General features: G+C 69.3%; 51 protein-coding genes and 4 tRNA genes (2 of these 55 running past the window's edge). 14 read left to right on the top strand and 41 right to left on the bottom strand.

The annotated features are described in order from the left end of the window. Together ACIRR9_RS26455 and ACIRR9_RS26450 are read left to right on the top strand one after the other, a co-directional pair. Window positions 1-1729, top strand: partial view of an FG-GAP-like repeat-containing protein gene (locus ACIRR9_RS26455; RefSeq protein WP_403756319.1) — the 3' portion only. Its footprint begins 1214 nt before the window's first position; only the last 1729 of its 2943 coding nucleotides appear in the window; the start codon falls outside the window, past its left edge; the stop codon is at window positions 1727-1729. 14 nt (window positions 1730-1743) lie between these two features. After that, a complete protein-coding gene (locus ACIRR9_RS26450; protein ID WP_403756317.1) occupies window positions 1744-1995 on the top strand; it encodes a hypothetical protein in 252 nt (83 codons plus the stop codon). Window positions 1996-2012: 17 nt separating this feature from the next. Here ACIRR9_RS26450 and ACIRR9_RS26445 read toward each other — a convergent pair whose 3' ends face one another. The 5 genes from ACIRR9_RS26445 to rpsL all read right to left on the bottom strand — a co-directional run bounded on the left by ACIRR9_RS26445 (window position 2013) and on the right by rpsL (window position 9590). Further along, on the bottom strand, window positions 2013-5033 hold the full coding sequence (locus ACIRR9_RS26445) for a glycosyl hydrolase 115 family protein (RefSeq protein WP_403756314.1): 3021 nt from the start codon (window positions 5031-5033) through the stop codon (window positions 2013-2015). A gap of 181 nt (window positions 5034-5214) precedes the next feature. Further along, on the bottom strand, window positions 5215-6408 hold the full coding sequence (gene tuf / locus ACIRR9_RS26440) for an elongation factor Tu (RefSeq protein ID WP_123974815.1): 1194 nt from the start codon (window positions 6406-6408) through the stop codon (window positions 5215-5217). Window positions 6409-6579: 171 nt separating this feature from the next. After that, window positions 6580-8706, bottom strand: a complete 2127-nt coding sequence (gene fusA / locus ACIRR9_RS26435) for an elongation factor G (protein ID WP_365341526.1) — start codon at window positions 8704-8706, stop codon at window positions 6580-6582. A 39-nt stretch (window positions 8707-8745) separates the two neighbouring features. Then, window positions 8746-9216, bottom strand: coding sequence for a 30S ribosomal protein S7 (gene rpsG, locus ACIRR9_RS26430; RefSeq protein WP_005481264.1), 471 nt, complete (start codon window positions 9214-9216; stop codon window positions 8746-8748). Window positions 9217-9218: 2 nt separating this feature from the next. Next, on the bottom strand, window positions 9219-9590 hold the full coding sequence (rpsL, locus tag ACIRR9_RS26425) for a 30S ribosomal protein S12 (protein ID WP_003948652.1): 372 nt from the start codon (window positions 9588-9590) through the stop codon (window positions 9219-9221). A gap of 393 nt (window positions 9591-9983) precedes the next feature. On the opposite strand from rpsL, the gene ACIRR9_RS26420 reads away from it, so the two are divergent. After that, window positions 9984-11225: a hypothetical protein gene (locus tag ACIRR9_RS26420; RefSeq protein WP_403756311.1), complete on the top strand. Its 1242-nt coding sequence runs from the start codon at window positions 9984-9986 to the stop codon at window positions 11223-11225. A 174-nt stretch (window positions 11226-11399) separates the two neighbouring features. Here the strand turns inward: ACIRR9_RS26420 and ACIRR9_RS26415 are convergent, their stop codons facing one another. The 10 genes from ACIRR9_RS26415 to ACIRR9_RS26370 form a co-directional block, all read right to left on the bottom strand. After that, entirely contained in the window at window positions 11400-15299 is a 3900-nt protein-coding gene (locus ACIRR9_RS26415) for a DNA-directed RNA polymerase subunit beta' (protein ID WP_365341530.1), read from the bottom strand. A gap of 97 nt (window positions 15300-15396) precedes the next feature. After that, a complete protein-coding gene (gene rpoB / locus ACIRR9_RS26410) occupies window positions 15397-18882 on the bottom strand; it encodes a DNA-directed RNA polymerase subunit beta (RefSeq protein ID WP_365341532.1) in 3486 nt (1161 codons plus the stop codon). A 555-nt stretch (window positions 18883-19437) separates the two neighbouring features. Next, a complete protein-coding gene (gene rplL, locus ACIRR9_RS26405) occupies window positions 19438-19821 on the bottom strand; it encodes a 50S ribosomal protein L7/L12 (RefSeq protein WP_403756379.1) in 384 nt (127 codons plus the stop codon). Window positions 19822-19942: 121 nt separating this feature from the next. Then, window positions 19943-20473, bottom strand: coding sequence for a 50S ribosomal protein L10 (gene rplJ / locus ACIRR9_RS26400; RefSeq protein ID WP_365341534.1), 531 nt, complete (start codon window positions 20471-20473; stop codon window positions 19943-19945). A 295-nt stretch (window positions 20474-20768) separates the two neighbouring features. Further along, window positions 20769-21623: a hypothetical protein gene (locus ACIRR9_RS26395; RefSeq protein WP_403756307.1), complete on the bottom strand. Its 855-nt coding sequence runs from the start codon at window positions 21621-21623 to the stop codon at window positions 20769-20771. Between the two features lie 287 nt (window positions 21624-21910). Further along, window positions 21911-22636, bottom strand: coding sequence for a 50S ribosomal protein L1 (rplA, locus tag ACIRR9_RS26390; RefSeq protein WP_365341538.1), 726 nt, complete (start codon window positions 22634-22636; stop codon window positions 21911-21913). A gap of 82 nt (window positions 22637-22718) precedes the next feature. Further along, window positions 22719-23153, bottom strand: a complete 435-nt coding sequence (gene rplK, locus ACIRR9_RS26385) for a 50S ribosomal protein L11 (RefSeq protein ID WP_055631380.1) — start codon at window positions 23151-23153, stop codon at window positions 22719-22721. Window positions 23154-23310: 157 nt separating this feature from the next. After that, complete coding sequence (gene nusG / locus ACIRR9_RS26380; protein ID WP_403756303.1) at window positions 23311-24180, bottom strand: transcription termination/antitermination protein NusG; 870 nt, start codon at window positions 24178-24180, stop codon at window positions 23311-23313. 80 nt (window positions 24181-24260) lie between these two features. Then, window positions 24261-24545: a preprotein translocase subunit SecE gene (gene secE / locus ACIRR9_RS26375; protein WP_123974847.1), complete on the bottom strand. Its 285-nt coding sequence runs from the start codon at window positions 24543-24545 to the stop codon at window positions 24261-24263. A 112-nt stretch (window positions 24546-24657) separates the two neighbouring features. Next, window positions 24658-24730 (bottom strand) — tRNA-Trp (locus ACIRR9_RS26370). A 261-nt stretch (window positions 24731-24991) separates the two neighbouring features. On the opposite strand from ACIRR9_RS26370, the gene ACIRR9_RS26365 reads away from it, so the two are divergent. Next, entirely contained in the window at window positions 24992-26218 is a 1227-nt protein-coding gene (locus tag ACIRR9_RS26365) for a pyridoxal phosphate-dependent aminotransferase (protein ID WP_403756300.1), read from the top strand. Window positions 26219-26380: 162 nt separating this feature from the next. Beyond that, window positions 26381-27421, top strand: coding sequence for an adenosine deaminase (locus tag ACIRR9_RS26360; RefSeq protein WP_403756297.1), 1041 nt, complete (start codon window positions 26381-26383; stop codon window positions 27419-27421). A gap of 46 nt (window positions 27422-27467) precedes the next feature. Here ACIRR9_RS26360 and ACIRR9_RS26355 read toward each other — a convergent pair whose 3' ends face one another. Both ACIRR9_RS26355 and ACIRR9_RS26350 read right to left on the bottom strand, forming a co-directional pair. Then, window positions 27468-28133 carry a hypothetical protein gene (locus tag ACIRR9_RS26355; protein ID WP_403756295.1) on the bottom strand — a complete coding sequence of 222 codons (666 nt, stop codon included), beginning with the start codon at window positions 28131-28133 and terminating at the stop codon, window positions 27468-27470. Window positions 28134-28157: 24 nt separating this feature from the next. Beyond that, window positions 28158-28775 carry a TetR/AcrR family transcriptional regulator gene (locus ACIRR9_RS26350; protein ID WP_403756292.1) on the bottom strand — a complete coding sequence of 206 codons (618 nt, stop codon included), beginning with the start codon at window positions 28773-28775 and terminating at the stop codon, window positions 28158-28160. A gap of 151 nt (window positions 28776-28926) precedes the next feature. Here ACIRR9_RS26350 and ACIRR9_RS26345 point away from each other — a divergent pair, with 151 nt between their 5' ends. Further along, complete coding sequence (locus ACIRR9_RS26345; protein WP_403756289.1) at window positions 28927-29556, top strand: NAD(P)-dependent oxidoreductase; 630 nt, start codon at window positions 28927-28929, stop codon at window positions 29554-29556. 12 nt (window positions 29557-29568) lie between these two features. Here the strand turns inward: ACIRR9_RS26345 and ACIRR9_RS26340 are convergent, their stop codons facing one another. From ACIRR9_RS26340 to ACIRR9_RS26305, 8 genes are all read right to left on the bottom strand, one after another. Beyond that, window positions 29569-30624 (bottom strand): UDP-N-acetylmuramate dehydrogenase, encoded by a 1056-nt coding sequence (locus tag ACIRR9_RS26340; protein WP_403756286.1) that lies wholly within the window; start codon window positions 30622-30624, stop codon window positions 29569-29571. A gap of 145 nt (window positions 30625-30769) precedes the next feature. After that, window positions 30770-32230, bottom strand: a complete 1461-nt coding sequence (locus ACIRR9_RS26335) for a DHA2 family efflux MFS transporter permease subunit (protein WP_365341555.1) — start codon at window positions 32228-32230, stop codon at window positions 30770-30772. Between the two features lie 97 nt (window positions 32231-32327). Beyond that, window positions 32328-32909: a TetR/AcrR family transcriptional regulator gene (locus tag ACIRR9_RS26330; protein WP_403756282.1), complete on the bottom strand. Its 582-nt coding sequence runs from the start codon at window positions 32907-32909 to the stop codon at window positions 32328-32330. A 308-nt stretch (window positions 32910-33217) separates the two neighbouring features. Then, window positions 33218-33646: a MaoC family dehydratase gene (locus ACIRR9_RS26325; RefSeq protein ID WP_316773571.1), complete on the bottom strand. Its 429-nt coding sequence runs from the start codon at window positions 33644-33646 to the stop codon at window positions 33218-33220. Window positions 33647-33653: 7 nt separating this feature from the next. Beyond that, on the bottom strand, window positions 33654-34115 hold the full coding sequence (locus ACIRR9_RS26320; RefSeq protein ID WP_403756279.1) for a MaoC family dehydratase N-terminal domain-containing protein: 462 nt from the start codon (window positions 34113-34115) through the stop codon (window positions 33654-33656). 117 nt (window positions 34116-34232) lie between these two features. Continuing rightward, complete coding sequence (gene rpmG, locus ACIRR9_RS26315) at window positions 34233-34397, bottom strand: 50S ribosomal protein L33 (RefSeq protein ID WP_003948671.1); 165 nt, start codon at window positions 34395-34397, stop codon at window positions 34233-34235. A 90-nt stretch (window positions 34398-34487) separates the two neighbouring features. Beyond that, window positions 34488-34560 (bottom strand) — tRNA-Met (locus ACIRR9_RS26310). Window positions 34561-34604: 44 nt separating this feature from the next. Next, a tRNA-Thr gene (locus ACIRR9_RS26305) sits at window positions 34605-34677 on the bottom strand. Between the two features lie 266 nt (window positions 34678-34943). On the opposite strand from ACIRR9_RS26305, the gene ACIRR9_RS26300 reads away from it, so the two are divergent. Both ACIRR9_RS26300 and ACIRR9_RS26295 read left to right on the top strand, forming a co-directional pair. Then, window positions 34944-36212 (top strand): amidohydrolase family protein, encoded by a 1269-nt coding sequence (locus ACIRR9_RS26300; protein ID WP_403756277.1) that lies wholly within the window; start codon window positions 34944-34946, stop codon window positions 36210-36212. Window positions 36213-36357: 145 nt separating this feature from the next. Next, the gene (locus tag ACIRR9_RS26295; RefSeq protein ID WP_403756274.1) at window positions 36358-37014 is read left to right on the top strand and encodes an SDR family oxidoreductase; all 657 of its coding nucleotides are present in this window, start codon (window positions 36358-36360) and stop codon (window positions 37012-37014) included. 48 nt (window positions 37015-37062) lie between these two features. Here the strand turns inward: ACIRR9_RS26295 and ACIRR9_RS26290 are convergent, their stop codons facing one another. Both ACIRR9_RS26290 and ACIRR9_RS26285 read right to left on the bottom strand, forming a co-directional pair. Then, window positions 37063-37275 (bottom strand): hypothetical protein, encoded by a 213-nt coding sequence (locus ACIRR9_RS26290; RefSeq protein ID WP_365341566.1) that lies wholly within the window; start codon window positions 37273-37275, stop codon window positions 37063-37065. A 325-nt stretch (window positions 37276-37600) separates the two neighbouring features. Beyond that, window positions 37601-37682 (bottom strand) — tRNA-Tyr (locus ACIRR9_RS26285). Between the two features lie 226 nt (window positions 37683-37908). Here ACIRR9_RS26285 and ACIRR9_RS26280 point away from each other — a divergent pair. Beyond that, window positions 37909-38397 carry a YajQ family cyclic di-GMP-binding protein gene (locus tag ACIRR9_RS26280; RefSeq protein WP_403756271.1) on the top strand — a complete coding sequence of 163 codons (489 nt, stop codon included), beginning with the start codon at window positions 37909-37911 and terminating at the stop codon, window positions 38395-38397. Window positions 38398-38479: 82 nt separating this feature from the next. On the opposite strand, the gene ACIRR9_RS26275 is transcribed toward ACIRR9_RS26280, so the two are convergent. Then, window positions 38480-38746, bottom strand: a complete 267-nt coding sequence (locus ACIRR9_RS26275; protein WP_123974862.1) for a GlsB/YeaQ/YmgE family stress response membrane protein — start codon at window positions 38744-38746, stop codon at window positions 38480-38482. Between the two features lie 188 nt (window positions 38747-38934). On the opposite strand from ACIRR9_RS26275, the gene ACIRR9_RS26270 reads away from it, so the two are divergent. Continuing rightward, window positions 38935-40179, top strand: coding sequence for an APC family permease (locus ACIRR9_RS26270; protein WP_403756268.1), 1245 nt, complete (start codon window positions 38935-38937; stop codon window positions 40177-40179). A gap of 88 nt (window positions 40180-40267) precedes the next feature. On the opposite strand, the gene ACIRR9_RS26265 is transcribed toward ACIRR9_RS26270, so the two are convergent. The 13 genes from ACIRR9_RS26265 to ACIRR9_RS26205 all read right to left on the bottom strand — a co-directional run bounded on the left by ACIRR9_RS26265 (window position 40268) and on the right by ACIRR9_RS26205 (window position 52748). Continuing rightward, the gene (locus ACIRR9_RS26265; RefSeq protein WP_403756265.1) at window positions 40268-40834 is read right to left on the bottom strand and encodes an SMI1/KNR4 family protein; all 567 of its coding nucleotides are present in this window, start codon (window positions 40832-40834) and stop codon (window positions 40268-40270) included. Between the two features lie 111 nt (window positions 40835-40945). Beyond that, complete coding sequence (locus ACIRR9_RS26260) at window positions 40946-41338, bottom strand: YccF domain-containing protein (RefSeq protein WP_123974865.1); 393 nt, start codon at window positions 41336-41338, stop codon at window positions 40946-40948. Further along, window positions 41335-42198, bottom strand: coding sequence for a zinc metalloprotease HtpX (htpX, locus tag ACIRR9_RS26255; RefSeq protein WP_384559094.1), 864 nt, complete (start codon window positions 42196-42198; stop codon window positions 41335-41337). Before htpX ends, ACIRR9_RS26260 begins: the two co-directional genes overlap by 4 nt. Before the next feature lie 226 nt (window positions 42199-42424). Continuing rightward, entirely contained in the window at window positions 42425-43948 is a 1524-nt protein-coding gene (locus ACIRR9_RS26250) for an NADH-quinone oxidoreductase subunit N (protein ID WP_403756263.1), read from the bottom strand. Beyond that, the gene (locus ACIRR9_RS26245) at window positions 43945-45519 is read right to left on the bottom strand and encodes an NADH-quinone oxidoreductase subunit M (RefSeq protein ID WP_403756260.1); all 1575 of its coding nucleotides are present in this window, start codon (window positions 45517-45519) and stop codon (window positions 43945-43947) included. The genes ACIRR9_RS26250 and ACIRR9_RS26245 overlap by 4 nt, the downstream gene beginning before the upstream one ends. 6 nt (window positions 45520-45525) lie before the next feature. Then, complete coding sequence (locus tag ACIRR9_RS26240) at window positions 45526-47520, bottom strand: NADH-quinone oxidoreductase subunit L (protein WP_403756257.1); 1995 nt, start codon at window positions 47518-47520, stop codon at window positions 45526-45528. Further along, complete coding sequence (nuoK, locus tag ACIRR9_RS26235) at window positions 47517-47894, bottom strand: NADH-quinone oxidoreductase subunit NuoK (RefSeq protein ID WP_123974870.1); 378 nt, start codon at window positions 47892-47894, stop codon at window positions 47517-47519. Before nuoK ends, ACIRR9_RS26240 begins: the two co-directional genes overlap by 4 nt. Beyond that, window positions 47894-48538, bottom strand: a complete 645-nt coding sequence (locus ACIRR9_RS26230) for an NADH-quinone oxidoreductase subunit J (RefSeq protein ID WP_403756254.1) — start codon at window positions 48536-48538, stop codon at window positions 47894-47896. Before ACIRR9_RS26230 ends, nuoK begins: the two co-directional genes overlap by 1 nt. After that, complete coding sequence (locus tag ACIRR9_RS26225; RefSeq protein ID WP_403756252.1) at window positions 48535-49125, bottom strand: NuoI/complex I 23 kDa subunit family protein; 591 nt, start codon at window positions 49123-49125, stop codon at window positions 48535-48537. The genes ACIRR9_RS26230 and ACIRR9_RS26225 overlap by 4 nt, the downstream gene beginning before the upstream one ends. Further along, window positions 49125-50093, bottom strand: a complete 969-nt coding sequence (locus tag ACIRR9_RS26220) for an NADH-quinone oxidoreductase subunit H (RefSeq protein ID WP_403756249.1) — start codon at window positions 50091-50093, stop codon at window positions 49125-49127. Before ACIRR9_RS26220 ends, ACIRR9_RS26225 begins: the two co-directional genes overlap by 1 nt. Continuing rightward, window positions 50090-51739: an NADH-quinone oxidoreductase subunit C gene (locus ACIRR9_RS26215; RefSeq protein WP_403756246.1), complete on the bottom strand. Its 1650-nt coding sequence runs from the start codon at window positions 51737-51739 to the stop codon at window positions 50090-50092. Before ACIRR9_RS26215 ends, ACIRR9_RS26220 begins: the two co-directional genes overlap by 4 nt. Next, window positions 51736-52347 (bottom strand): NADH-quinone oxidoreductase subunit B, encoded by a 612-nt coding sequence (locus tag ACIRR9_RS26210; protein WP_384559072.1) that lies wholly within the window; start codon window positions 52345-52347, stop codon window positions 51736-51738. Before ACIRR9_RS26210 ends, ACIRR9_RS26215 begins: the two co-directional genes overlap by 4 nt. Next, window positions 52338-52748: an NADH-quinone oxidoreductase subunit A gene (locus ACIRR9_RS26205; RefSeq protein WP_365335887.1), complete on the bottom strand. Its 411-nt coding sequence runs from the start codon at window positions 52746-52748 to the stop codon at window positions 52338-52340. Before ACIRR9_RS26205 ends, ACIRR9_RS26210 begins: the two co-directional genes overlap by 10 nt. Window positions 52749-52987: 239 nt before the next feature. Between ACIRR9_RS26205 and ACIRR9_RS26200 the strand changes: the two genes are divergently transcribed. The 4 genes from ACIRR9_RS26200 to ACIRR9_RS26185 form a co-directional block, all read left to right on the top strand. Then, entirely contained in the window at window positions 52988-54178 is a 1191-nt protein-coding gene (locus ACIRR9_RS26200) for a sensor histidine kinase (protein WP_403756242.1), read from the top strand. Between the two features lie 150 nt (window positions 54179-54328). Continuing rightward, window positions 54329-55714: a sensor histidine kinase gene (locus ACIRR9_RS26195; protein WP_403756376.1), complete on the top strand. Its 1386-nt coding sequence runs from the start codon at window positions 54329-54331 to the stop codon at window positions 55712-55714. A gap of 229 nt (window positions 55715-55943) precedes the next feature. Further along, entirely contained in the window at window positions 55944-56651 is a 708-nt protein-coding gene (locus tag ACIRR9_RS26190; RefSeq protein WP_365335884.1) for a response regulator transcription factor, read from the top strand. A 202-nt stretch (window positions 56652-56853) separates the two neighbouring features. Then, on the top strand, window positions 56854-56945 hold the 5' portion of the coding sequence (locus tag ACIRR9_RS26185; protein ID WP_403756239.1) for a 2-oxoacid:acceptor oxidoreductase subunit alpha. The gene runs 1837 nt beyond the window's last position; only the first 92 of its 1929 coding nucleotides appear in the window; the start codon lies at window positions 56854-56856; its stop codon lies off the right edge, out of view.

Below are 56945 nucleotides of genomic sequence, written 5' to 3'. Positions count from 1 at the left end.
GAACGACAACGCCGGCCCGAACATCGACGTCACCTTCAACACCAAGCCGAACAAGCCCACGAAGCTCAAGATGAGCCCGGGCAAGTGCACCACCGAGAAGCCGTACGTCACGATCGGCGACAACGACCAGATCACGTTCTCCGCGTCCGTCTCGGATCCGGACGGCAGGAAGGACCTGGACGTCTTCCACCTGTACCTGAAGAACGACACGACGGGCACGTACTACAACAGGGAAGCGGACGCCGACGACAAGACCACGGCCACCTACAGGTTCGACAACACGGACTCCAAGGGCAACAGCATCCTCAAGGACGGCCTGTACCACTGGAACGTCTACGTCAAGGACGACTACCCGGCCCAGTCGCCCACCAGCTACACCTGCTACTTCTACCTGGACACCAAGGCCCCGAAGACCCCGGCCACCGCCTCCGACGACTTCGGTGAGGCGGACCCGTCGAACGACTCCGGCGAGGACGAGTGGAGCAAGGCCGTCTTCAGCCAGTCCGGCTGCGTCACCTTCACCAACCCCGCCGCGGACAAGGTGACCAAGTACGCCTACAGCTGGAACAACACGTCGTACAACAAGACGGCCGCACTCTCGGACCTCAACAGCTGCACCACCACGGCAGGCAAGGTCATCAAGGGCACCTCGACCACGGCGGTCATCTCCACCACTCCGCCGCTGGCGGGCCCTGCCCTCCTCTACGTCAAGGCCGTCGACGCCGCGGGCAACGAGTCGGTGACACCGGACGTGTACAAGGTGTTCGTCAGCCCCAAGGACCGCGACGAGACCGCCGCCGACCTCACCGGTGACGACAAGCCCGATCTGCTGGCCATCACCACGTCCACCGACGACGACGGCGTCACCCACTACGACCTGCGCAACTATCCGTCCGGCGACAAGGGCGACCTGTTCGTCGGCATGAACCCGTCCTACGGCGAGGTCACCAAGAACACCGCCTACACCGACGGCTGCACCTCCTCCGGCCTCAGCTGGAAGGACGCGCTCATCACCCACACCGGCGACTACTACCCGGGCGACGGCCTGCGGGACCTCATCGCCCGCATGGGCGACGGCAAGCTCTACGTCTATCCCGGTGACGGCTTCGGCGGCTTCAACACCTGCGCCCGACTGCCGCTCCTGCTGCCCGCCAAGGGCACGGACACCACGGGAGCCAGTGTGACCGTGCCCGACCCGTCCGCCTTCGACCAGATCCTGGCCGTCGGGGACGTCACGGGCGACGGCCGGCCGGACCTGTTCATGACCTCCGGCACCCAGTACTGGGCGTTCACCGGCTACACCGGCGGCTCCTTCGCCGACGCCACGCTGCTGAACACCGGTAGCGCCTGGACCACCCGCGACATCGTCACGGTCGCCGACATCAGCGGCGACGGGATCGCCGACATGCTCTACCGCACGACGGACTCCGGCCGGCTGATCCTGCGCAAGGGCAAGGCCAACTCGGCGGGCACCGGCGTGGACATCATGTCGCTCGCCAACTCCGCGGCGGGCGCGGGAGGCGCCGACACCGAGTACGCGGCCAGTGGCTGGGCCGGCACCGACGTACCCCGCTTCTTCGCCGTCCCGGACGTCAACTCCGACTCGGTCCCCGACCTGTACGCCCACATGAGCGACGGCAGCGTACGTCTCTACTACGGCGGCAAGACGGCGATCGGAAGCTACACCACGGTGATCGGCACCTGGACGGGGAAGCTGGCCTTCGGCTGATGGACAGGAAGGGCATGGACGACCGGAACGCTGACTGGGAACGGCTGCTGGAAAGGGTGATGGCCGAAGGGAACCAGGACGTCGTGGATGTCCTGCGAGAAGCGCGCCGCCGCGACCCGCGCCTCGGCACCTTCCAGATGCGCGCCGCGCTCTGCGCGAAGAAGGTGTTCGCACTGACGATGCGGCAGACGCATGCCGTGGCAGGCTGGTTCGCCGGCGAGGTCACCGATGAGGAGCTGAGGGCTTCGGTCTCGCCGGACCGCTGAACCATGGCGGTGCTTGCCTACAGCCGCCGGCTCTCCAACGGCCCCAGATATGTCGGTGTCAGGCCGCCCGTGTCGATCAGCAGGCGTTGCAGCACCACCGTGGGGTCCACCGCCCAGAAGGTCAGGCGGTGGACTCCCGCGCGTGTGATCGCATGCCTCGTCGCGGAACGGTTCACGTTGTCCGACGTGTTCCTCGCCCACACCACGTTCAGCAAGCCGTCGTCAGCGCCTGTCGTGATGTCCACGGACTGCGGCTCGTCGCCGTCGAAGGACACGGCGTAGCGCAGTCCGCTCGTCCCCAGCGCCGGATTGCGCGGGGACAGGTACGCCCACACGGTCACCTCCCCGGCCGACAGCAGGCTCACCTCGTACTCCAGGCGAGGCCGGGCATCCGGTGCCCAACCCCCCGTCACCGGCCACGCCGTCATCCCCGCCCCGGTCCGGCCGATCCCCGTCAGCCGGCGCCACTCCCCCACCGCACGGTCGTGGTGCTCCGCGTCGATCGCCACATAGCCGCCCGCCTCGACGAAGCCCCGCAGCCCCCGCGCCGACGGCTGCTCCGCCACGCACCCCACCGTCACCGGCTCCCCCGCCCCGCTCACCGTCAGCGTCCCCTCCGAGCGGCCGCCCGGAGCCCGGGACCAGTCCACCCGCACCTCCAGCCTGACCTGCTGCGTCACCCGCCCCCGCGGCCGGTCCACCGTCAGCCACGGCACCGAGGAATCCACCCGGTAGTCGAAGGGGGTACGGCCCCGGTTGAACACCTCGATGTACTGCTGCGGCCGGGTCTGGTACGGGCTGAACGGCGGCAACGTGCCCGAATCGTCCTCACCGTCCACCGACACCCCCAGCCCCGCCGCCTCCGGCACCTCGATCCTCCGTACCGCCGGGAACAGCACGTCCGGCAGCGCCACGTTGTCCTTCTCCGGCTGCTGCCAGGGCGCGTTGGGGCCGTAGCGGTCCACGTCGCCGTAGTCGATGTGGGGCTGGCTCTGGAAGCCCCGCCATTTGCCGCCCGCCACCTGAGAGTTGAAGCGGTCGGCCAGGGCGAGGTCCCGCTCCAGGCCCTGTTCCGCCTCCGTCGCACGGTCGTTGGTCGCGGCCCTGCCCTGCCGGGCATAGCGTAGATTCGTGAACTCGGCCTCCCGCAGCGCGTACAGGTTCGCGGTCGCCGCCACCTCGTACCCGACCAGTTCGAACCACGCGTCCTGGGCCGCCTCGGGCAGCCGGCGTCCGATCCGCGCCGCCCGTCTTCCCAGCTCCCGCCACTCCTCCGTGACCCGCTCCAGCTCACGGTGGCCGAAGTGGAAAGGGGTCTGCTCGTCGTCGTACACCACCGCGCCGGTGCCGGAGAGCGTGATCCGGCGGTTCAGCAGCTCGGGTTTGCGGCGCGCCTGCAACTGGCCGTAGGAAGCCAGGAGTTCAGCGACCTCCGCGGCTATCGCCGCGCCGAAGTTCTGGCTCGCGTACCTCTGTTCCCACTCGCCCAGCCGGTCGAAGTCCCAACGCTCGGGGTTCCAGGCGTAGGTGAGGAAGAACTCCGTCGGCAGTTCGTTGCCCTTCAGATCGCCCACGTTCGCCACCCACAGGCCGTGGTTGCCGTAGGCGTGCGCCTGGTGGAGCTGGTCCCAGACGTTGCGGAGGTTCGCGGTGTCGACCCACTTGTAGTTGCGGCCGGCGCCCACGTAGTCGAAGTGGTAGTACAGGCCGTATCCGCCGCCGCGCGGCTCCTCGGGAGACGGGTGCTTGCGGATGTTGCCCCAGTTGTCGTCCGTCAGGACGACGGTGACATCGTCGGGTGCCCTCAGGCCACGGTCCCAGTACCGCTGGACCTCCTTGTAGAGCGTCCACACCTGCGGGGTCTCGGCGGCCGGTCTCCCCGTCACCTCCTCGATGATCTGCCGCTGCGCCGCGATGATCTCCTGCATCAGCTCGATGCCGTCGCCGTCGGGGAGGCCGGTGTCACCGTTGCCGCGCATGCCGAGGGTGACCACGCCCTCGAAGCCCTGGTCCACCATGCGCTGGATGCCGGCCCGCCAATACGCCCTGAGCGCCTCGGAGTTACGGAGGTACGACCACTCGCCCGTGCCCCCGTAGGGGTCGGTCCCGGCGCCCGCGTGCCGGTTCCACTCCTCGATGCCCCGCATCATCGGCGCCTCGTGAGACGTGCCCATGACAACACCGTATGCGGCGGCCCGCCGGTGGTTCTCCGGGTCGTCCTCCGCGAACGCCCTTCCCCACACCGCCGGCCAGAGGTAGTTGCCCTTCAGGCGCAGCAGCACCTCGAAGACACGGGCGTAGAAGTCCGCGTTGAAGCCGCCGGGATAGCCGGGGGCCTTGCCGGGGCCGAAGTGCGCGGGGGCCCAGGTCCCCAGCGCCGGGTTCTCGTCGTTGACGAAGAAACCGCGGTACCGCACCGCCGGCGTGCCCTGCGTGTACCGGCCGGGCAGCACCCATACGCCGTCGCGATGGACCGGCGGCACGTCGTCCCACCAGTACCAGGGCGAGACCCCGATGCCGTACGAGACGTCGTACGCCCCGAAGATCGTGCCGCGCGGGTCGCTGCCCGCGATGACGAACGCCTTCTCCACTCCGGGCATCGGATGCTCGACCACCGTCTGGAGCGAGGTCTCCCAGCGGCCGCGGACCCCGGAGACGTCCAGCCTGCCGGCCGCCACCAGGCCGTCGATCAGCGGGCTGCGGCCGATCGTGCCGACCAGCACCACCCGGCGGGCGACCGTGTCGCCCGGCCGTACCCCCGTCACCCGCTCGATGTCGTCGCGCAGGTCGCCCGCCACCCGTACCACTCCGGGGTGGTCGTCGGCGCTCACCACGACGGGCACGCCGACCAGGGGGAAGGCCCCGTCGGCGGCGGTGAAGGAGATGTACGCACCGGGATCCGTCACCCGCGGACCGCCATCCTCGCCATCACCATCACCGTCGCCCGCGGCCCGTGCGACCCCGACTCCCGGCGACAGCACCGGCACCTGCACCGCGGCGACTCCCGCGCCCAGCACGGTCCTACGACGCACCGACATGCCTCACCCCTCCACCCGAATTTGGTCAGCGGCATGACAAATGGTGGGGCGGGCGGCTCCCGGGGAACCAGGGGTCGTACACGTCGAATAGTTTCGGGCAGCGAAGACAGCGAAGAGGCCCGTACGACCGGAGTCGTACGGGCCTCTTCGGGCCTGCCTGGTCAGCCCTTGCGGGCCGGGATCACTTCGTGATCTTGATGACCTGGCCGGCGCCGACCGTGCGGCCACCCTCACGGATGGCGAACTTCAGGCCCTCTTCCATGGCGATGGGCTGGATGAGCTGCACCGACATCTCGGTGTTGTCACCCGGCATGACCATCTCGGTGCCCTCGGGGAGGGTCACGACGCCGGTCACGTCCGTCGTACGGAAGTAGAACTGCGGACGGTAGTTGTTGAAGAACGGCGTGTGGCGGCCACCCTCGTCCTTGGACAGGATGTAGGCCTGCGCCTCGAACTCGGTGTGCGGGGTGACCGAGCCCGGCTTGATGATGACCTGGCCGCGCTCGACGTCCTCGCGCTTGATGCCGCGGAGCAGCAGACCGACGTTCTCACCGGCCTGGCCCTCGTCGAGCAGCTTGCGGAACATCTCGATACCGGTGACCGTGGTGGTGGTCTTCTCGGTCTTGATGCCGATGATGTCGACGGTCTCGTTGACCTTGAGGACACCACGCTCGATACGACCGGTGACGACGGTGCCACGACCGGTGATCGTGAAGACGTCCTCGATCGGCATCAGGAACGGCTTGTCGACGTCACGCTCGGGCTGCGGGATGGCCTCGTCGACAGCGGTCATGAGGTCCAGGACGGACTGGGTCCACTCGGGGTCGCCCTCGAGCGCCTTCAGCGCGGAGACCTTGACGACCGGCAGGTCGTCGCCCGGGAACTCGTACTCGGAGAGGAGCTCACGGACCTCGAGCTCGACGAGCTCCATGATCTCCTCGTCGTCCACCATGTCGGCCTTGTTCAGGGCGACGACGATGTACGGAACGCCGACCTGGCGGGCCAGGAGCACGTGCTCCTTGGTCTGCGGCATCGGGCCGTCGGTGGCGGCCACGACCAGGATCGCGCCGTCCATCTGCGCGGCACCCGTGATCATGTTCTTGATGTAGTCCGCGTGACCCGGGCAGTCGACGTGCGCGTAGTGACGGGTCTCCGTCTGGTACTCGACGTGCGCGATGGAGATGGTGATACCGCGCTGACGCTCCTCGGGCGCCTTGTCGATGTTGTCGAACGCGGTCGCCTCGTTCAGGTCCGGGTACGCGTCGTGCAGCACCTTGGTAATGGCGGCCGTGAGGGTCGTCTTACCGTGGTCGATGTGACCGATGGTGCCGATGTTGACGTGCGGCTTAGTCCGCTCGAACTTCGCCTTCGCCACTGGGGTCCTCCTGTGGAGTGGTTCTGTACGCCTTGGTTCAATCGGCGCCAGGTGATCTTTGCTGGTGTGTCCCGGGCCCCGGGTCGTTCCACCACGAATGCGGAGGAACGACCCGTGAGGCTCCGGGGTCAAGCCTAAAGCGTGTGCGCGCGGTGCGTGGAACGCGGTGCGCTACTCGCCCTTGGCCTTCGCGATGATCTCCTCGGCGACGTTCCGCGGAACCTCGGCGTAGGAGTCGAACTGCATGGAGTAGCTGGCCCGGCCGGACGTCTTGCTGCGCAGGTCGCCGACGTAACCGAACATCTCCGAGAGGGGCACGAGGCCCTTCACGACGCGGGCACCGGCCCGCTCCTCCATGGCCTGGATCTGGCCACGGCGGGAGTTGATGTCGCCGATGACCTCACCCATGTAGTCCTCGGGCGTGGTGACCTCGACGGCCATCATCGGCTCAAGGAGAACGGGCTTGGCCTTCCGCGCGGCCTCCTTGAAGGCCTGCGAGCCGGCGATCTTGAAGGCGAGCTCGGAGGAGTCGACCTCGTGGTAGCCACCGTCGAGGAGCGTGACGCGGACGCCGGTCATCTCGTAGCCGGCGAGGATGCCGAACTGCATGGCCTCCTGCGCACCGGCGTCGACCGAAGGGATGTACTCCTTCGGGATACGACCACCGGTCACCTTGTTCACGAACTCGTACGACGCGTCGCCGCTCTCGATCGGCTCGATCGCGATCTGCACCTTGGCGAACTGACCGGTACCACCGGTCTGCTTCTTGTGGGTGTAGTCGACGCGGTCGACGGCCTGACGGATCGTCTCGCGGTACGCGACCTGCGGCTTGCCGACGTTGGCCTCGACCTTGAACTCACGGCGCATACGGTCGACCAGCACCTCGAGGTGCAGCTCGCCCATACCACCGATGATGGTCTGGCCGGTCTCCTCGTCCGAGTGGACCTGGAACGACGGGTCCTCCTCGGCCAGGCGCTGGATCGCGATGCCCAGCTTCTCCTGGTCGCCCTTCGACTTGGGCTCGATGGCGACCTGGATGACCGGGGCCGGGAAGTCCATGGACTCCAGGATCACCGGGGCCTTGTCGTCGCACAGCGTCTCACCGGTCGTGGTCTGCTTCAGACCCATGACGGCGATGATGTCGCCGGCGCCCACCGACTCGATCTCCTCACGCTTGTTCGCGTGCATGCGGTAGATCTTGCCGATGCGCTCCTTCTTGCCCTTGACGGAGTTCAGCACAGCGCTGCCGGACTCCAGGCGGCCCGAGTAGACCCGGACGAAGGTGAGCTTGCCGAGGTGCGGGTCGCTCATGATCTTGAACGCCAGCGCGGACAGCGGCTCGTCGTCGGACGGCTTGCGCTTGACCACGACCTCCGGGTCCTTCACGTCGTGGCCCTCGATGGCCTCGACGTCCAGGGGGGAGGGCAGGTAGCGCACGACCGCGTCGAGCAGGGGCTGGACGCCCTTGTTCTTGAACGCGGTACCGCAGAACACCGGGGTGACGGTGACGCCGTCGGACTTGCCGGACGCGATGGTGATGCGACGGATCGCGGCGTACAGCTGCTCCACGGAAGGCTCCTGGCCCTCCAGGTACAGCTCCATGATCTCGTCGTCGTTCTCGGCGACGGTCTCGACGAGCTTGCCGCGGTACTCCTCGGCAGCCTCGGTGTGGGTGGCCGGGATGTCGACGACGTCGTACATCTCGCCCTTCTCCGCCTCGGCGGACCACACGAAGGCCTTCATCGTGACCAGGTCGACGACGCCCTTGAAGTCGGCCTCGGCACCGATCGGGAGCTGCATGACGATCGGCGTGGCGCCCAGGCGGCCGCTGATCATGTCGACGCAGCGGTGGAACTCGGCACCGGTCCGGTCGAGCTTGTTGACGAAGCAGATACGCGGGACGCCGTAGCGGTCCGCCTGACGCCACACCGTCTCGGACTGCGGCTCGACACCGGCGACGCCGTCGAACACCGTCACGGCACCGTCGAGCACGCGCAGGGAGCGCTCCACCTCTACGGTGAAGTCGACGTGCCCCGGGGTGTCGATGATGTTGATGGTGTGGTCGACGTCTTCCAGCGGCCAGTGACAGGTGGTGGCAGCAGAGGTGATCGTGATGCCACGCTCCTGCTCCTGCTCCATCCAGTCCATGGTGGCGGCGCCGTCGTGGACCTCACCGATCTTGTACGAAACGCCGGTGTAGAACAGGATCCGCTCGGTGGTGGTCGTCTTGCCCGCGTCGATGTGGGCCATGATCCCGATGTTGCGGACCTTGGCCAGGTCAAGTGAAGTGGTAGCCATAAGGCTTCGGTCTTCTCTCGGTCTCGATGGGGGTAGCGACTACCAGCGGTAGTGCGCGAAGGCCTTGTTGGACTCGGCCATCTTGTGCGTGTCCTCGCGCTTCTTGACGGCCGCACCGAGGCCGTTCGAAGCGTCGAGAAGCTCGTTGAGCAGACGCTCGGTCATGGTCTTCTCGCGACGGGCGCGGGAGTAGCCGACGAGCCAGCGCAGCGCGAGGGTGTTGGCACGACCGGGCTTGACCTCGATCGGAACCTGGTACGTCGCACCACCGACACGGCGGGACTTGACCTCGAGGGTCGGCTTGATGTTCTCCAGCGCGCGCTTCAGCGTGATGACCGGGTCGTTGCTGGTCTTCTCGCGCAGGCCCTCCATGGCGCCGTACACGATGCGCTCGGCGGTGGAGCGCTTGCCGTTCAGCAGCACCTTGTTGATCAGGGAGGTGACAAGAGGAGAACCGTAGACCGGGTCGATGATGACCGGGCGCTTCGGGGCGGGGCCCTTACGAGGCATTCTTACTTCTCCTTCTTGGCGCCGTAGCGGCTGCGGGCCTGCTTGCGGTTCTTGACACCCTGGGTGTCGAGCGAGCCGCGGATGATCTTGTAGCGAACACCGGGCAGGTCCTTCACACGGCCGCCGCGCACGAGCACGATGGAGTGCTCCTGCAGGTTGTGTCCCTCACCCGGAATGTAGGCGGTGACCTCGATCCCGCTGGTCAGACGCACACGCGCGACCTTACGCAGGGCCGAGTTCGGCTTCTTCGGGGTGGTCGTGAACACACGCGTGCAGACGCCCCGGCGCTGAGGGGAGCCCTCGAGTGCGGGGGTCTTGTTCTTCTCGACCTTGTCCTGCCGGCCCTTGCGGACCAGCTGCTGGATCGTAGGCACTACTTCTCCGGTTTCTGTGTGCCGATGGTGAAGCTAACCTGGAACGTCGCCGACCCACGCGGTCGGGTGTGTCGGATTCCGCGGACTCCTGCCGGAAGGCAGAAGGGGGCGCGGATCACGGTGGCCACTTCGTCACTCAGGTGCGGTTTCAAGGCACGCACGAGGGTCAGGGCACACCCCAGGCACAAGGTCTGAGCGTACCCAGCGCAATCACTCCGGTCAAAACAAAAGAAGGGTGACCGGTTGCGGGGGACGTGAGCTGGGGTTTTACGGACGGCTTCGCATATACCACGAAGGCGAACGACACGCGACAGGAGCGAGTACGGAGTGCCGAGACCGCCCTACGGTCGCACACGGCACTTCCCACGGCGTTCCTCAGGGGGCATCACACGCATGAGCGCAGCTCGGAGCGACACCGCACCGACCACCGGAACACCGCCCCGCCGCCTCCGCCTCCCCCCGGCCGTCCGCCCCTGGCTCCCGCCTCTCGCCCTCTACGGCGCCGCCAAGCTCACCGGCCTCCTCGTCTTCGCCTGGCTGCTGACGTACGCCGGCGACTACCGGCGCAAAGACCCCCGCTTCGGCGGTGGCGCCCACTGGTGGGACGTCCTGTCCACCTGGGACGGCTGGTGGTACCTCCAGGTCGCGCAGAAGGGCTACCACCCCGGGCCGCTCCGGCCCCTCGCCCCCGGGAGCCAGTTCAGCGCCGAGCAGAACTCGGTGGCGTTCTTCCCGTTGTATCCGGGCCTGATCCGGGTGGTCTCCGAGCTCACCGGCATCGGCCTCCACGGCTCCGCGATCCTCGTCTCGGTCGTCTGCTCCTTCATCGCGGCCGCCGGCATCTGCGCGGTGATCTCGCTGCTCGCGGGGACCCGGGCCGGCACCATCGCCGCCGGCCTCTGGGCCGTGGCCCCGGCCGCCGGCGTCGAGTGGGCCGTCTACACCGAGTCCCTGTTCGTGGCGATCGCGGCCTGGACCTGCCACGCGGTGATGAAGCGCCGCTGGGTGACGGCAGGCCTGCTCGCGTTCCTGTCCGGCCTCAGCCGCCCCACCTCGGCCGTACTGATCGGCGCGGTGGGCCTGGCGGCGCTGGTGACCCTGCTACGACGCGACGGCCGCCGCGAACAGGGCGTCGCCGCCCCGCTGTACGCGGCGGTCGCGGCACCCCTCGGCCTGCTCACCTACATCGGCTGGTCGATGGGCGGCCCCGGCGCCTACTTCGCGCTGCAGCGGGACGCCTGGGCCCACTACTTCGACTTCGGCGCGTACACCCTGGACGTGCTGCGGAACGTGGCGGTGGGGCACGGCGACTACCTCTTCGCCTACTCGGTGCCGGACCTGATCGCCGTGCAGCTGGTGGTGGCACTGCCTTTCCTCGTCACGCTGCTGCTGCGCAAACGGCCGCCGCTGGTGCTGGCGGCCTACACCCTCGCCTCGATCGCGACGGTCCTGGGCACCCAGCAGATGTTCGGCAACGCCCCGCGCTATCTGCTCCCCGTCTTCCCCCTGCTGCTGGCCCCGGCGGCCGCGATGAGCCGCCTGAAGTGGCCGAGCCTGCTGGTGTTCTTCTCGACGGCGGCGGTGGCTTCCGGGTGGTACGCGCACTATGTGATCTTCGAGTTGGGGATTCCGTGACCGGATCGCGGCCCGGGACGGGGCCGCCAAGGTCCCACACGGCACCCCTGAGCGCCTTACAGGGTTGCAGGGCCCACCTCGTCGAGCGCGCCCTCCCCGCGGTCGTACAAGCCGCTGAAACGCCGAAGGGCGGTCCCCCGTACGAAACGGGGGACCGCCCTTCAGAACCAACTACTACTGGTTGTACGGACCGTAGTCGTAGTCCTCCAGCGGAACGGCCTGGCCGGAGCCCGTGCCGAACGGCGAGTAGTCGATGTCGTCGTAGCCGACGGCCGAGTACATCGCGGCCTTCGCCTCCTCGGTCGGCTCGACCCGGATGTTGCGGTAGCGGGACAGACCCGTACCGGCCGGGATGAGCTTACCGATGATGACGTTCTCCTTGAGGCCGATGAGCGAGTCGGACTTGGCGTTGATCGCCGCGTCGGTGAGGACTCGCGTCGTCTCCTGGAAGGACGCCGCCGACAGCCAGGACTCCGTGGCCAGCGAGGCCTTGGTGATACCCATGAGCTGCGGACGACCGGAGGCCGGGTGACCGCCCTCCTGGACCACACGACGGTTCTCGGTCTCGAACTTCGAGCGCTCGACCAGCTCGCCGGGCAGCAGCTCGGCGTCGCCGGACTCGATGATCGTCACACGGCGCAGCATCTGCCGGATGATGATCTCGATGTGCTTGTCGTGGATCGACACACCCTGCGAGTTGTAGACCTTCTGGACCTCGCCGACCAGGTGGACCTGGACGGCACGCTGGCCCAGGATGCGCAGCACGTCGTGCGGGTTGGTGGCACCCACGGTGAGCTTCTGGCCCACCGAGACGTGCTCGCCCTCGCTGACCAGGAGCCGGGCACGCTTCGAGATCGGGAACGCCGTCTCGTCGCTGCCGTCGTCCGGCGTGATGACGATCTTCTTGGTCTTCTCGGTCTCCTCGATGCGGACACGGCCGTCCGCCTCGGAGATCGGGGCGACACCCTTCGGGGTACGGGCCTCGAAGAGCTCGACGACACGCGGCAGACCCTGGGTGATGTCGTCACCGGCCACACCACCGGTGTGGAAGGTACGCATCGTCAGCTGGGTACCGGGCTCACCGATGGACTGGGCGGCGATGATGCCGACCGCCTCACCGATGTCGACCAGCTTGCCGGTGGCCAGCGAGCGGCCGTAGCACATGGCGCAGGTACCGACGGCGGACTCACAGGTCAGGACCGAGCGGGTCTTGACCTCGGAGACGCCACGCGCGACCAGTTCGTCGATGAGGACGTCACCGAGGTCGGTGTTGGCCGGGGCCAGCACCACGCCGTCGACGACGATGTCCTCGGCCAGCGCACGGGCGTACACGCTGGTCTCGACGTTCTCCGCCTTGCGCAGCACGCCGTCCGCGCCGACCTCCGCGATGTGCAGCTTGAGGCCGCGCTCGGTGCCGCAGTCCTCCTCGCGGATGATGACGTCCTGCGAGACGTCCACCAGACGACGGGTCAGGTAACCCGAGTCGGCGGTACGCAGGGCGGTGTCGGCCAGACCCTTACGGGCACCGTGCGTGGAGATGAAGTACTCCAGCACGGACAGGCCCTCACGGAAGGACGCCTTGATCGGACGCGGGATGGTCTCGTTCTTCGCGTTCGACACCAGACCACGCATACCGGCGATCTGCCGCATCTGCATCATGTTTCCTCGGGCACCCGAGTCAACCATCATGAAGATGGGGTTCGTCTTGGGGAAGTTCGCGTTCATCGCCTCGGCGACCTCGTTGGTCGCCTTGGTCCAGATCGCGATGAGCTCCTGCGTGCGCTCTTCCTTGGTGATCAGACCGCGCTCGTACTGCTTCTGGACCTTCTCGTCCTGGGCCTCGTAGCCCGCGACGATGGCCTTCTTCGCCTCGGGGACGACGACGTCGGAGATGGCCACGGTGACACCGGAGCGGGTGCCCCAGTAGAAGCCGGCCGCCTTCAGGTTGTCGAGCGTCGCCGCCACGATGACCTTGGGGTAGCGCTCCGCCAGGTCGTTGACGATCTCGCCGAGCTGCTTCTTGCCCACCGAGTAGTCGACGAACGGGTAGTCCTCGGGCAGCAGCTCGTTGAAGAGCGCGCGGCCCAGGGTGGTGCGCAGCCGGAAGGTGTCACCGGTCTGGTACTCCGGCTCGCCCTCCTCGACGGCCGGCGGGGTCCAGCCGCGCGGCGGGATGGTGCCCACCGGGAAGCGGATGTCGACCGCGGACTGCAGCGCGAGCTCGCCGGCGTCGAACGCCATGGTCGCCTCGGCCGTGGAGCCGAACGCACGGCCCTCGCCCTTGGTGTCACGGAGTTCGCCGTCGGTGGTGAGGAAGAACAGACCGAGGACCATGTCCTGGGTCGGCATCGTCACCGGACGGCCGTCGGCGGGCTTGAGGATGTTGTTCGAGGACAGCATCAGGATGCGGGCCTCGGCCTGCGCCTCCGCGGACAGCGGCAGGTGCACGGCCATCTGGTCACCGTCGAAGTCCGCGTTGAACGCGGTGCAGACGAGCGGGTGGATCTGGATGGCCTTGCCCTCGACCAGCTGCGGCTCGAAGGCCTGGATGCCGAGGCGGTGCAGGGTGGGCGCACGGTTCAGCAGCACCGGGTGCTCGGCGATGACCTCTTCGAGGACGTCGTACACGACGGTGCGGCCGCGCTCCACCATGCGCTTGGCGCTCTTGATGTTCTGCGCGTGGTTGAGGTCCACGAGCCGCTTCATCACGAACGGCTTGAAGAGCTCCAGCGCCATCGCCTTGGGCAGACCGCACTGGTGCAGCTTGAGCTGTGGACCGACGACGATCACGGAACGCGCGGAGTAGTCCACACGCTTGCCGAGCAGGTTCTGACGGAATCGACCCTGCTTGCCCTTCAGCATGTCGCTGAGGGACTTCAGCGGACGGTTGCCGGGACCGGTGACCGGGCGACCACGACGACCGTTGTCGAACAGGGCGTCGACGGCCTCCTGGAGCATGCGCTTCTCGTTGTTCACGATGATCTCGGGCGCACCGAGGTCGAGAAGGCGCTTCAGGCGGTTGTTGCGGTTGATCACACGGCGGTACAGGTCGTTCAGGTCGGAGGTCGCGAAGCGGCCACCGTCCAGCTGCACCATCGGGCGGAGGTCCGGCGGGATGACCGGCACGCAGTCCAGCACCATGCCCTTGGGGCTGTTGCTGGTCTGCAGGAACGCGGAGACGACCTTCAGGCGCTTGAGCGCACGGGTCTTCTTCTGGCCCTTGCCGGTGCGGATGATCTCGCGGAGCTTCTCGGCCTCCTCGTCGAGGTCGAAGGACTCCAGGCGCTTCTGCAGCGCCGCGGCACCCATCGAACCGTCGAAGTACGTGCCGAAGCGGTCACGCAGCTCGCGGTAGAGGAGCTCGTCGCCCTCCAGGTCCTGGACCTTGAGGTTCTTGAAGCGGGTCCACACCTCGTCGAGGCGGTCGATCTCGCGCTGCGAACGGTCGCGCAGCTGCTTCATCTCACGCTCGGCGCCTTCGCGCACCTTGCGGCGCACGTCGGCCTTGGCACCCTCGGCCTCCAGCTCGGCCAGGTCGCCTTCCAGCTTCTTGGCGCGGGCCTCCAGGTCGGCGTCCCGGCGGTTCTCGACCTGCTGGCGCTCCACGGAGACATGCGCCTCCAGGGAGGGCAGGTCGCGGGTACGGCGCTCCTCGTCGACGAACGTGATCATGTACGCCGCGAAGTAGATGACCTTCTCGAGGTCCTTGGGAGCCAGGTCGAGCAGGTAGCCCAGCCGGCTCGGGACACCCTTGAAGTACCAGATGTGCGTGACGGGCGCGGCCAGCTCGATGTGGCCCATCCGCTCACGGCGCACCTTGGCGCGGGTCACCTCGACGCCGCAGCGCTCACAGATGATGCCCTTGAAGCGGACGCGCTTGTACTTGCCGCAGTAGCACTCCCAGTCCCGGGTGGGGCCGAAGATCTTCTCGCAGAAGAGCCCGTCCTTTTCCGGCTTGAGGGTGCGGTAGTTGATCGTCTCGGGCTTCTTGACCTCGCCGTGGCTCCACTGACGGATGTCGTCCGCGGTGGCCAGGCCGATCCGGAGCTCGTCGAAGAAGTTGACGTCGAGCACTATGCGTCAATCCCTCTCAGGGTTGTAAGTCTGTGGTCTGAAACGGGGGCCTGGGGGTCGGCGGGGCCCTGATCGCTCAGGGCCCGCCGGACTCCCGTCAGACCTCTTCGACGCTGCTCGGCTCGCGCCGGGACAGGTCGATGCCGAGCTCCTCCGCAGCGCGGAAGACGTCCTCGTCGGTGTCACGCATCTCGATGGACATACCGTCGCTGGACAGCACCTCCACGTTCAGGCAGAGCGACTGCATCTCCTTGATGAGGACCTTGAAGGACTCGGGGATGCCGGGCTCGGGGATGTTCTCGCCCTTGACGATGGCCTCGTAGACCTTCACGCGGCCGGTGACGTCGTCGGACTTGATCGTCAGCAGCTCCTGGAGGGCGTACGCGGCGCCGTAAGCCTCCAGCGCCCACACCTCCATCTCACCGAATCGCTGGCCACCGAACTGGGCCTTACCACCCAGCGGCTGCTGGGTGATCATCGAGTACGGGCCGGTCGAACGGGCGTGCAGCTTGTCGTCGACCAGGTGGTGGAGCTTGAGGATGTACATGTAGCCGACCGAGATCGGGTCCGGGAACGGCTCACCGCTACGGCCGTCGAACAGCCGCGCCTTGCCGGTCGGGAGCACCATGCGCTCGCCGTCGCGGTTCGGGATGGTGTGCTGGAGCAGACCCGCGAGCTCGTCCTCGCGCGCACCGTCGAAGACGGGGGTCGCGACGTTCGTGCCCGGGTCGACCTGGTCGGCGCCGATCGCCTGGAGGCGCTGCGCCCACTCCTCGCCGAGGCCGGAGACGTCCCAGCCGCGGCTGGCGAGCCAGCCGAGGTGGATCTCCAGGACCTGTCCCGGGTTCATTCGGGACGGCACACCGAGCGGGTTGAGGATGATGTCGACCGGAGTTCCGTCCTCGAGGAACGGCATGTCCTCGATGGGCAGGATCTTCGAGATGACACCCTTGTTGCCGTGACGGCCGGCGAGCTTGTCACCGTCGGTGATCTTGCGCTTCTGTGCGACGTAGACGCGCACCAGCTGGTTCACGCCCGGGGGAAGCTCGTCGCCCTCCTCGCGGTCGAAGACGCGCACACCGATGATCTTGCCGATCTCGCCGTGCGGCACCTTCAGCGAGGTGTCACGGACCTCACGGGCCTTCTCGCCGAAGATCGCGCGCAGCAGGCGCTCCTCGGGGGTCAGCTCGGTCTCGCCCTTGGGCGTGACCTTGCCGACGAGGATGTCACCGGCGACGACCTCGGCACCGATCCGGATGATGCCGCGCTCGTCGAGGTCGGCGAGGACCTCCTCGGAGACGTTCGGGATGTCCCGGGTGATCTCCTCGGGGCCGAGCTTGGTGTCACGGGCGTCGACCTCGTGCTCCTCGATGTGGATCGAGGAGAGGACGTCGTCCTGCACGAGGCGCTGCGACAGGATGATCGCGTCCTCGTAGTTGTGACCCTCCCACGGCATGAACGCCACGAGCAGGTTCTTGCCGAGGGCCATCTCGCCGTTCTGGGTGGCCGGACCGTCGGCCAGCACCTGGCCGGTGATGATGCGGTCGCCCTCGTCGACGATGACTTTCTGGTTGACCGAGGTGCCCTGGTTGGACCGGGAGAACTTGGCCAGGCGGTACGTGATGTACGTGCCGTCGTCGTTGGCGGTGGTGATGTAGTCCGCGGAGACCTCCTGGACCACACCGTCCTTCTCGGCCTTGACCACGTCGCCGGCGTCGACGGCGGAGCGGTACTCCATGCCGGTGCCGACGAGCGGGGCCTCGGACTTGATCAGCGGCACGGCCTGACGCATCATGTTCGCGCCCATGAGGGCACGGTTGGCGTCGTCGTGCTCGAGGAACGGGATCATGGCCGTCGCGACCGACACCATCTGGCGCGGCGAGACGTCCATGTAGTCCACGTCGTCACCGGCGACGTAGTCGACCTCGCCGCCACGGCGGCGGACCAGCACGCGGGCCTCGGAGAAGCGCATGTCGTCGTTGAGGCCGGCGTTGGCCTGCGCGATGACGAAGCGGTCCTCCTCGTCCGCGGTCAGGTAGTCCACCTCGTCGGTGACCTGGCCGTCGACGACCTTGCGGTACGGGGTCTCGACGAAACCGAACGCGTTGACGCGACCGTAGGAGGCGAGCGAGCCGATCAGACCGATGTTCGGGCCTTCGGGGGTCTCGATCGGGCACATACGGCCGTAGTGCGACGGGTGCACGTCACGGACCTCGAAGCCGGCCCGCTCACGGGAGAGACCACCCGGGCCAAGAGCCGACAGACGGCGCTTGTGGGTGAGACCCGACAGCGGGTTGTTCTGGTCCATGAACTGGGACAGCTGGCTGGTGCCGAAGAACTCCTTGATGGAGGCGACGACCGGCCGGATGTTGATCAGGGTCTGCGGCGTGATCGCCTCGACGTCCTGGGTCGTCATGCGCTCCCGGACGACGCGCTCCATACGGGCCAGACCGGTACGGACCTGGTTCTGGATGAGCTCGCCGACGCTGCGCAGACGACGGTTGCCGAAGTGGTCGATGTCGTCGGTCTCGACGACGATGTTCGTACCGCTGTCACCGACCGTCTCGGTCTCGCCGGCGTGCAGCTTCACCAGGTACTTGATCGTCGAGATGACGTCCTCGACGGTCAGGACGCCCGCGTCCAGCGGAGCCTCCGCACCCAGCTTCTTGTTGACCTTGTAGCGGCCGACCTTGGCGAGGTCGTAACGCTTCGGGTTGAAGTACAGGTTCTCGAGCAGCGTCTGCGCGGCCTCACGCGTGGGGGGCTCGCCCGGACGCAGCTTGCGGTAGATGTCGAGCAGCGCGTCGTCCTGGCCCTGGGTGTGGTCCTTCTCCAGGGTGGCGCGCATGGACTCGTACTCGCCGAACTCCTCGAGGATCTGCTCGGTGGTCCAGCCGAGCGCCTTCAGGAGGACGGTCACGGACTGCTTGCGCTTGCGGTCGATACGGACGCCGACCATGTCGCGCTTGTCGATCTCCATCTCCAGCCAGGCACCCCGGGACGGGATGATCTTGGCGGAGAAGATGTCCTTGTCGGACGTCTTGTCGATGGAGGAGTCGAAGTAGACACCGGGCGAGCGGACCAGCTGCGACACCACGACACGCTCGGTGCCGTTGATGACGAAGGTGCCCTTGTGCGTCATGAGCGGGAAGTCGCCCATGAAGACCGTCTGGGACTTGATCTCGCCGGTCTCGTTGTTGGTGAACTCGGCCGTGACGAAGAGCGGGGCGGCGTACGTGAAGTCGCGCTCCTTGCACTCGTCGATGCTGTTCTTCGGCGGCTCGAAGCGGTGGTCGCGGAACGTCAGCGACATCGACCCGGAGAAGTCCTCGATCGGGGAGATCTCCTCGAAGATCTCCTCCAGACCGGACTTGGTGGGGACGTCCTGACCTGACTCCAGAGCCTCCTCGACCCGACTCTGCCAGGCGGTGTTGCCGAGCAGCCAGTCGAAGCTCTCGGTCTGCAGCGCGAGCAGGTTGGGAACCTCGAGAGGCTCCTTGATCTTTGCAAAAGAGATGCGCAGCGGGGCGGTGCTGGCGCCGTTGTTCATATTCGCGTTCGAGGCAGTGCGCGAGGCGGCCAAGAGGGGGTCCTTCCGAGGGCTCGGACTCACTACGCGCTCCCCGGTCCCTTCCCGGGACACAGAGACAGAAACCCCAGTTCAGAGGAGGTTCGGTCGTCGGCGTTCGGGTGAGGGCAGACCCCTGGTGACGGGCAGGGGAAGGCTAACAGGCAGCGCAAAGGGTCAGTGTAGCCACTTGGCACACTGATGTCCAGTCTCCATTTTCTGAGACCCTCTTCATCGTCAACGCCTGCGTCATGCCTGCCCTCAACGCACGTTGATACTGCCCTCTTCGTCGCCGATCCATGCCTCGGATTCGGACCGTTCTGGCGACGCGTCCTGAGAATTGCGCGCTGCGTGCGGTTCGTCAAGGCCCCCCTGCGCTGACCCGGTGCGCCAGGGACACGACGAAGATCACCATACCCCCCGCCGTCACGGGTGCAAGGCAACCGTGGTCGGCCTCCCGGGAACGCCGAAGAGCGACCACCCGGATGGATGATCGCTCTTCGCGGTCTGCGCGTTACAGCCCCCGAGGGGGTGTTTCAGCACACAGAGGTCTGTAGGACCTCGGAGGTGTTACTTGACCTCGACGGAGGCGCCGGCGCCCTTGAGGGACTCGGCAGCCTTCTCGGCGGCCTCCTTGGCGACCTTCTCGAGGACGGGCTTCGGGGCGCCGTCCACGAGGTCCTTGGCCTCCTTCAGGCCGAGCGAGGTGAGCTCGCGCACGACCTTGATGACCTGGATCTTCTTGTCGCCGGCACCGGTGAGGATGACGTCGAACTCGTCCTGCTCCTCAGCGGCCTCGGCCGGGGCGGCCGGACCGGCCGGGCCCGCGACGGCAACCGCGGCGGCGGCGGTGACGTCGAACTTCTCCTCGAACGCCTTCACGAACTCGGAGAGCTGGATCAGGGTCATCGTCTCGAACTCGGCGAGCAGTTCGTCCTGGGTGAGAGCCATGATGGCTTTCCTTCCACTAATTCGGCTGGTGCCGTATGTACATGTCTGGCGGGCGTACGTTCGGCCCGCTACGACCGTTGCCTTCGGCGGGCTGCCTCAGGCGGCGGTCATTTCGCGAGCCGAGTTACTCGGCACCGCCCTGCTCGGCCTGCTTGACACGAAGCGCCTCCGCGGTGCGGACGAACTTCGAGGGGAGCGCCTGGAAGACCTGAGCAGCCTGCGTCTGCTTGCCCTTCAGGGCGCCCGCCAGCTTGGCGAGCAGAACCTCGCGGGACTCGAGGTCCGCAAGCTTCTTGATCTCGTCGGCGGACAGCGCCTTGCCGTCAAGGACACCGCCCTTGATGACGAGGTTCGGGTTGTCCTTGGCGAAGTCACGAAGACCCTTCGCCGACGTCACCGGGTCACCGGTGATGAAGGCGACCGCCGTCGGACCGTTGAACAGGTCGTCGAGCGTCGAGATCCCGGCCTCGTTGGCCGCAATCTTGGTCAGCGTGTTCTTCACCACGGCGTACTGGGCGTTCTCACCGAGCGAGCGGCGCAGCGTCTTGAGCTGCGCCACGGTGAGACCCCGGTACTCGGTCAGCACGGCGGCGTTCGAGCTGCGGAACTGCTCCGTCAGCTCGGCTACCGCGGCAGCCTTGTCGGGCCTTGCCATAGAGCGTCGGCCTCCTTCCGGGTGATGAGGACCGCTCAGAAGGGGCTGAGGAAAACGAAACGCCCCGGCGCAGGCGCACGGGGCGTAGCTCGACCGGGCACACACACGTGAAGCGTGTGTTCCAGGAGCACTTCCACAGTCACCTGCGCGGGTCGTCCGCGGTTCAGCGGATCCTTCGGCCACCGCACACTCTTGCGAGTAAGCGGCAACGACCAGCGGTCTTTGGCTTCTCGAGGAGAGTACGGGACCGGTGCACTGTCAAGCAAATCGGCTCGGTACGACCGCTCTCACGGGGTCAGCCCGCCGCACCCCGCTTCTTCAGCAGCGTCCCGAAGTCCTGGGTGTCACCGGCCGGGGGCCGCTCCGCGCTGACCTTCACGCCGTAGTCGCTGTAGTACGCGGTCTGGTTCATCGCGCCGTTCGCGGTGTCGGCCTTCTCGGTCTTCTTGACCAGCAGGTTCTTGCCGTCGACCCAGATGTCGACGGTCTCCGTGCTGACGCCGGCCTGGCTGAGCTGCTTCTGCAGTGTGCTGTCGCCGACCAGGTCGGAGACGTGCACCGTGCCCGAGTAGTGGGTGGTGGGCTCGCCGGAGACCTTCTCCTCGCCGACCCTGCGTACGTCCTCGGAGGCCAGCAGCAGCCGTACCGACTGGTTGGGGGTGGTGTTGCGCATCAGGTCCGTCATCATCGCGCCAGAGCCGCCGCCGAGGGTGTCGAGGTAGTCGTACGGGTACTTGATCCAGTGCTTGCCGCCCAGTTGCCGGGCGAAGGCGGGGCCGACCCTGGCGTAGTAGGCGTCCCGGAGGTAGCGGGTCTCCAGGGACGTGGAGTCGAGCCGGCGCATCAGGTCGGCGGTGGTGCCGCCGGTGTAGGTGATGGTGAGCGTGCCGGTGAGGCCGTGCCTCCAGCCGAGGGCGCCCTCGGCCTTCGTGGACATCAGGGAGCCCAGGGTGGTGATGGAGCGGACCCGGGCCGACCGGGCCCGGTGGGTGGACCGCTCGGCGGAGCGCAGGGCGGCCAGGGAGCGGGTCTGGTGGGGGGTGCTCTTCCCGGCGTCCGAGGCTGCCGGGGCGGTGCAGGCGGCCACTCCTGTCAGCGCGGTCGCCGCCGCGATCGCCAGGGCCACCCGGCGCACACCCCTGCTCGTCATCCCGCCCCACCCCCATACGAGTCCCGCACCTCCGACGCTAACCCAGGCCACCGGCACCGCGCGGGAAGTCGGGGAGGGCGGGACGATGACGTACGTCGCACGAGAGCGAGGCCGCGTCGCAGCGAGAGCGGGTCCGTGTCGACGGGGGCAGGGCCGCGTCGTACGGGGGGACGGGAGATGCCGCACGGAGCCGGGAAACGGGACGGGCCCCGCAATCCTGTCGGATTGCGGGGCCCGTCCTGCTGGCTGACGCGTCCCTGACGCGGCTACCGGACCGAGCGCGGGGCTCAGACGGCGGCCGGGTCCTCCTCGGTGAGGAGGTTGCGGGTGCGGTTCGAGTCGACCGGGATACCGGGGCCCATCGTGGTGCTGATGGCGGCCTTCTTGATGTAGCGGCCCTTGGCGGCGGACGGCTTCAGACGGAGGATCTCCTCCAGCGCGGCGCCGTAGTTCTCCACCAGCTTGTCGTCCTCGAAGGACGTCTTGCCGATGATGAAGTGCAGGTTCGAGTGCTTGTCGACGCGGAACTCGATCTTGCCGCCCTTGATCTCGGTCACAGCCTTGGCGGTGTCCGGGGTGACGGTGCCGGTCTTCGGGTTCGGCATCAGACCACGGGGGCCGAGGACGCGGCCGAGGCGGCCGACCTTGCCCATGAGGTCCGGGGTGGCGACGACGGCGTCGAAGTCCAGACGGCCCTTCGCCACCTCGTCGATCAGCTCGTCGGCGCCGACGATGTCGGCGCCCGCGGCACGCGCGGCCTCGGCACGGTCACCGGTCGCGAAGACCAGGACCCGGGCGGTCTTACCGGTGCCGTGCGGGAGGTTCACGGTGCCACGGACCATCTGGTCGGCCTTGCGCGGGTCGACACCCAGGCGGAAGGCGACCTCGACGGTGCCGTCGAACTTGGTCGTGGAGGTCTCCTTGGCGAGACGGACGGCCTCGAGCGGGGCGTACAGCTTCTCCCGGTCGACCTTGGCGTCCGCAGCGCGGAGAGCCTTGCTGCGCTTGCTCACAACTGCTCCTGTGTGTTCTTGAAAGGAGTCGTGGTGTACGGACCGAGCAGGCCCTACCACGGTGGTGCTACGAAAGTGGGGGTCAGCCCTCGACCGTGATGCCCATGGAGCGGGCGGTGCCGGCGATGATCTTCGCCGCGGCGTCCAGGTCGTTGGCGTTCAGGTCGGGGAGCTTCGTCGTGGCGATCTCGCGGACCTGCGCCTCGGTGATCTTGGCGACCTTGGTCTTGTGCGGCTCGCCGGAGCCCTTCTCGACACCAGCGGCCTTGAGGATCATCTTCGCGGCCGGCGGGGTCTTGGTGACGAAGGTGAAGGAGCGGTCCTCGTAGACCGTGATCTCCACCGGGATGACCCAGCCACGCTGCGACTCGGTCGCGGCGTTGTAGGCCTTGCAGAACTCCATGATGTTGACGCCGTGCTGACCGAGCGCGGGGCCGACCGGCGGGGCCGGGTTCGCCGCACCGGCGTTGATCTGGAGCTTGATGAGCCCCGTGACCTTCTTCTTCTTGGGAGGCATAGCTCTCCGGGTCCTTTCCATCGGGTCCTGCCCGCGTCAGGTTTCTCTCCTGGACGCAGGCATACCGCACAACGATAACGGGTATGGATGCGCGGCCAAAAACCGAGCAGGTCAGGCGCTCGCCTGACCTGCTCGGAAGCGGTACGTCCAGAAGGAACTAGTTCTTCTGGATCTGGTCGAACGACAGCTCCACCGGCGTCTCACGACCGAAGATCTCCACCAGACCCTTGACCTTCTTGGAGTCCGGGTTGATCTCGTTGATCGTGGCCTGCAGCGTGGCGAACGGACCGTCCGTGACGGTGACCGAGTCGCCCACCTCGAAGTCCAGGACCTGGACCTCGACCTTGCGCTGCGGCGCGGGCTTGCCCTCGGCCTCCGCCGCCTCGCGCGCCGCCTTCTCCTCGGCCTCGGGCGCGAGCATCTTGACGATCTCGTCGAGGGTCAGCGGGTACGGGTCGTACGCGTTGCCGACGAAGCCGGTGACGCCGGGCGTGTTGCGGACGACACCCCACGACTCGTTCGTCAGGTCCATACGGACGAGCACATAGCCGGGCAGCTTGTTCTGCTTGATGGTCTTGCGGTCGCCGTTCTTGATCTGGACGACCTCTTCCTGCGGCACCTCGGCCTGGAAGATGTAGTCCTCGACGTTCAGCGAGACGGCGCGCTGCTCCAGGTTGGTCTTCACGCGGTTCTCGTAGCCGGCGTAGGTGTGGATGACGTACCACTCGCCGGGGAGCAGGCGCAGCTCCTCGCGCAGGGCCTGGACGGGGTCGACCGGCTCGGCGGGCTCTTCTTCCTCGGCGGCCTCGTCCTCGAGGGTTTCTTCCTCGACGTCCTCGTCCTCGTCGGCCTCTTCCGCTTCTTCGTCCTCGTCCTCGACGTGGACCGCGGTCTCCTCGGCCGGCTCCCCCAGTTCGGCCTCGGCAGCCTCGAACTCGTCCTGCTCGTCCGCGCCCTCGACGATGTCCAGCTCGTCTGCGACGGCCTCTTCGGGCTCGACGGCGTCGTTCAGGTTCGGGTCAGACACGATGGCTGCTTCTTCCTGGATACAGAGGGGTGGAACATGCGAAAACGGGCGCCGCTACCACGGCGCCCTTCGCTCTGTGCTCAGCCGAAGACGTACTTGGCGGCGTGGTTGAGTCCATAGTCAATCACGGTCACCAGGGCGATCATGATGGTGACGAAGAAGATCACCACGGTGGTGTACGACGTCAGCTGGTTGCGAGTCGGCCAGACGACCTTGCGGAGCTCCGCGATGATCTGGCGGTAGAAGGTACCGAGGCGCTTCAGCGGGCCCTTCTTGGCACGCTTGCCACCCTTGCGGGCCTTCTTCTGGGACTCGGGCACCTCGTCGGCGTCAGGCGTGTCGATGGAGCCCACGGCGTCCGTCATTCATCCTCACCTGATCCCGGGTCATGGCCGTGCCGCGCCCGGTTCCAGAGCCGCACGGCGGTGCAATGCTTGTATGTACGTACATGCGCACACATCCTGGCGGTGTGTGTAGCAGGGCCGGAGGGACTTGAACCCCCAACCGCCGGTTTTGGAGACCGGTGCTCTACCAATTGAGCTACGACCCTTTGTGTGTCCCCCAACGTACCGCATCCGGCCGGGTGCTCGGTGTGCACCCGCTCAGGCACGGCTGTCGGTGGCCAACGAGGTGAGAGTGTACGTGGTCCGCGGCGCCGCGTCGAACAGAAAGTGGCAGTCCGGGGCGGCCGTACGGAAGATCGTCCTGGCCGCGGGCCGGATCCGCACGCTTGTTCATGGTTCGGCCCGTAGTTGTTCAGTCTGTGAAACCGGCGTGCCGGGCAGGTTTCCGGTCTGGAACGATGGGCCCCATGAGCGCTGCAACCCCTCCCACCGAGCGCCGGGTCTCCGCCCGAGTCGGCGCGATCTCCGAGTCCGCCACCCTCGCCGTCGACGCCAAGGCCAAGGCCCTGAAGGCCGCCGGGCGCCCGGTGATCGGCTTCGGCGCCGGTGAGCCCGACTTCCCGACTCCGGACTACATCGTCGAGGCCGCCATCGAGGCCTGCAAGAACCCGAAGTACCACCGCTACACCCCGGCCGGCGGTCTGCCCGAGCTGAAGGCCGCGATCGCCGCGAAGACGCTGCGCGACTCCGGCTACGAGGTCGACGCCTCCCAGGTTCTCGTCACCAACGGCGGCAAGCAGGCCATCTACGAGGCCTTCGCCGCGATCCTCGACCCGGGCGACGAGGTCATCGTGCCCGCCCCGTACTGGACGACGTACCCGGAGTCGATCCGCCTCGCCGGCGGTGTCCCGGTCGAGGTCGTCGCCGACGAGACCACCGGCTACCGCGTCTCCGTCGAGCAGCTGGAGGCCGCGCGCACCGAGAAGACGAAGGTCGTGCTCTTCGTCTCCCCGTCCAACCCGACCGGCGCGGTCTACAGCGAGGCCGACACCGAGGCGATCGGCCGCTGGGCCGTCGAGCACGGCCTGTGGGTCCTCACGGACGAGATCTACGAGCACCTGGTCTACGGCGACGCGAAGTTCACCTCGCTGCCGGCGATCCTGCCCGAGCTGCGCGACAAGTGCATCGTCGTCAACGGCGTCGCCAAGACGTACGCCATGACCGGCTGGCGGGTGGGCTGGCTCATCGGCCCGAAGGACGTCGTCAAGGCGGCCACCAACCTCCAGTCGCACGCCACGTCGAACGTCTCCAACGTGGCGCAGGTCGCCGCCCTGGCCGCCGTCTCCGGCGACCTGTCCGCCGTGGCGAAGATGCGCGAGGCCTTCGACCGGCGCCGCCAGACGATCGTCCGGATGCTCAACGAGATCGACGGCGTCCTGTGCCCGGAGCCCGAGGGCGCCTTCTACGCGTACCCGTCGGTCAAGGCGCTGCTCGGCAAGGAGATCCGCGGCAAGCGCCCGGCCTCCTCGGTGGAGCTGGCCGAGCTGATCCTGGAGGAGGCCGAGGTCGCGGTCGTACCCGGCGAGGCCTTCGGCACGCCCGGCTACCTGCGCCTTTCGTACGCGCTCGGTGACGAGGACCTCGTCGAGGGCGTGAGCCGGCTGCAGAAGCTGCTGGCCGAGGCCAAGGACTGACGCCTTCCTGACGTCTTCGGCGTTTTCGCGCTCCACGCGCGCGTGCGGGCCGTCTCCCTCCGGGGAGGCGGCCCGTTTCGCGTACCTGCTCACCAGTGCGAGCAAGGCCACTAAAGGGGAATCCGCTACCGGTACGACAGGTACGTGCGGCAGGATCCTGGAATGGAGCACGTACGTGATGTCTCTGAGCTGCCGAAGGCTCATCTGCATCTGCACTTCACCGGTTCGATGCGGCCGGGAACCGTTCTGGAGCTGGCCGACAAGTACGGCGTACGCCTCCCCGAGGCGCTGACCGAAGCGCTGACCAGCGGGGAGCCGCCGAGACTACGGGCCACCGACGAACGGGGCTGGTTCCGCTTCCAGCGGCTGTACGACGCCGCGCGCTCCTGCCTGAGAGAGCCGGAGGACATCCGGCGGCTGGTGCGGGAGGCCGCCGAGGAGGACGTCAGGGACGGCTCGGCGTGGCTGGAGATCCAGGTGGATCCGACGTCGTACGCCCCGCGCCTCGGCGGTCTGATCCCCGCTCTGGAGATCATCCTGGACGCGGTGGAGACGACGTCCCGGGAGACCGGCCTCGGTATGCGCGTCCTGGTGGCCGCGAACCGTATGAAGCACCCCCTGGACGCGCGTACGCTCGCGCGGCTGGCCGTCCGGTACGCGGACCGGGGCGTGGTCGGCTTCGGGCTGTCGAACGACGAGCGGCGGGGCATGGCCCGGGACTTCGACCGGGCGTTCCACATCGCGCGCGAGGGCGGTCTGCTGGCGGCTCCGCACGGCGGTGAGCTGACGGGTCCGGCGTCGGTGCGGGACTGTCTGGACGATCTGCACGCCTCGCGGATCGGGCACGGGGTGCGGGCGGCGGAGGATCCGAGGCTGCTCAAGCGGCTGGCGGACCGGGGCATCACCTGCGAGGTGTGTCCGGCGTCCAATGTGGCCCTGGGCGTCTACGAGAAGCCCGAGGACGTCCCGCTGCGCACGCTCTTCGAGGCGGGGGTCCCGATGGCCCTGGGCGCCGACGACCCGCTTCTGTTCGGTTCCCGGCTGGCCGCCCAGTACGACATCGCGCGCGTGCACCACGGTTTCACGGACGCCGAGCTGGCGGAGCTGGCCCGGCAGTCGGTACGGGGTTCGGCGGCCCCTGAGGACATGAAGGCGAAACTCCTGGCGGGCGTCGACGACTGGCTCACCGCCCCGGCGTCCTGACCGGGGTCTTCTTGGTTCGTCGAAGCCGTCACGATCCTCAGAGTCGTCAGGGTCTTCGGAAGTGGGCGTACGGCGGGTACGCCTTGAAGCAGACCAGCACCTCGACGGGGTGCCCGCCGCCCGGCGGCTGCCGCAGCCCCCACAGCCCCGACACGAGTGCCGGGCGTCCCTCGGTCACGCCCTTCTGGCGCGGTCCCCAGCCGGCCGCGTAGGCGAGGGACATGGCGGCCTCTGCGAAGACGTACCGGTCGCCGAAGAGGAAGAGCGTGCCGGCGTGGGTGGTGTGCCGCAGGTCGTCCCGGCGGTCGGCGTGTCCCTGCCGGGCGCGCCAGGTGGCCGCGTCCCGCGCGGTGCGCGCCTCGTCGGTGCGCACCGTGAGCGGGGTGCCCTGCCGCAGCCGGTGGCGCAGCTCGGGCCACTGGGCGGCGCGCAGCCCGAACGCGTGATGGACCAGGACGAGGTCGACGAGGGGGCCCTGCCCCTCGTCCGGCGGCACTGCCTCCCGCAGCGGCACATGGACGATCGTGTGCGGTGAGTGCGCGGCGAAGGAGAGCAGTCCGGCGAGCCGGTTGAGCCCGTCGTGGTCGCCCGTGAGCATGCCGATCGGCGCGGGTGCGCGCAGTGAGGTGTGGCGCAGCGGCTGCCAGGGCTGGACCGTCCGGTGTTCGTGGGGGCCGGTGCGGGTCCGGAACTCGCGCAGTCTCAGCCGCATACGGGATGCCTCATGGCATCAGGGTCACGGCTGGGCGGGGTCCTCGGCAACGGAGATTCCGCCCAGCAGGGTGCGGGCGAGCCGGGCGGCGAACTCGTCCACCGGCGGGCGCGCGCCGGTCACGGTGGCCTCGTAGGCGAAGACGCGCTGGACGCAGGCGCCGAGCAGCAGGGTGGCGGCCGCGGTGGTGTCGGCGTCGGGTCGGATCCGGCCGATCGCCTTCTCGGCGCACAGGTAGGCGTCGAGGGCCCGCATCGGCACATGCGGTCCCGCGCCGATGGTGCGCAGTCTGTCGTCGAGCTTCCGCTTGAGCTGCTGTTCGGCGTACAGGGACGCGGCGATCGGGAAGCTCTCCTCGTAGAACAGGGCGGCCTGACGGGCGATCCGGGTGAGGTTGTCCTGCAGGGTGCCCCGGCCGGGTTCGACGGTGAGTTCGCCGAGCAGCGGGAGGAGGCGCGGCAGCCGCTCGGTGAGCACGTGCACGAACAGCTCTTCCTTGCTGGGGAAGTACTTGTAGAGGGCTGCCTCGGAGCAGCCGGCCGCCCGGGCGATCTCCTTGGTGGTGGCACGGGCGAGCCCCACGGTGAGCATCAGCTCGTGAGCGGCGTCGAGGATGCGGACGCGGGCCGGTTTCTGCTGCATGACGCCCAAGGATCACATGCCCTTTCCAGCGGGTGCGACGGATGTCCCGAAGAGGCTTGACGGGTGGGTGAGTACTTACCCACTCTAGAGAACGACAACAGGTGAGTGAATACTCACCCACCATCTGACGCTTGAGTACTCGGGAGCAGTCATGAATCTCACCGTCTTCGGCGCGACCGGCGGGATCGGCCGGGAGATCGTCCGCCAGGCGCTGGCGTCCGGCCATCGGGTCACTGCGGTCGTGCGCGACCCGGCCCGGCTGACCGTGACGGGCCCCGGCCTGGAGGTCGTCCGCGCGGACCTCACCGACCCCGAGGTGGTCCGCCCGGCGGTCACGGGCCGGGACGCGGTCCTGTCCGGACTGGGCCCGCGCGGCCGCAAGGACGCCGGCGTCGCCGCCCGCCTGACCCGTACGGTGCTGGCCGCCATGCAGGCGGAGGGCGTACGGCGGCTCGTGGTGGTCAGCGCGGCACCGGTGGGCCCGGCACCGGACGACGGCCTGCTGGACCGCTCCGTACGCGCCCTGGTCGGCAGCATCCTCAAGCCGGTCTACGACGACCTGCGCGAGATGGAGGCGGAGTTGTCCCGCAGCGGCACCGACTGGACGTCGGTGCGCCCGCCCCGCCTGCAGGACAAGCCCCTCACCGGCACCTACCGCACGGTGATCGGCGGTTTCCCGCCGAAGGGCCGCTTCATCGCACGGGCGGACGTGGCCCACGCGATGCTGGCGATGACCGCGGACGAGGGGACGGCGAAGCAGGGGGTGGGGGTGGCGTACTGAACCTCTGGCCCTCTAGAGGCTGACGCCGACGGTCACCGGCTCGTTGACGAGAGTCACACCGAACGCGTCCCGGACCCCGGCGACGACCTCGCGCGCCAGTTCCAGCAGATCCTCCGTCGTGGCCCCTCCCCGGTTGGTCAGCGCCAGCGTGTGCTTCGTGGAGATCCGGGCCGCCCCGCTGCCGTACCCCTTGGTGAACCCGGCCTTGTCGATCAGCCAGGCCGCCGAGGTCTTGGTACGGCCCTCCCCCGCGGGGTAGGCGGGCGGCTCGGCCCCGTCGCCCAGCCGCTCGCGCACGCGCGCGTGGAAGTCGGCGAACTGCTCGTCGGTGAGGATCGGGTTGGTGAAGAAGGAGCCCGCCGACCAGGTGTCGTGGTCCTCGGGGTCCAGCACCATCCCTTTCCCCGCGCGGAGCTTGAGCACGGTCTTGCGCGCGTCGGCGAGCGGAACCCGGTCCCCCGGCTCCACTCCGAGCGCCCGCGCGGCCTCGGCGTACCGCATGGGTGCCGACAGCCCGCCCGCGTCCTCCAGTTCGAAGCGCACGCGCAGGACGACGTACCGCTCGGGGTCGCTCTTGAACCTGCTGTGCCGGTACGAGAACGCGCACTCCTCGTCGGAGAGCGTCACCGTCTCGCCGACCCGCCGGTCGTAGGCGACCACCTCGGTGATGGTCGAGGAGACCTCCTGGCCGTACGCCCCCACGTTCTGGATGGGCGTGGCGCCCGCGGAGCCCGGGATCCCGGCGAGGCATTCGACGCCGGCCAGCCCGGCCTCGACGGTGCGGGCGACCGCGTCGGTCCAGACCTCGCCGGCCGCCAGCTCAAGCGTCGTGCCGCGCAGTTCGAAGCCGGTGGTGGCGATGCGCAGGGCGGTGCCGTCGAAGCCCTTGTCGCCGATGACCAGGTTCGAGCCGCCGCCGATGACCAGCAGCGGGGTTCCGCTGTCGTCGGCCTCGCGGACGGCGGCGATCACCTCGGCGTCGGTGGCCGCGGTGACCAGCCGGGTGGCGGGGCCGCCGAGCCGGAAGGTGGTGAGAGGGGCGAGGGGGGCGTCGTGGAGTTCCTGCACGCGCCCAAGACTACGAGACGCCACCGGCAGGCCCGCCGCCACGAGCCGCACGCGCGCGTGGGGCCCCGTCCGCTCGGAAACGGGGCCCCACGCGCGCGTGCCGTCAGATGCGCCGTCAGACGCCTTCGGTTGCCGTCAGCCGCCTTCAGCTGCCGACGGTCGCCGGCTCCGCGGCGAGCTCCCCCTCGGCGACGATCCTCGCGGCACGGCGTCGGCCGGGGATCAGCAGCGCGGAGACCCCGGCGAGGGCGACCACGGCGGCTCCGGTGACGAGGGCGGGCTTCAGCCCGTCCACGAAGCTCTGGGCGCTGTCGTAGCTGCCCTGTGCGGAGAAGATGGACGACATGACCGCGACGCCGAGCGCGCCGCCGACCTCGCGCAGCGCGTTGTTGGCGCCGGAGGCGATGCCCTGCTCCTGTGGGCGCACGGCGGACATCACGAGGTTGGCGGCCGGGGCGAAGTACAGGGCCATGCCGATGCCGCTGATGATCAGACCGGGCAGCTGGGCGCCGTAGGAGGCGTCCGCGGTGACGACCGAGGCGAGGTAGCCGAGCCCGGCGGCCTGAAGGAAGAGCCCGGCCGCGACGACCGGGCGGCCGCCGATCCGGTCGGAGAGGATGCCGGCGATCGGCGCGACGATCATCGGCATGCCCGTCCAGGGCAGCATCCTGAGGCCGGCCTCGGTGGGCGAGTAGCCGAGCACGCCCTGCATGTACTGGCTGAGCAGGAAGATCGAGCCGAACATACCGAGGAACATCAGCAGGCTGGCGGCGTTGATCCCGGAGAAGGCACGGGAGCGGAAGAGCCGCATGGGCAGCATGGGGTTCTTGGCGCGGCTGCCGTGCAGCACGAACCCGGCGAGCAGGGCGGCGCCCCCGAACAGGCCGGTCAGCACCAGGGAGCTGCTCCAGCCGTCAGCCGGGCCGCGTACGAGGCCGTAGACGATCCCGAAGAGGCCGCCGCTGGCGAGCAGGGTGCCGGGTATGTCGAGCGGAGCGCCGGTGCCGTACGACTCGGCGAGGCGGAGGCGGGCGAGCGGCAGCAGGGCGACGCCGAGCGGAACGTTCAGCCAGAAGATCCAATGCCAGGACACGTGTTCGGTGAGGCTGCCGCCGATGAGCGGCCCGGAGGCGACCGCGAGTCCGTTGACGGCGCCCCAGATCCCGTACGCCATCCCGCGCTTGGCCTCCGGCACGGCTGCCGTCAGCAAGGTGAGCGTCAACGGCATCATGACGGCCGCGCCGACCCCCTGGACCGCGCGGGCGGCGATCAGCGAGTCGATGCCGGGCGCCATGGCCGCGGCGGCGGAGGCGCCGGTGAAGATCGTGAGTCCGGCGAGAAAGAGTCGGCGGCGGCCGAAGCGGTCACCGAGGGCGGCGCCGAACATCAGCAGGACGGCGAAGGTGAGCGTGTAGGCGCTCACGGTCCATTCGAGGTCGTCGAGCGCTCCGCCGAGGTCCCTGCGGATGGAGGGCAGGGCGGTGGTGACGACGAGGTTGTCGAGGGCCGCCATGAATCCGGCGACGCTGGTGATGACGAGCGCCCATCCGGCGCCCCCGCGAGGTGCGGTCCGGCGCGTGGCCTGTTGTGCGGTCTCTTGTGACATCGCTCCCCCAGAGCATGGCCTGCGAAGGCTTATTAGTTATTGATCACTAATTTTCTGGCCCATGAAAAAACCCGGACCGGGGACGGCGGACCGCCCCTCACTCATCGCTGCATTTGTCCAGCCGCCCAGTGGTCCCGGCGTCCGGGTACATCCCCTGCCAGACCCGGTGCTCGGGCGGAAACCCCATGGCCGCATAGGTGTTGATGAGCATCCCCTTGGCCAGGAACGTCGTGGTGCGGTCGACATCGCTCCCGGAGCGCAGATGGACGATGTCCCAGAGCCGCGACCAGCCGGCCCGCACGAGCTCACCGAACTCGTGCTCGCCCTCCGCCTCCGCGGCCGCGACGGTGATGTACGTCTGCATCTGCATCTGGAGCCGCTCCGGCCGCTCCTGGATCATTTGCACATACGCGTCACCCATGGCGTGCAGTGCTTCCTGACCCTCCAGCCCCTCGGCCGCCTTCTCGAAGACCTCGCGCATCTCGTCGATGCAGCGCTGCGAGGCGGCGGCGAAGATCGCCTTCTTGCCCGGGAAGAGCCGGAAGAGATACGGCTGCGAGACCCCGACCCGCTTGGCGATCGCCTCGGTGGAGGTGCCGTAGTAGCCCCTCTGCGAGAACTCGGCGATCGCCGCGCGGATGACACTCTCGCGCCGCTCTTCAGCGCTCATCCTGACCATGCGACGAAGTTAGTACTCAATCACTAACTAAGTCAAGGGGCACCTGGCGGTCCCTCGACGGGGGCGGTCCGGACGGGACGGCTCTTCGCCGGGGGAACAACCCGGGCGGGACGACACCTCAACAGGAACACCCCGGAGGTAACAGTCCGTCACCGAGAACGGCCCCTCGCCGGGAACGGCCCCCCGCCGACGACCGTTTCACTCGCAAGGGGGCCACAACACGTAAGGGGCGCCCCGCAAGGAGAGCGCCCCTTACCGCGGGCATCACCGGCACCACGGGCGCATCGACACCGCAGGCTCGCCGACGCTCAGCCCAGTCGTACGACCGCGCGTGACATACCCAGCACCTTCTGGCCGGCGCTCGTCGCCGTCAGGTCGACGCGCACGGTGTTGTCGTCGAGCTTGGCCGCGACCTTGCCGCTGACCTCGATCAGGGCGCCCTGGTCGTCGTTCGGGACGACGACGGGCTTGGTGAAGCGGACGCCGTACTCGACGACCGCGCCCGGGTCGCCGGTCCAGTCGGTGACCACGCGGATCGCCTCGGCCATGGTGAACATGCCGTGCGCGATGACGTCCGGCAGGCCCACCTCCTTGGCGAACTTCTCGTTCCAGTGGATCGGGTTGAAGTCCCCGGAGGCACCCGCGTACCGCACGAGCGTGGCACGGGTCACCGGGAAGGTCTGCACCGGCAGTTCGGTGCCGACCTCGACGTCCTCGTATGTGATCTTCGACGTCATCGGATCCTCACGCCCCCTCTTCCACGTCCGCCGCGCGGGCCACCAGCTTGGTCAGGGCGCTCACCACGAGCTCGCCAGCCTCGTCGTGGACATCACCTCGGATGTCGACGATGTCGTTGCCCGCGAGGGACTTGATGGCCTCGATGGTCGAGGTGACGCTCAGCCGGTCGCCGGCGCGCACCGGGCGCCGATAGGCGAACTTCTGGTCGCCGTGCACCACCCGGCTGTAGTCCAGGCCGAGCTGCGGGTCCTCGACGACCTGTCCGGCCGCACGGAAAGTGATCGAGAAGACAAAGGTCGGCGGAGCGATCACATCGGAATGCCCGAACGCCTTGGCGGCCTCCGGGTCCGTGTACACCGGGTTGGCGTCGCCCACCGCCTCGGCGAACTCACGGATCTTCTCCCGGCCCACCTCGTAGGGCTCGGTGGGTGGGTAGGTCCGTCCCACGAAGGACTGGTCGAGCGCCATTGGCCCGGCACCTCCTGATGTCTGCTGTGATGCCCCACAAACTAGCGGGAAAGCCGTCCCCCGAAACGCCGTGAGGCCGCCCCCGGACGGGGACGGCCTCACGGACGAGCCTGTTTCTTATCGCGTTTCGCGGTGCGCGGTGTGCGCATTGCAACGCGGGCAGTGCTTCTTCATCTCAAGACGGTCCGGGTTGTTACGCCGGTTCTTCTTGGTGATGTAGTTCCGCTCCTTGCACTCCACGCAGGCCAGCGTGATCTTCGGGCGGACGTCGGTGGCAGCCACGTGAGTGCTCCTAAGACGAACGGATGGACTGATTCAACGCACAAAAGAGTAGCCGATCGAAGGACCGACCCCGCAATCGGCTACTGTCAGTAGCGGTGACCGGACTTGAACCGGTGACACAGCGATTATGAGCCGCTTGCTCTACCGACTGAGCTACACCGCTTTGATGAGATCAGTCCCGCCTTGCGACGGGACCTCTCACACCAGAGCCCCAATACGGAATCGAACCGTAGACCTTCTCCTTACCATGGAGACGCTCTGCCGACTGAGCTATTGGGGCGAGCGATGAAGACATTACACGCTCGGCCGCCGTTCACCCAAATCCGTTTCCCGCCGCTCTTCCCGCCCCCTTCCGCGCGGCTCACGACAGCCTCTCGGACCCCTTCCGGCACTCCCCACGCGCGCGTGCCGACCCCCTCCCATCAGGTCCGACGGCGCCGGTACGACTATTGCGCTCCTCCCCGCCCCATGCGGCTCGCCGTCCTAGGCTCGACTCACTCTGCGTGATCTTGAGTCCAACGCCTGGACCGACCTTCCTGGAGCGCGATGCCCGACAGCCAGCCGCAGCCGCCCTCGTCGTCGTCCAACCCTTCGGGTTCTTCGGGGCCGTCAGACCCGGCCGCACTCCTGCTGTGCGGGGCACGCCTCACCGACGGCCGGACGGTGGACGTGAGGCTGGGCGGCGGGCGTATCGAGGCGGTCGGTACGGCAGGCAGCCTGGCGCCGGATCCGGCCCGCGCGGGCGGCACACGCGTGGATCTGAGCGGCTACCTCCTCCTCCCCGCCCCTGCCGAACCGCACGCCCATGGCGACACCGCGCTCTCCGCCGATCGCGGCGGCCCCGTCTCGCACGCCCCCGAGGACGTCCAGCGCCGTGTCACCGAGGCGGCCCTGCTGCAACTCGGGCACGGCGCGACGGCGGTGCGCGCGCACGTGCGCGTGGGCGATGTCCAGGGGCTGGGCGCCCTGGCCGCCGTCCTCCAGGCGCGCCACTCGCTGCGCGGGCTCGCGGAACTCACGGCGGTCGCGATGCCGCGCGTGCTGACGGGACGTGCCGGCGCCGACGGGCTGGCGATACTGCGCGACGCGGCGAAGATGGGGGCGTCCGTGGTGGGCGGCTGTCCCGACCTGGATCCGGATCCCACGGGCTACGTGGAGGCGGTCCTGGAGGTGGCCTCCGAGCACGGCTGCCCGGTCGACCTGCACACGGACGCCGTCGACCCGGCCCGGCTGGCCAGACTCGCGGTGATGGCGGGGGGCATGCGCCCCGGCGTGACGCTCGGCCCGTGCGCCGGGCTTGCGCGGCTGCCCGCCGAGGCGGCCGCCCGGGTCGCGGACCAGCTCGCCGCGGCCGGCGTCAGCGTGGTGTGCCTGCCGCAGGGCGGCTGCGGCTCCGTCGACCGCCGCGGGACCGCTCCGGTACGGCTGCTGCGCGCGGCCGGGGTGCGGGTCGCCGCCGGCAGCGGCGCGCTGCGCGACCTGTCGAACCCCGTGGGCCGCGGCGACCCCCTGGAGGCGGCCTACCTCCTGGCCTCCCGCCACGGTTTGCGCCCCGAGGACGCCTACGACACCGTGAGCGCCGCCTCCCGTGCCGCCCTCGGCCTCCCCCAGGTCCGCGTCGAGGCGGGCTTCCCCGCCGAACTCCTCGCCGTACGCGGCGACCACCTGCCGGGCGCTCTGTCCCTCGCCTACAGCCGGATCGTGGTGCACCGAGGGCGCGTGGTGGCACGCACCAGCGCAGTTCGCGAGTACTGCAACTCGGCTGCGGCGGCGGAACTCGGGCTGCCTCGGCAGGGGCGCGGCGAGTTGTCCTGACGGGAACCCGGGGGGCGTGAGCGGGGCTCGGCGCCCAGGCACCCGGTGCGGGGTGCGCGCCGGGCACTCCTGACCGTCGCCTGGGGCGCGTGGGGCGCATGAAGTCGTGCGGCGAATGCGGGGCTTCGGGCGTACGGTCGGAGACATGCGCATTGTCATCGCTGGTGGTCATGGTCAGATCGCGTTGCGGTTGGAGCGGCTGCTCTCCGCGCGCGGAGACGAGGTCGCGGGAATCATCCGAAAGGCCGAACAGGGCGATGCTCTGCGGGCGGCCGGTGCCGAACCGGTGCTGCTCGACCTGGAGTCGGCATCGGTCGAGGAGGTCGCGGCGCAGCTGCGGGGGGCGGACGTGGCGGTCTTCGCGGCGGGCGCGGGCCCGGGCAGCGGTGCGGCTCGCAAGGAGACGGTGGACAAGGGCGCGGCGGTGCTGTTCGCGGACGCGGCCGTACGCGCGGGCGTACGCCGTTTCGTGGTCGTCTCCTCGATGGGCGCGGATCCGGAGCACCGGGGCGACGACGTCTTCGACGTGTATCTGCGGGCCAAGGGCGCGGCCGACGCGTATGTCACCCGGCAGAGCGCCCTCGACTGGACGATTCTGCGCCCTGGTTCGCTGACGGACGAGGCGGGCACCGGTCTGGTGCGTCTGGAGGCGCACACGGGCCGGGGTCCGGTCACGCGCGACGATGTGGCCGCTGTGCTGGCGGAGTTGGTGGACACCTCGGCGACGGCCGGTCTGACCCTGGAGCTGATCGGCGGGTCGACGCCGGTCTCGGTGGCCGTGAAGTCGGTGGCCGGGAACTGAACCCGCCGCCCGGCCGTTGGGGCTTGTACCGGCTGCCGGTCGGAGTTCTCAGAACAGCGGCAGCTGCCCGGGGAAGTCCGGCACGACGTATCCGTCCAACGACGGCTGGGCCGCCCCGAGTTCGGCCTGTCGCCGCGAGCCGGAGCAGGAGACCAGGTCGGTGCTCTCCCGTGCCCCGGGCGGGTCGTGGCGCGCGAAGCGCCCCGCGACGACGGCGATTTCGCGACGGCACACCGGACAGGTTCTACGACGGGTGGACATGCGTTCAGTGTGCCCCGGGGTCCCCGGGACGGGGCACGGGTGTCGGGACCGTAGGTGTCTCGTGGGGCGAGGTACAGCTGATCCGGGTGTCTCCTGCGCCTGTGGCGCAGGCGCCGAAAGCCCGGTGGCGCTGCTGCAGCCGTAGCCGTACGTGACGGATCTTGCCGTCCGGCCGACAGGTCCCGCCGGGTGCCACACCCTCAGAAGCGCCCGCCGGGCGCCCGTGTGGGAGACATCACGCCCGTCTCGCGAGCCTCTCCACAGCACAAACAAGAAACCCCCTCCGGACTGTGTTCCCACAGTCCGGAGGGGGTCTTCCCCAAAGTGGCGGCGCCAGGATTCGAACCTGGGAAGGCTGAGCCGGCAGATTTACAGTCTGCTCCCTTTGGCCGCTCGGGCACACCGCCGGGGTTTGCCGCCAAGTCGAACCGCTTTTCTGCGGTGCTCTCTGGCAACGACGTAAACAATACCCGATCCCGAGGGGTGCTCCGCCACTCGATTGATCGGCCCTTGAGGCACGTGAGGTGGCTAGGCTGGTGCGGATGCGGCCCGGTCCCCACACCGGGCCAGACGGCCGCCGCAGCGCGCCGCAGCGCATCCCGATACGCCCCCCGATACAAGGAGCCACAGGACATGGCCGACTCCAGTTTCGACATCGTCTCGAAGGTCGAGCGGCAGGAGGTCGACAACGCCCTCAACCAGGCCGCCAAGGAGGTCTCGCAGCGCTACGACTTCAAGGGTGTGGGTGCCTCGATCGCCTGGTCCGGCGAGAAGATCCTGATGCAGGCGAACTCCGAGGACCGGGTCAATGCGATCCTCGACGTCTTCCAGTCGAAGCTGATCAAGCGCGGCATCTCGCTGAAGGCGCTGGACGCGGGTGAGCCCCAGCTCTCCGGCAAGGAGTACAAGATCTTCGCGTCGATCGAGGAGGGCATCTCCCAGGAGAACGCGAAGAAGGTCGCGAAGATCATCCGTGACGAGGGCCCCAAGGGCGTGAAGGCCCAGGTCCAGGGCGACGAGCTGCGCGTCAGCTCCAAGAGCCGCGACGACCTCCAGGCCGTGATCACGCTGCTGAAGAGCCAGGACTTCGACTTCGCGCTTCAGTTCGTGAACTACCGGTAGGCAGCACCGGCCGGTGGACGGGAAGGGTGGACACCCGGCGGTGTCCACCCTTCCCGTCCACCGGCGGCTTGGCCAGAGGCGGTCAGTCGCGCGAGTTGCCGAACAGGAGGCGGTAGGCGATCAGCAGAACCAGCGAGCCGCCGATCGCCGACACCCAGGTCGCGCCGTCGTAGAAGTTCTTGGCGATCGGGTGGTCCAGCCAGCGGGCGGATATCCAGCCGCCGAGGAACGCGCCCACGATGCCGATGAGAGTGGTGCCGATGAAGCCGCCGGGGTCGCGTCCCGGCAGCAGGAATTTGGCGATGGCGCCGGCCAACAGTCCCAGGATGATCCAACTGATGATGCCCATGCCCTGAACCTGCCCTTCCGCGCTGTGTTCGCACTGTTCCGGCCCTGTGATTTCGGCCGGGGCCGGCTGTGCCGGACACGCTGTCCGAGGTATCCGGACTTGTCCGTGGCGCATCTGTTCGTTCCTTGTTGCTGACGAGGACGACACGGCGATGCCGCGCGGTTGCAGCCGTCAGTAGGGTGCGGCGCATGACCTCCTCGCCTCCCGGTCTGCGGCGTTCCCTGGGCGTGCGCGACGCCGTGGTCGTCGGCCTCGGCTCGATGATCGGGGCCGGCGTGTTCTCCGCCCTGGGCCCGGCGGCCCGCGCGGCCGACTCGGGGTTGCTGCCCGGGCTCGCCGTCGCCGCCCTGGTCGCCTACTGCAACGCCATGTCCTCGGCCCGCCTCGCCGCCCGGTACCCGCAGTCGGGCGGCACCTACGTGTACGGGCGGGAGCGGCTCGGGGCCTTCTGGGGGTACCTCGCGGGCTGGGCGTTCGTCGTCGGGAAGACGGCGTCCTGCGCGGCGATGGCGCTCACCGTGGGCGCATACGTCTGGCCGGGGCAGGCGCACGCGGTGGCGGTCGCGGCGGTGGTGGCGCTGACCGCCGTGAACTACGGCGGCATCCAGAAGTCGGCCTGGCTGACGCGGGTGATCGTGGCCGTGGTGCTGGCTGTCCTCACTTCCGTGGTGGTCGTGTGCCTGGTCTCCGGACGGGCGGACGCCGGGCGGCTGGACATCGGGCTGTCGGCGGGTGTCGGCGGGGTGCTTCAGGCCGCTGGTCTGCTCTTCTTCGCGTTCGCCGGGTACGCGCGGATCGCGACCCTCGGCGAGGAGGTCCGGGATCCGGCGCGCACCATCCCGCGCGCGATTCCACTGGCTCTGGCCATGTCGCTGGTGGTGTACGCGTGTGTGGCGGTGGCCGTGCTCTCGGTGCTCGGTGCCGACGCGCTGGGTCGGGCGGAGGCCCCGCTGGCCGACGCGGTGCGGGCGGCCGCGGCGCCGGGGCTGGTGCCCGTGGTGCGGGTGGGGGCCGCGGTGGCCGCGCTCGGCTCGCTGCTGGCGCTGATCCTGGGGGTGTCGCGGACCACCCTCGCCATGGCCCGCGACGGCCATCTGCCCTCGTCGCTGGCCGCCGTGCACCCTCGCTTCCAGGTCCCGCACCGCGCGGAGCTGGCTGTCGGCGCGGTGGTCGCCGTGGTGGCGGCGACGGCGGACCTCCGGGGTGCCATCGGTTTCTCCTCCTTCGGTGTGCTGGCGTACTACGCGGTGGCCAACGCCTCGGCATGGACGCTCGATCCGGCCCCGCGTGCGCGCGTGGTTCCGGTGGTGGGCCTGCTGGGCTGCGCGACCCTCGCCTTCGCCCTGCCCATGGCGTCGGTGGTCCCAGGGGCCGCCGTCCTGGCGGTGGGCGCGGCGGCGTACGCCGTACGACGGTGGGTGGTGGCCCGGTAGGCGGTGTGACCGTGGCCTGTGGTGTACGTCCGCGGGCGGCGGCGAAGCGACTGAGCGGGCGGCTTCCGCGCTCAGGAGGCCCGGTTTCTCAGGAGGCCTGCTCCGGGACTGTGTGTATCCGGTAGTCGTCCCAGGGCGCCAGATCCGTGCCCTTGTCGGTCTCCTCGTACCAGCCCGTGCCGGCCAGCCAGACGCGCAGCCAGTCGGTGAGGGTGGGCGCGTCCACGAACCAGGCTCCGTCGGCGGCGTCGGCGTTCGGCTCGTAGAGCAGCACCGTGGCCTCCGGGCTGCGGCAGTCCACGCACGCGTACATGCCGCAGCCCCAGTGCGATATCGGCAGAACGCCCTCGGGCCAGGGCCGGTCCGGGTTCTTTCGGCCGTACTCACGGTTGGTGAGGTACTGGGCGACGGCGGCGGGTTCACCGGAGGGTGCGGCGTCGAGCAGGGGCAGCAGGCCGTACGACGGTCCGAAGCCGCCGTCGCCCACCCGTTCGTAGAGCGCGCTGAGGAGGGGCGGCAGGGGAAAGCCCAGGGCCTCCCGGGCGCGGTCGAGCGTGGCCGCGTCGACGGGTGCGGGGAGCGAAGGCCAGCCCCACGGACGGGAGTTGCGGGCCTGTGCCGTCACCTGTGTCAGCAGCTGCTCGATCTCAGTCATGGCTTCATGATGCAGGCCGCCACTGACAGTCGTGGCGACCTGTGGACAACCTCCGGCGCGGGCGCGGGCCTGTGGACAACTCGCCTTCCGTGCCGGCCGGATGATGTGTGGTCAGCGAGTCGCGAACGGCTGGTCCGTGGGCACGATCTCGCGGCCCAGCGGAAGCAGGGAGACCGGGATCAGCTTGAAGTTGGCGATGCCGAAGGGGATTCCGATGATCGTCAGGCACATGGCGATGCCGGTGACGATATGCGCGAGGGCCAGCCACCAGCCCGCGAGGACCAGCCACAGGATGTTGCCGACGCAGGAGGGGGCACCCGCGTCGCGACGCTCGACGGTCGTGTACCCGAAGGGCCACAGGGCGTAGACGCCAATACGAAAAGCAGCTATTCCGAACGGGATGCCGATGATCGTGATGCAGAGGATCACGCCCGCGAGCAGGTAGCCGAGGAACAGCCAGAAGCCGCTCAGGACGAGCCAAATGATGTTCAGGATGGTCTTCACTGCTGGCGACCTGCCATCTTCTCTAGCCGGGCGATCCGGTCCGCCATGGGCGGGTGCGTAGAGAACATCTTGGACAGTCCCTGGCCCGGGCGGAAGGGGTTCGCGATCATCATGTGGCTCGCGGTCTCGATCCGGGGCTCGGGCGGCAGCGGGAGCTGCTTGGTGCCGGCGTCCAGCTTGCGCAGGGCGCCGGCGAGCGCGAGAGGGTCGCCCGTGAGCTGGGCACCGGAGGCGTCCGCCTCGTACTCCCGGGAACGGCTGATGGCCAACTGGATGACGGTGGCGGCGAGCGGCCCCAGGATCATGATGAGCAGCAGACCGAGGAAACCGGGGCCGTCGTCGTCATCCGAACGGCCGACCGGGATCAGCCACGCGAAGTTGACCAGGAACATGATCACCGAGGCAAGGGCGCCGGCGACCGACGAGATGAGGATGTCTCGGTTGTAGACGTGGCTGAGTTCGTGGCCGATGACGCCGCGCAGTTCCCGCTCGTCCAGGATGCGCAGGATGCCCTCCGTGCAGCACACGGCGGCATTGCGCGGATTACGGCCGGTCGCGAAGGCGTTCGGTGCCTCCGTCGGCGAGATGTACAGGCGGGGCATGGGCTGGCGGGCCTGGGTGGAGAGATCGCGGACCATCCGGTACAGGGCCGGGGCCTCGAACTCGCTCACGGGGCGCGCGCGCATCGCGCGTAGCGCCAGTTTGTCGCTGTTCCAGTACGCGTACGCGTTCGTGCCGAGGGCGACGAGGACCGCGACGATCAGACCCGTCCGGCCGAAGAAGCTGCCGATGACGATGATGAGTGCCGACAGTCCCCCGAGGAGAACTGCGGTCCTGAGTCCGTTGTGCCGGCGGTGCACGGTACGCCCTCCAAGTCGTGCGGCAGGGGAACCCTTTGCCTGCGGTGCTGCCTTCCGATCTGCGATGCCACCGGTGTCGTGGTGTCACGTCCAGTGGACCCTCCCGCAGTGGTCAACGCCAGGCGGCGGTCACTAGTTCCCTTGTGCCCGCTGTGCGCCGCATGGGCCGTCCGGGTGGGGGCGGCAGCAGGCGCGCGTGAACGGCATCACGCGCGCGTGCGGGGCGTCAGAACAGGCCCGTGGCGGCGAAACGAAGCACCAGTTGCGGAGCTCCGGAGAGGACGACGCCGAGGACGCCGGTGAGAGCGAGCGCGGCCGTGAGGGGGGCCGGGAGGCGGTGCTCGGCGGGCTCACCCTCGGGGGCGCGGAACAGCAGGGCCGTCCACTGGAGGTAGTAGAAGAGGGCGATCACGACGTTGACGGCCATGACCACCGCCAGCCAGCCGAGGCCCGCGTCGACGGCTGCCGAGAAGACGGTGACCTTGGCGAAGAGACCGATGATGCCCGGGGGCAGTCCGGCCAGGCACAGCAGGAAGAAAGCCATGAGCAGGGCGGTCAGCGGGTTCCTGGTGTACAGGCCGCGGTAGTCGGAGATGCGGTTGAGTTCCTTCGTACGGCCGACCAGGGCAGCCACCGCGAACACGCCCAGGTTCACGGCCGCGTACATGAGGGCGTAGGCGACGGTGGAGCCGATCGCCTTCTGGGCGTCCTTGGCGTATCCGGCGGCGGCGATCGGCACCAGCAGGTAGCCGGCCTGTCCCACCGACGACCAGGCGAGCAGCCGTACCGCGCTGTACGCGCGCGTGGCCTGCTGGCGCAGGGCGGCGACGTTGCCGACGGTCATGGTGAGGGCGGCCAGGGCGGCGAGCGCGGGGCCCCAGACGTCGGCGTACGACGGGAAGGCGACGACGGTGACCAGGATCAGGCCGGAGAAGCCGACGGCCTTGCCGACGACCGACAGGTAGGCGGCGACGGGGAGCGGGGCGCCTACGTAGGTGTCGGGCACCCAGAAGTGGAAGGGGACGGCGGCGGTCTTGAACGCGAACCCGACGAGGGTGAGGACGACGCCCGTCTGCGCGAGCGTGTGCAGCTGGCCGTCGACGTGCTGGATGCGGTCGGCGACCTGGGTGAGGTAGAGGCTGCCGGTGGTGGCGTACACGAAGCTGATGCCCAGGAGGCTGACGGCGGTCGCGGTCACCGAGGACAGGAAGAACTTCAGGGCGGCTTCGGAGGACTTCGCGTCTCCGTGCCGGATGCCGACGAGGGCGAAGGCGGGCAGGGAGGCGACCTCCAGGGCGACGATCAGGGTGGCGAGGTCGCGGGAGGCGGGCAGCAGTGCGGCGCCGGCGGCCGAGGAGAGCAGCAGGAACCAGAACTCGCCCTGGGGGTAGCGGCGGTTGTCGTCCTTCAGGGCGGTGACGGACAGCAGGGCCGTGAGCAGGGCGCCGCCGAGGACGAGGAACTGCACGACCAGGGTGAACCGGTCGGCCGTGTAGCTGCACGCGCGCGTGGAGCCGTTCAGGCAGAAGGTGCTGCGGTCGTGGTCCAGGAGGGGCAGCAGCAGGGCGGCGGCCGCGGCGAGCCCGGCGACGGAGAACCAGCCGAGGAGCGGCTTCCTGGCCTCGGGCACGAAGAGGTCGGCGACCAGGACGGCGAGTGCGACGACCGCGGTGAGGGTGGGTGGCGCGATGGCGAGCCAGTCGACGGACTGGACGAGGTTCGCGGCCGGTGGCTGGGCCAGGGCGCTCATCGGGTGCCTCCTGCGAGGAGCTGCTGGACGGCCGGGTCGGTCAGGCCGAGCAGGGCCCTGGGCCACAGTCCGGCGACGACGGTGAGGACGACGAGCGGGGTCCAGGCCGCGTACTCGTACGTGCGGACGTCGGCGAGCTTCGGCAGGTCCTTCGGCACGTCGCCCATGCAGACGCGGCGGACCACGGCCAGCATGTACGCGGCCGTCAGCAGGGTGCCGAAGGCGGCGATCGCCATGAAGGTCAGGAAGGCCGGGCGGCTGAGGCCGGCGGCGGGCTTGAACGCACCGAACAGGGCCAGCATCTCGCCCCAGAACCCGGCGAGTCCGGGCAGTCCGAGGGAGGCCACGGCAGCGAACGCGAGCAGGCCGCCCAGACGGGGCGCCTTGCCGTACAGCGCGGCGCCGGCCCCCTCCGCCAGGGTGTCGAGGTCGGTGGTGCCGGTGCGGTCCTTGAGGCCGCCGACCAGGAAGAACAGCAGGCCGGTGATGAGGCCGTGGGCGATGTTGGCGAACAGGGCTCCGTTGACTCCGGTCGGGGTCATGGTGGCGATGCCGAGCAGGACGAAGCCCATGTGGCCGACGGAGGAGTAGGCGATCAGCCGTTTGAGGTCGCCCTTCGCACCCCGCTTGGCGAGGTTCAGGCAGGCCAGGGACCCGTAGATGATCCCGACGACGGCGAAGGCGGCGAGGTACGGCGCGAAGGTGCGGAAGCCGTCCGGCGCGACGGGCAGCAGGATCCGGACGAACCCGTACGTACCCATCTTCAGCAGGACACCGGCCAGCAGCACCGAGCCGACGGTCGGCGCGGAGGTGTGGGCGTCCGGCAGCCAGCTGTGCAGGGGCCACATCGGGGTCTTGACCGCGAGCCCGATCCCGATCGCCAGAACGGCGATGACCTGCACGGATGTGGTCAGTGACCGGCCGTTGTCAGTGGCGAGTGCGACCATGTCGAACGTGCCCGCCTTGATTCCGATCAGGAGCAGGCCGAGCAGCATGACGACGGACCCGAGCAGCGTGAAGAGGATGAACTTCCAGGCAGCCTGGGTCCGTCCCGCGCCGCCCCAGCGGGCGATGAGGAAGTACATCGGGATGAGCACCATCTCGAATGCGAGGAAGAACAGCAGCAGGTCGAGGACAGCGAAGCTCGCGAGGGTGCCGGACTCCAGGACGAGCAGCAGTGCGACGAAGGCCTTCGGGGACGGGCCCGCAGGCATGTTGAAGTACGAGTAGAGCGCGCAGAGGAAGGTCAGCAGCGCGGTCAGGAGCACCAGGGGAAGGGAGATGCCGTCGATGCCGAGGTGGATGCGCACGTCGAGTGCGGGGATCCAGCTGATGTCGGTCGTGGCCTGCATCCTGGACGGATGGCCGCGGTCGAAGCCGAGCGCGAGGACGATCGCGGCGAGGAGGATCACGCCGGTCACGGTCACACCGTGGCGGAGCACGGCCTGCTCGGGCGACTTCCCCTTCAGCCCGGGCGGGGCGGGGAGCAGGGCGGCGACGGCGCCGAGGAGCGGGCCGACGACGATCAATGCAAGAAGGAACTGCATCACGGACTCGCTGATATCGATCACGCCTGCTCACGCTCCCGTGGCGACGAGGAGGACGGCGACCGCCAGGACGACGGTGCCGGCGAGCAGCGCGCTCACATAGGTCTGGACGTTGCCGGTCTGGGCACGCCGTACAGCGGTGCCGAGCAGTCGGGGCAGAGCGCCCGCCCCGCGAACGTAGGTGTCGACGACCTCGCGGTCGAGGAACTGCACGAGGCTCGCCGCGGCCAGGACGGGACGGACGAACAGCACGTCGTACACGGCGTCCAGGTGGAAGCCTTCCGCGGCGTGCCGGTGCAGCGGGCCGAGCAACAGCCGCCCGGGGTCCGCCGGGTCGGGCGCGTAGGCCACATCGCCGAAGGCGGGCTCATGGGCGGCGATGGCCTCGGCCTCGACGAGTCCGGCGTCGCCTTCCGGGTGGGCGGCTACTGCGCCCAGCGGGACACGGGCGGCCAGTGACCGGGTGCGCTGCCAGGCGCCGTAGGTGACGAGTCCGCCGACCAGCGCGAGGCCGGTGGAGAGGACCGACGTGGTGAGGGTCGGGGCGAGTGCGCGGCCGTCGAACCAGTCGGGCAGCGAGCGGTAGGCGAGCCCACCGAAGGCGAGGGACGGGACGGCCAGGACCCACAGCACCACGGTCATGGACAGCGGCTGCCGCCCGTGGTCCGCGGCCTGGGTTCCGCGGCCCCGGAAGGCGAGCAGCCACAGCCGGGTCGCGTAGGCGGCGGTGAGCAGGGCGGTGGCCAGGCCCGCGACGAGGACGATCCAGCCGGCGCTGCCGGGGGCGTGCTCGGTGTGGCCGGTGGCGACGTGCTCGGCGGCGCCGAGCACGGATTCCTTGGAGAAGAAGCCGCTGAAGGGAGGGATCGCGGCGAGGGCGAGGAGCGCCACGGTCATCGTCCAGTAGGCGTCCGGGACTCGGTCGCGCAGGCCCGAGGTGCGGGACATGACGGCCAGCGAGTTGGTGCCGGCGGCGTGGATGACCACGCCGGCCGCGAGGAACAACAGCGCCTTGAAGGCGCCGTGCGACAGGAGGTGGAAGACGGCGGCACCGCGGTCGCCGACGGCGAGGGCGCCGGTCATGTAGCCGAGCTGGCCGATCGTCGAATAGGCGAGGACCCGCTTGATGTCGTCCTGGGCGAGCGCTGCAAGGGCCGAGCCGACCATCGTCACGGCGCCCATGACTGCGAGGACGACCATCACGCAGGCACTGGCCTCGAAGACCGGAAGGAGACGGGCGACGAAGTAGACACCGGCGGCGACCATCGTCGCGGCGTGGATCAGCGCGGAGACCGGGGTCGGGCCGGCCATCGCGTCGGGGAGCCAGGTGTGCAGCGGGAACTGCGCCGACTTGCCCGCCACACCGCACAGGAGCAGCAGGCCGACCAGGGTCGGGTGGTGCAGTCCGCCGTTCGCGACGGTCCCGAGGACCGTGGTGATGCGGAACGACCCGGCGTCGGTGGCCAGTGCGAACAGGCCGATCAGGAATGGCACGTCGCCGAGCTTGGTGACCAGGAAGGCCTTGATGGAGGCGGCGCGCGCCTCGGGGGTCTCCCAGTAGTGGCCGACCAGGAAGCACGAGCAGATGCCCATCACTTCCCAGCCGACCAGCAGCACGATCAGGTCGCCGGAGTAGACGACCAGCAGCATCGCGGAGGTGAAGAGGGAGACGAGGGCGGCGTACGAGGGGTAGCGCGGGTCGTCGCGAAGGTAGCCGGTCGAGTAGATCTGCACGCAGGTGGCGACGAATGCGACCAGGACGGCGACGAGGGCGGCGAAGCCGTCGATGTCCAGGGCGAGTTCGATCGGGACCGAGCCGGTCGGGGTGAGCTCGGTGTGCGTCTGGACGGCCCGGCCGCCGCCCTGGTCGACGGCGACCGCGATGGCCAGCACCAATGTGGCGAGGGTCGGCAGGACCGCGAGCGGGCGGACGAACCCGGGCGCGGTACGCCCGAGGAGCAGACCGGCCGCGGCGGCCAGGAAGGGCAGTAGGGGGACGAGGACGGCGAGGGTGGTCGTGGTCACGCGGTGGCCTCAGCCTTCTCGCCGGCCGTCCCGTCCGTGGGCGTGCCGCTCTGGTGGCCCTCGGCGGTGTCGCGGAGCCGGTCGATGTCGGAAGTTCCGCGGTTGCGGTAGACGGCGAGGACGATCGCCAGGCCGATGCCGATCTCGGCGGCGGCGATGGCGATGGTGAACAGGGTCAGCGCCTGGCCGGAGTGCAGGGTGTCCCGGGCGGTCTTGCTCAGCCACACGTCGAAGGCGACGAGGTTGAGGTTGACGGCGTTGAGCATCAGCTCGACCGACATCAGGACCAGGATCGCGTTGCGGCGGGCGAGGACGCCGTACAGGCCGGTGCAGAAGAGAAGGGCGGAGAGGACGGCGGGATAGGCGAGGTGCATCAGCGGGCGCCTTCCTGCTCGATCGGGTGAATCCCGGAATCCGTGACCGGAGGGGAACTCTGCGTCACGGCCCGCCCGTTCACAGGGGGCGGGGACGAATCCGCCTTCGCCTTCCGGGACAGGACGATCGCCCCGACCAGGGCCGCCAGAAGGAGGACGGAGAGGGCCTCGAAGGGCAGGACCCAGTTCTGGAAAAGGCTCGCGCCGGTGACCTTCGTCGAGCCGGCGGCGGCGCCGCCAAAGTCGATCCAGGTGGTGCGGAAAGCGTCCACGACCACCCAGACCAGGGCGGCGGCCGCGGCCACTGCGACGGCCAGCGCGGCCCAGCGGTTCCCGGAGTCGGCGTCCGGGGAGCGGCCGATCGGGGCCTTGGTGAGCATCAGACCGAAGAGAAGGAGGACGACGACGGAACCCACATAGATGAGGACCTGCACCCAGGCGATGAACTCGGCGGTGAGCAGCAGGTATTCGACGGCGAGGCCGCCGAGGGCGACCACCAGCCACAGGGCGGCGTGCACCAGCTGACGGGTGGTGACCGTGACCAGCGCGGCCCCGAAGGTGACCAGACCGACGAGGAGAAAGGCGATCTCCACGCCGGTCGGCGACAGGAAGCCGTGCGGCGGCGCTTGGGCGAGGGGGCTCACGACTCTCCCTCCCTCGGCTCGGCGCGGTCAGCGGCCGGATCGGCCTGCGCGGTCTGCTCGGCCTGCGTGGCGGCGAGCTTCTCCGCGGTCTTGCGGGCGGCTGCGATCTCCTTGGGCTCCTCCGCGCCGGGGTCCAGGGCGGGCGGGGCCGGGACCGTCCACATCCACTCGCGGAGCTTGTCGCGCTCATGGGTGAGTTCGCGGATGTCGGTCTCGGCGTACTCGAACTCCGGGGACCAGAACAGGGCGTCGAAAGGACACACCTCGATGCAGATACCGCAGTACATGCACAGGGAGAAGTCGATGGCGAAGCGGTCCAGGACGTTGCGGCTGCGCTCGCGGCCCCCCGGGGCCGCCGCCGGGACGGTCTCCTTGTGGGAGTCGATGTAGATGCACCAGTCGGGGCACTCACGGGCGCAGAGCATGCAGACCGTGCAGTTCTCCTCGAACAGGCCGATCACACCCCGGGTGCGGGGCGGGAGTTCGGGAAGGGCGTCCGGGTACTGCTCGGTGACCGACTTCCGGGTCATCGTGCGCAGGGTGACGGCCAGGCCCTTGGCGAGGCCGGAGCCAGGGATGGGGGCCACTAGAAGATCACCACCTTGACGATGCCGGTAAGGGCGATCTGGGCGAGAGAAAGGGGGACGAGGAGGGTCCAGGAGAACTTCTGCAGCTGGTCCTCACGCAGGCGGGGGTAGGTCACGCGGAGCCAGATCACGACGAAGGCGAGGATCGCCGTTTTCAGGAGGGTCCACACCCAGCCGAGGCCGTCGGCACCCCAGGGACCGTGCCAGCCGCCCAGGAAGAGGACGGTGGTCAGGCCGCACAGGACGACGATCCCGGCGTACTCGGCGAGCAGGAACAGGGCGAACCGCAGACCGGTGTACTCGGTGTACGCCCCGAAGATGATCTCCGAGTCGGCGACGGGCATGTCGAACGGAGGCCGCTGGAGCTCCGCGAGGCCGGCGGTGAAGAAGACCAGACCGCCGGTGATCTGCCAGGGCAGCCACCACCAGTGGAAGGCCGCGACGATGCCCGGCAGGGAGACCGTGCCGGCCGCCATCGCCACGGAGGCGGCGGCGAGCAGCATCGGGAGTTCGTAGGAGAGAAGCTGAGCGGCGGTGCGCAGGCCACCGAGGAGGGAGAACTTGTTGGCGCTGGCCCAGCCGGCCATGAGCGAGCCGAGGACGCCGACGCCCATCACGGCCAGCACGAAGAAGACACCCGCGTCCAGGACCTGGCCGACAGCGCCCTCACCCGGCCCGACCGGGATGGCGAGCAGCACGAGCAGATACGGGAGGAGTGCCACCGCGGGAGCGAGCTGGAAGATACGGCGGTCCGCGCCCGCCGGGACCACATCCTCCTTCTGCGCGAACTTCACGCCGTCGGCGATGAGCTGGGCCCAGCCGTGGAAGCCACCGGCGTACATCGGGCCGAGGCGGCCCTGCATATGGGCCATCACCTTGTGCTCGGTCTGACCGACGATCAAGGGGAAGGTGAGGAAGACGACGAACACGACGAGAAGTCGCAGAGCGACGTCCAGAGCGTCGTTCACTGCGGGCCTCCTGGGCGGTCGTCGTGGGGTGCGGAGGGTTGTCCGGGGGTGGTGCCGTCAGGGGCCGGGGATTCGGGACCGGGCGGAGCATCGAGGACGGAAGCCTCGGAGTCCGGAGAGTGCGGAGAGACCGGTGCCTCCGGGGCGGGGGCGTCGGGGTCGTCCGAGGTGTCGGCGCCGGGGGCGTCCGGGGCTGAGGTCCCAGCCCTGATGTCCTCGGGCTCCTCGGGCCCCTCCGGTTCGGCAGGCTTCGGCGCCGCCGACTCCGGTGCAGTGAGCGCGGGGCCGGCCGACTCGTTCGTAGCCGGTTCAGTCCCATCCGCCTCAGGACCACCATCCGACTCGGGCCCAATCGGCTCGGGCTCGGTCGGCTCAGGCGCCGCAGGCTCCCGCGCCGCAGACTCAGGTGACGCGCCCGGCTCCTGCCCCGGCGCCTCTGCCGTGGGCCTGGGGCCGGCCCCGCTCGTCTCCGTCGGCTCGGCTGCTGCCTCGCGCTGTTTCCCGGCCTCCGGTTCGTCGAAGGCCGGACGGGCGTGGTGCCACGGTGCGTCCGAGCTGCGCGGGGCCGAGGGGTGGGCCGGGGTGGCCGGTTCCGCCGGTGGTGCTGTCTCCTGGGCGCGCTGTGAAGCGGAGCCGCCCGAGGCGGCGCGCGACCGGCGCGGCCCCCTGGGAGCGGTCGACGGCTCTGTCGCTGGATCGGTCTGCTCGGCAGCGGATTCCGCCTGCTGTGAAGCAGACCCCTCACTCGCGGTCCGCGCCCGGCGGGGGGCGGCTGCCGAGGGCTGCTCCTCGGCGGCGGCTCGTTGGGAGGCAGACCCCTCGCCCGCGGTCCGCGCCCGGCGCGGGGTGGCCGACTGCTGGGTCTCGGGAGGCGGCGCTTCCCCCGCCGCAGGTGTCTGCCCGGTGGCGCCTGCTGCCGCCGTCGCCGCAGTCGTCTCCGCCGTCTGGCTGGCCGAGCCCTCCGCAGTCGTACGGGAGTGCCGTACCGGACGGTCGCCGGTCGCGCGGGCGGGGCGTTCACCGGTGGTTCGGGCGGCTGCGGCTCGGGCTGGACGGGCGGGGGCGGGAGGGAGCTGGCCTTTCAGGGGCCCCCATTCGTTCGGGTCGGGGACGCCTGGGGGGAGCATCTGGCGGCGCTTGGGGCCGCCGTGGTCGGACTCGCCCGGTTCCTTGGCGCCGGGCCAGGCCTTGGCGACGCGGGCGGCGAGGACGAAGTCCTTGCGGAGGGGGTGGCCCTCGAAGGTTTCCGGGAGGAGGAGGTGGTCGAGGCCGGGGTGGCCGGTGAAGCTGACGCCGAACATCTCGTGGGTCTCGCGTTCGTGCCAGTGGGCTCCCGCGTAGACGCCCACTGCGGAGGGGAGTTGGGGAGCGGCGTGGGGCACGGTCGTGCGCAGCAGCAGACGGCGGACCGGGGCGAGGGCGGCGACGTGGGCACAGACGAGGAAGCCGGTGCCGGGCTCGTCGACCGCGCTCAGCCAGTCGAAGTAGGTGCAGGAAAGGGTCGTACGGGCGGTTTCGAGGGCGGTGAGCCAGGAGGAGGCGGGGACGTCGACCGTCAGGACCTCGTACGACTCCTCCGCGGTCGCGTCCGCGCCGAAGAGTTCCTCGACAGGGGCCGGCAGCCAGCCGGTGGTCGGGGCCGTCATCGCGCGTCCCCCTCTCCCGCGGGGGCCGGCGGGAGCACCAGGCCGCTCTGGAGGGCCGCGGTGGAGGGGCGGGTGGTGCCGTAGCGCTCGCTTAGGGACTCCGCCGCGATCTTCTCCTGGAGTTTGAGGATGCCCTGGAGGAGGGCTTCGGGGCGCGGCGGGCAGCCGGGGACGTAGACATCGACCGGGATGATCTGGTCGACGCCCTTGGTGACGGAGTAGGAGTCCCAGTAGGGGCCGCCGCAGTTGGAGCAGGCGCCGAAGGAGATGACGTACTTGGGTTCGGGCATCTGCTCGTAGAGGCGCTTGACGGCGGGGGCCATCTTGTCCGTGACCGTGCCGGAGACGACCATCAGGTCGGCCTGGCGGGGTCCTGGCGCGAAGGGGATCACGCCGAGGCGGATGAAGTCGTGGCGGGCCATCGACGCGGCGATGAACTCGATGGCGCAGCAGGCGAGGCCGAAGTTGAAGACCCAGAGCGAGTAGCGGCGGCCCCAGTTGAGGACGACCTTCATCGGTTCGGGGGCCAGGCGGGCGAGCGCGCCCAGCCTCTTCGGCTCCGGGAGCAGCACGGGCTCCGACGGCGTCACATCCGGCGTCACGTCCATGTCAGGACGCCCTTCTTGTATGCGTACAGCAGGCCGATGGCGAGGAAGCCGAGGAAGACGAACATCTCCACGAGCGTGGTGGCGCCGTAGCCGGGGGCGGCGAAGACCGTCGCCCAGGGGAACAGGAAGATCGAGTCGACCGCGAAGATGACGTAGAGGAAGGCGTAGACGTAGTAGCGGACCTGGGTGTGGGCCCAGCCCTCGCCGACGGGGTCGACACCGCACTCGTAGGTCAGGAGTTTCTCGGGGGTGGGGACCACGGGGCGCAGCAGCCGGCCGGCCCCGAAGGCGACGGCGACGAAGAGCACGCCGATCAGCGTCAGCAGTCCCACGACCGAGTAGGACGCGAAGTAGCCCGCCGCGACGGCCACGGTCGGTTCACCACCCACCGTCTCCCGCATCGTCCGTCCCTCACTCCCTCGACAGACAGCAGACCTGGCCCGGCCCGTTGTCGTGACCTCGGTCAACTCTTGATTCGACGATCTGTACGCACGGGAGTCTAGGCCCTGATAAAGACACGGTAAGCAGGCCGTCACACGGTGGGACCCGAGGCCGGGGGCAGGCGGTGGGGTTTTCCCCAGGGTGCCCCCGGCGGCGAACTCCATGGCGCGGCGCCACGGCACACGGCACGCTGGCGCATATGACCGCACCCGTACCCCGCTCCCCCAGCTTCGCCGACGGCAGAGAAGACCGCGAGCGGCTGCCGCCCGTCCGCCTCGCGTACGACGGTCACACCTGGAAGGAGATCGCGCACCTTCTGCTGAACCTGCCGGTATCGGTGCTCGGTTTCGTCTACGTCTTCGTCACGCTGTGGGTGTGCGGCCTGCTGACGCTCACGGTGGTCGGCGTCCCCCTGCTCGCGGCCTCGCTCCTGGGCACCCGGCGGCTGGGGAAGATGGAACGGGCACGCGCGCGTGCGTTGCTCGGGGTGCGGGTGGACGAGCCGAGTCCGATACCGAGGGCCAGGCGTGGTGCGGGTACCCAGCGACTGTGGATGGCGTTGAAGGATCCGGTGGGCTGGCGGACGCTGCTGTACTACTTGATCCGGCTGCCCTGGGGGGTCCTCACCTTCGCCCTCGTGCTGCCGTCGTTGTTCGTGCTGTGGCCGGTGCTGCCGTTCGTCGCGCGCGGGCTGGCGAACGCGGACCGGGCGATGGTGCGCGGGCTGCTGTCGCCTTCCGACGAGCTGGAGCGCCGGATCGCCGAACTGGAGTCGGACCGGGGGGTCGTGGTGGACACGGCCGCCGCCGACCTGCGCCGCATCGAACGGGATCTGCACGACGGCGCGCAGGCCCGGCTCGTCAACCTCGCGATGGGGCTCGGTCTGGCGAAGGAGAAGCTGCTGGAGGATCCCGACTCGGCCGCCGCGATGGTCGAGGAGGCGCACGGCGAGGTGAAACTGGCGCTGCAGGAGCTCAGGGACCTGGCCCGCGGGATCCATCCGGCGGTGCTGACCGACCGGGGGCTGGACGCGGCGCTGTCCTCGGTCGCCTCGCGGTGCACGGTGCCGGTGCAGGTGACCGCCGATCTGCGGTCCAGGCCGGCGCCGGCGATCGAGGGCATCGCCTACTTCACCGTCTCCGAGCTGCTGCAGAACATCAGCAAGCACAGCGGGGCGCGCAGCGCCTCGGTCGATGTGTGGCGGGCCGACGACCGGCTGCTGATCCAGGTGCAGGACGACGGACGCGGCGGCGCGAGCCTGGATCGCGGCACCGGGATGCAGGGGCTCGCGGACCGGCTGGGTGCGGTGGACGGGCTGTTCGTCGTCGACTCACCGGCCGGCGGTCCCACGACGGTCACCGCCGAGCTGCCCTGGCGCGACCGGTCGTAGCAGCGGACCGGGAACGGGGGGTGGGGAAAACCCCCCGTCCAAGACGCCGACGGTCTCCATGGTCCGCGGACCTGCGGCACAGCAGGGTGGAGACACGGCAGAACAGTGCCGATGAGACCGGGACAGGTCAGGACGGGACGGGACGGCGCGATGGCCACGGAGTACGGACGCGGGTACGGGCAGGACGACGGCTACGGACAGGACCGCGGCTACGAATACGGCCATGGCTACGGCTACGGGCCGCACGGTGAGCGTCGGCATCGTGTGCCGGCCGGGCTGCGAGCGCCGTTCGAGGCGCGCAGCTGGCGTGAGTTCGGCTATGTCCTGCTGGGCTTTCCGATCGGTCTCACGCTGTTCGTGTGGACGGTGACGATGCTGTCCCTCGGTGTCGGTCTGCTGGTGACCTTCATCGGGATCCCGCTGCTGGCTGTGGCCCTCGCCGGGTGCCGGGGCTTCGGGGCGCTGGAGCGGGCACGCGCGCGTGGGCTGCTGAGGCTGGAGGTGGCCGACCCGGAACCGTTGCGGATGCGCAAGCCGGGATTCTTCGCCTGGATGGGCGCGGTGCTGAAGAGCGGCACGTCCTGGCGGCATCTGTTGTACGCGGTCCTGCAGTTCCCGTGGTCGGCGTTCTCCTTCGTGGTCGCGCTGAACTTCTGGGCGTACGGCTGGGCCCTGCTGACGTACCCGCTGTGGTTCTGGGTCTTCCCGGTGTGGGCCGGCCAGGGCGGACTCCAGCTGTACGGCGACGCACACCACAGCGTCTACCTCGACAATCCGTTCGAGATCACCGTGACGGCGCTGGTAGGGCTGCTGTTCACGCTGGCGACGCCGTGGATCGTACGGGCGCTGACGTTGGTGGACCGGGTGATGGTGCACGGGCTGCTCGGGCCGTCGAAGCTGGCGTCCCGCGTGGTGGAGCTGGAGTCCGACCGGGGGGTGGTCGTCGACACGGCCGCCGCCGATCTGCGGCGGATCGAGCGGGATCTGCACGACGGGGCGCAGGCCCGGCTGGTGGCGCTGGCCATGGATCTGGGGCTGGCGAAGGAGAAGCTGCGGGAGGATCCGCAGGTCGCGGCGCGGATGGTGGACGAGGCGCACGGTGAGGTGAAGACCGCGCTGCAGGAGCTCAGGGACCTGGCCCGCGGGATCCATCCGGCGGTGCTGACCGACCGGGGGCTGGACGCGGCGCTGTCCTCGGTGGCCTCGCGGTGCACGGTGCCGGTGCGGGTGGACGTCGACCTGGCCGAGCGGCCGGCGGCGGCGATCGAGGGCATCGCGTACTTCACGGTGTCCGAACTGCTGCAGAACGTCAGCAAGCACGCGCGGGCGAGCGGGGCGACGGTGGATGTGTGGCGCAGCGAGGACCGGCTGATGCTGCAGGTCGAGGACGACGGGGTGGGGGGTGCGGACACGGCCGGGGGGTCGGGGCTGGCCGGGCTCGCCGAGCGGCTGGACGCGGTCGACGGGATCCTGGTGGTCGACTCGCCGGCGGGCGGGCCCACCCGGGTGACGGCGGAGCTGCCCTGGCGGGGCTGAGGCCGGGAGGATCCCGCCCCCGCCGCCCGCCGCCGCCCGGCCCCGTCCTCGAACTCCGGACGGGGCCGGGTCGTGGCGCCGGCCCCCCTCACGCCCGACGAACCGGGTCGCGGTACCGGCCGTCCTTCGGCCCCGCTCGCCGTAGGGGCTGATTTGGCTCGCCTCCTCTCCTTACCCCAGCGCACTCCGATCCGAATGCTGGAATGCTGGACTTTCGGACAGGGCAGGCATGTACGCCGGACGGGGTGTGGGGGGCCGGGAGATCGTGGAGGACAGGGTGCGGGTGGTCATCGCCGAGGATTCAGTGCTGCTCAGGGAGGGGCTGACCCGGCTGTTGACCGACCGGGGGCATGACGTCGTCGCGGGCGTCGGCGACGCGGAGGCGCTGGTCAAGACCATCTCCGATCTGGATGCTCAGGGGGCCCTCCCCGATGTCGTCGTGGCGGACGTGCGGATGCCGCCGACGCACACCGACGAAGGGGTGCGGGCGGCCGTACGGCTGCGGAAGGCTCATCCGGGGCTCGGGGTACTGGTGCTGTCACAGTACGTGGAGGAGCGCTACGCCACCGAACTGCTGGCCGGTTCCAGCCGGGGCGTGGGCTACCTGCTGAAGGACCGGGTCGCCGAGGTGCGGGAGTTCGTGGACGCCGTCGTACGGGTCGCCGAGGGCGGTACGGCGCTCGATCCCGAGGTGGTCGCGCAGCTGCTCGGACGCAGCCGCAAGCAGGACGTACTGGCCGGGCTGACCCCGCGCGAGCGGGAGGTGCTGGGGCTGATGGCCGAGGGACGGACGAACTCGGCGATCGCCCGGCAACTGGTCGTGAGCGACGGAGCCGTCGAGAAGCACGTCAGCAACATCTTCCTCAAGCTCGGGCTCGCCCAGAGCGACGGGGATCACCGGCGCGTTCTGGCCGTTCTGACCTATCTGAACTCCTGACGGGCCGACGACACCGTGTCGGCACCGCCAGGCAGCCAGGGGGAGGGAAAATCGTGACAAGTCAGGGCGACAGGTCGTCTCAGGACGCCGTCCATCATGCGAGCAGGCACGGGAAGGCGACCCTAACCGACGTAGGGTTGAATGTGGGATGGTCCGTGGGACGACCACTCCCGGGCAGCCGCCTCGAAGGAGGTCCAGTTCAGTGACCAGCCAGGTCAGCAGGACAACGGAACAGGCCGACGGAACCGTCGTTGGAGAACAGCGCAAGCCGGGCGGTGTGAAGGCCGTTCGGCG

Origin of the sequence: Streptomyces sp. NPDC101234, from assembly GCF_044767525.1 — a bacterium.
Classification (GTDB): Bacteria; Actinomycetota; Actinomycetes; order Streptomycetales; family Streptomycetaceae; genus Streptomyces; species Streptomyces sasae.
Note: the sequence above shows the minus strand (reverse complement) of the source record. Positions and strands in the feature narration are given on the sequence as shown.

What these genes read in the sequence shown, in the direction of transcription:
- ACIRR9_RS26200 (WP_403756242.1), top strand. Translation starts at nt 52,988, where the DNA reads ATGACCGCACCCGTACCCCGCTCCCCCAGCTTCGCCGACGGCAGAGAA.
- ACIRR9_RS26205 (WP_365335887.1), bottom strand. Translation starts at nt 52,748, where the DNA reads ATGCGGGAGACGGTGGGTGGTGAACCGACCGTGGCCGTCGCGGCGGGC.
- secE (WP_123974847.1), bottom strand. Translation starts at nt 24,545, where the DNA reads ATGACGGACGCCGTGGGCTCCATCGACACGCCTGACGCCGACGAGGTG.
- ACIRR9_RS26210 (WP_384559072.1), bottom strand. Translation starts at nt 52,347, where the DNA reads ATGGACGTGACGCCGGATGTGACGCCGTCGGAGCCCGTGCTGCTCCCG.
- ACIRR9_RS26325 (WP_316773571.1), bottom strand. Translation starts at nt 33,646, where the DNA reads ATGACGTCGAAGATCACATACGAGGACGTCGAGGTCGGCACCGAACTG.
- ACIRR9_RS26445 (WP_403756314.1), bottom strand. Translation starts at nt 5,033, where the DNA reads ATGTCGGTGCGTCGTAGGACCGTGCTGGGCGCGGGAGTCGCCGCGGTG.
- nuoK (WP_123974870.1), bottom strand. Translation starts at nt 47,894, where the DNA reads ATGCACCTCGCCTATCCCGCCGTCCTCTCCGCCCTTCTCTTCTGCACC.
- ACIRR9_RS26250 (WP_403756263.1), bottom strand. Translation starts at nt 43,948, where the DNA reads ATGAGCGCCCTGGCCCAGCCACCGGCCGCGAACCTCGTCCAGTCCGTC.
- rplK (WP_055631380.1), bottom strand. Translation starts at nt 23,153, where the DNA reads ATGCCTCCCAAGAAGAAGAAGGTCACGGGGCTCATCAAGCTCCAGATC.
- ACIRR9_RS26395 (WP_403756307.1), bottom strand. Translation starts at nt 21,623, where the DNA reads ATGACGAGCAGGGGTGTGCGCCGGGTGGCCCTGGCGATCGCGGCGGCG.
- ACIRR9_RS26365 (WP_403756300.1), top strand. Translation starts at nt 24,992, where the DNA reads ATGAGCGCTGCAACCCCTCCCACCGAGCGCCGGGTCTCCGCCCGAGTC.
- ACIRR9_RS26330 (WP_403756282.1), bottom strand. Translation starts at nt 32,909, where the DNA reads ATGGTCAGGATGAGCGCTGAAGAGCGGCGCGAGAGTGTCATCCGCGCG.
- ACIRR9_RS26275 (WP_123974862.1), bottom strand. Translation starts at nt 38,746, where the DNA reads ATGGGCATCATCAGTTGGATCATCCTGGGACTGTTGGCCGGCGCCATC.
- ACIRR9_RS26360 (WP_403756297.1), top strand. Translation starts at nt 26,381, where the DNA reads ATGGAGCACGTACGTGATGTCTCTGAGCTGCCGAAGGCTCATCTGCAT.
- ACIRR9_RS26215 (WP_403756246.1), bottom strand. Translation starts at nt 51,739, where the DNA reads ATGACGGCCCCGACCACCGGCTGGCTGCCGGCCCCTGTCGAGGAACTC.
- ACIRR9_RS26320 (WP_403756279.1), bottom strand. Translation starts at nt 34,115, where the DNA reads ATGGCGCTCGACCAGTCCTTCGTGGGACGGACCTACCCACCCACCGAG.
- ACIRR9_RS26345 (WP_403756289.1), top strand. Translation starts at nt 28,927, where the DNA reads ATGAATCTCACCGTCTTCGGCGCGACCGGCGGGATCGGCCGGGAGATC.
- ACIRR9_RS26450 (WP_403756317.1), top strand. Translation starts at nt 1,744, where the DNA reads ATGGACGACCGGAACGCTGACTGGGAACGGCTGCTGGAAAGGGTGATG.
- ACIRR9_RS26190 (WP_365335884.1), top strand. Translation starts at nt 55,944, where the DNA reads ATGTACGCCGGACGGGGTGTGGGGGGCCGGGAGATCGTGGAGGACAGG.
- ACIRR9_RS26420 (WP_403756311.1), top strand. Translation starts at nt 9,984, where the DNA reads ATGAGCGCAGCTCGGAGCGACACCGCACCGACCACCGGAACACCGCCC.
- ACIRR9_RS26195 (WP_403756376.1), top strand. Translation starts at nt 54,329, where the DNA reads ATGGCCACGGAGTACGGACGCGGGTACGGGCAGGACGACGGCTACGGA.
- ACIRR9_RS26265 (WP_403756265.1), bottom strand. Translation starts at nt 40,834, where the DNA reads ATGACTGAGATCGAGCAGCTGCTGACACAGGTGACGGCACAGGCCCGC.
- ACIRR9_RS26350 (WP_403756292.1), bottom strand. Translation starts at nt 28,775, where the DNA reads ATGCAGCAGAAACCGGCCCGCGTCCGCATCCTCGACGCCGCTCACGAG.
- ACIRR9_RS26355 (WP_403756295.1), bottom strand. Translation starts at nt 28,133, where the DNA reads ATGCGGCTGAGACTGCGCGAGTTCCGGACCCGCACCGGCCCCCACGAA.
- fusA (WP_365341526.1), bottom strand. Translation starts at nt 8,706, where the DNA reads ATGGCTACCACTTCACTTGACCTGGCCAAGGTCCGCAACATCGGGATC.
- rplJ (WP_365341534.1), bottom strand. Translation starts at nt 20,473, where the DNA reads ATGGCAAGGCCCGACAAGGCTGCCGCGGTAGCCGAGCTGACGGAGCAG.
- ACIRR9_RS26295 (WP_403756274.1), top strand. Translation starts at nt 36,358, where the DNA reads ATGCGCATTGTCATCGCTGGTGGTCATGGTCAGATCGCGTTGCGGTTG.
- ACIRR9_RS26270 (WP_403756268.1), top strand. Translation starts at nt 38,935, where the DNA reads ATGACCTCCTCGCCTCCCGGTCTGCGGCGTTCCCTGGGCGTGCGCGAC.
- ACIRR9_RS26300 (WP_403756277.1), top strand. Translation starts at nt 34,944, where the DNA reads ATGCCCGACAGCCAGCCGCAGCCGCCCTCGTCGTCGTCCAACCCTTCG.
- ACIRR9_RS26280 (WP_403756271.1), top strand. Translation starts at nt 37,909, where the DNA reads ATGGCCGACTCCAGTTTCGACATCGTCTCGAAGGTCGAGCGGCAGGAG.
- ACIRR9_RS26335 (WP_365341555.1), bottom strand. Translation starts at nt 32,230, where the DNA reads ATGTCACAAGAGACCGCACAACAGGCCACGCGCCGGACCGCACCTCGC.
- ACIRR9_RS26290 (WP_365341566.1), bottom strand. Translation starts at nt 37,275, where the DNA reads ATGTCCACCCGTCGTAGAACCTGTCCGGTGTGCCGTCGCGAAATCGCC.
- rpsG (WP_005481264.1), bottom strand. Translation starts at nt 9,216, where the DNA reads ATGCCTCGTAAGGGCCCCGCCCCGAAGCGCCCGGTCATCATCGACCCG.